The 57,671-nt window shown below is 36.9% G+C and carries 41 protein-coding genes and 1 pseudogene (1 of these 42 running past the window's edge); 35 read left to right on the forward strand and 7 right to left on the reverse strand.

The features are described 5' to 3' along the window. Window positions 1-534 precede the first annotated feature (534 nt). The 6 genes from D0817_RS23035 to mobA all read right to left on the reverse strand — a co-directional run bounded on the left by D0817_RS23035 (window position 535) and on the right by mobA (window position 5,300). Window positions 535-1,545, reverse strand: coding sequence for an NAD(P)/FAD-dependent oxidoreductase (locus D0817_RS23035; protein ID WP_127340697.1), 1,011 nt, complete (start codon window positions 1,543-1,545; stop codon window positions 535-537). Continuing rightward, the gene (locus D0817_RS26645) at window positions 1,532-1,753 is read right to left on the reverse strand and encodes a putative antibiotic biosynthesis monooxygenase (RefSeq protein WP_127340698.1); all 222 of its coding nucleotides are present in this window, start codon (window positions 1,751-1,753) and stop codon (window positions 1,532-1,534) included. The genes D0817_RS23035 and D0817_RS26645 overlap by 14 nt, the downstream gene beginning before the upstream one ends. Before the next feature lie 9 nt (window positions 1,754-1,762). Further along, a complete protein-coding gene (locus D0817_RS23045) occupies window positions 1,763-2,359 on the reverse strand; it encodes a short chain dehydrogenase (RefSeq protein ID WP_127340699.1) in 597 nt (198 codons plus the stop codon). Between the two features lie 80 nt (window positions 2,360-2,439). Then, entirely contained in the window at window positions 2,440-3,291 is an 852-nt protein-coding gene (locus D0817_RS23050; RefSeq protein WP_127340700.1) for an AraC family transcriptional regulator, read from the reverse strand. 283 nt (window positions 3,292-3,574) lie between these two features. Next, window positions 3,575-4,861 carry a conjugal transfer protein MobB gene (gene mobB / locus D0817_RS23055; protein WP_127340701.1) on the reverse strand — a complete coding sequence of 429 codons (1,287 nt, stop codon included), beginning with the start codon at window positions 4,859-4,861 and terminating at the stop codon, window positions 3,575-3,577. 4 nt (window positions 4,862-4,865) lie between these two features. Next, window positions 4,866-5,300, reverse strand: a complete 435-nt coding sequence (gene mobA, locus D0817_RS23060) for a conjugal transfer protein MobA (RefSeq protein WP_127340702.1) — start codon at window positions 5,298-5,300, stop codon at window positions 4,866-4,868. Window positions 5,301-5,997: 697 nt separating this feature from the next. Between mobA and D0817_RS23065 the strand changes: the two genes are divergently transcribed. The 5 genes from D0817_RS23065 to D0817_RS23090 all read left to right on the forward strand — a co-directional run bounded on the left by D0817_RS23065 (window position 5,998) and on the right by D0817_RS23090 (window position 9,309). After that, window positions 5,998-6,765 carry a ParA family protein gene (locus D0817_RS23065; RefSeq protein ID WP_127340703.1) on the forward strand — a complete coding sequence of 256 codons (768 nt, stop codon included), beginning with the start codon at window positions 5,998-6,000 and terminating at the stop codon, window positions 6,763-6,765. Window positions 6,766-6,776: 11 nt separating this feature from the next. Continuing rightward, the gene (locus D0817_RS23070; RefSeq protein WP_127340704.1) at window positions 6,777-7,181 is read left to right on the forward strand and encodes a DUF3408 domain-containing protein; all 405 of its coding nucleotides are present in this window, start codon (window positions 6,777-6,779) and stop codon (window positions 7,179-7,181) included. A 3-nt stretch (window positions 7,182-7,184) separates the two neighbouring features. Beyond that, window positions 7,185-7,820 carry a conjugal transfer protein TraD gene (locus tag D0817_RS23075; RefSeq protein WP_127340705.1) on the forward strand — a complete coding sequence of 212 codons (636 nt, stop codon included), beginning with the start codon at window positions 7,185-7,187 and terminating at the stop codon, window positions 7,818-7,820. Between the two features lie 34 nt (window positions 7,821-7,854). Continuing rightward, window positions 7,855-8,706: a hypothetical protein gene (locus tag D0817_RS23080; RefSeq protein WP_127340706.1), complete on the forward strand. Its 852-nt coding sequence runs from the start codon at window positions 7,855-7,857 to the stop codon at window positions 8,704-8,706. Between the two features lie 270 nt (window positions 8,707-8,976). Further along, window positions 8,977-9,309 (forward strand): hypothetical protein, encoded by a 333-nt coding sequence (locus D0817_RS23090; protein ID WP_127340707.1) that lies wholly within the window; start codon window positions 8,977-8,979, stop codon window positions 9,307-9,309. Window positions 9,310-9,386: 77 nt separating this feature from the next. Here the strand turns inward: D0817_RS23090 and D0817_RS23095 are convergent, their stop codons facing one another. Next, window positions 9,387-10,457, reverse strand: coding sequence for a substrate-binding domain-containing protein (locus tag D0817_RS23095; RefSeq protein ID WP_127340708.1), 1,071 nt, complete (start codon window positions 10,455-10,457; stop codon window positions 9,387-9,389). Window positions 10,458-10,829: 372 nt separating this feature from the next. On the opposite strand from D0817_RS23095, the gene D0817_RS23100 reads away from it, so the two are divergent. The 30 genes and pseudogenes from D0817_RS23100 to D0817_RS23245 form a co-directional block, all read left to right on the forward strand. After that, the gene (locus tag D0817_RS23100) at window positions 10,830-12,368 is read left to right on the forward strand and encodes a beta-galactosidase (protein WP_127340709.1); all 1,539 of its coding nucleotides are present in this window, start codon (window positions 10,830-10,832) and stop codon (window positions 12,366-12,368) included. Between the two features lie 30 nt (window positions 12,369-12,398). Then, on the forward strand, window positions 12,399-14,204 hold the full coding sequence (locus D0817_RS23105) for an endo-1,4-beta-xylanase (RefSeq protein WP_127340710.1): 1,806 nt from the start codon (window positions 12,399-12,401) through the stop codon (window positions 14,202-14,204). Between the two features lie 93 nt (window positions 14,205-14,297). Further along, window positions 14,298-15,953: a T9SS type A sorting domain-containing protein gene (locus D0817_RS23110; RefSeq protein WP_127340711.1), complete on the forward strand. Its 1,656-nt coding sequence runs from the start codon at window positions 14,298-14,300 to the stop codon at window positions 15,951-15,953. A gap of 7 nt (window positions 15,954-15,960) precedes the next feature. Then, window positions 15,961-17,907 carry a DUF4861 family protein gene (locus D0817_RS23115; protein WP_158286320.1) on the forward strand — a complete coding sequence of 649 codons (1,947 nt, stop codon included), beginning with the start codon at window positions 15,961-15,963 and terminating at the stop codon, window positions 17,905-17,907. Between the two features lie 51 nt (window positions 17,908-17,958). Beyond that, the gene (locus D0817_RS23120; RefSeq protein ID WP_127340713.1) at window positions 17,959-18,900 is read left to right on the forward strand and encodes an RraA family protein; all 942 of its coding nucleotides are present in this window, start codon (window positions 17,959-17,961) and stop codon (window positions 18,898-18,900) included. A gap of 301 nt (window positions 18,901-19,201) precedes the next feature. After that, a pseudogene (locus D0817_RS26555) lies at window positions 19,202-19,294 on the forward strand (glycoside hydrolase family 30 beta sandwich domain-containing protein); the annotation flags it as partial. Between the two features lie 97 nt (window positions 19,295-19,391). Next, entirely contained in the window at window positions 19,392-21,014 is a 1,623-nt protein-coding gene (locus tag D0817_RS23130) for a glycoside hydrolase family 31 protein (protein WP_127340714.1), read from the forward strand. Window positions 21,015-21,018: 4 nt separating this feature from the next. Further along, the gene (locus D0817_RS23135; RefSeq protein WP_127340715.1) at window positions 21,019-22,443 is read left to right on the forward strand and encodes a glycoside hydrolase family 125 protein; all 1,425 of its coding nucleotides are present in this window, start codon (window positions 21,019-21,021) and stop codon (window positions 22,441-22,443) included. Window positions 22,444-22,569: 126 nt separating this feature from the next. Beyond that, the gene (locus D0817_RS23140; RefSeq protein WP_127340716.1) at window positions 22,570-24,600 is read left to right on the forward strand and encodes a glycoside hydrolase 5 family protein; all 2,031 of its coding nucleotides are present in this window, start codon (window positions 22,570-22,572) and stop codon (window positions 24,598-24,600) included. A gap of 11 nt (window positions 24,601-24,611) precedes the next feature. Further along, a complete protein-coding gene (locus D0817_RS23145; protein ID WP_127340717.1) occupies window positions 24,612-27,179 on the forward strand; it encodes a beta-L-arabinofuranosidase domain-containing protein in 2,568 nt (855 codons plus the stop codon). Window positions 27,180-27,181: 2 nt separating this feature from the next. After that, window positions 27,182-28,087 (forward strand): ribokinase, encoded by a 906-nt coding sequence (gene rbsK / locus D0817_RS23150; RefSeq protein WP_127340718.1) that lies wholly within the window; start codon window positions 27,182-27,184, stop codon window positions 28,085-28,087. A 90-nt stretch (window positions 28,088-28,177) separates the two neighbouring features. Next, window positions 28,178-29,176 carry a GRP family sugar transporter gene (locus D0817_RS23155; protein ID WP_127340719.1) on the forward strand — a complete coding sequence of 333 codons (999 nt, stop codon included), beginning with the start codon at window positions 28,178-28,180 and terminating at the stop codon, window positions 29,174-29,176. A gap of 81 nt (window positions 29,177-29,257) precedes the next feature. After that, window positions 29,258-31,450, forward strand: coding sequence for a beta-glucosidase BglX (gene bglX / locus D0817_RS23160; RefSeq protein WP_127340720.1), 2,193 nt, complete (start codon window positions 29,258-29,260; stop codon window positions 31,448-31,450). 22 nt (window positions 31,451-31,472) lie between these two features. Beyond that, window positions 31,473-32,573, forward strand: a complete 1,101-nt coding sequence (locus tag D0817_RS23165; protein ID WP_127340721.1) for an SGNH/GDSL hydrolase family protein — start codon at window positions 31,473-31,475, stop codon at window positions 32,571-32,573. Between the two features lie 47 nt (window positions 32,574-32,620). Continuing rightward, a complete protein-coding gene (locus D0817_RS23170) occupies window positions 32,621-35,245 on the forward strand; it encodes a glycoside hydrolase family 3 C-terminal domain-containing protein (protein ID WP_127340722.1) in 2,625 nt (874 codons plus the stop codon). A gap of 442 nt (window positions 35,246-35,687) precedes the next feature. Next, complete coding sequence (locus tag D0817_RS23175) at window positions 35,688-38,750, forward strand: SusC/RagA family TonB-linked outer membrane protein (RefSeq protein ID WP_127340723.1); 3,063 nt, start codon at window positions 35,688-35,690, stop codon at window positions 38,748-38,750. Between the two features lie 21 nt (window positions 38,751-38,771). Next, window positions 38,772-40,508 (forward strand): RagB/SusD family nutrient uptake outer membrane protein, encoded by a 1,737-nt coding sequence (locus D0817_RS23180; protein WP_127340724.1) that lies wholly within the window; start codon window positions 38,772-38,774, stop codon window positions 40,506-40,508. A gap of 157 nt (window positions 40,509-40,665) precedes the next feature. Then, a complete protein-coding gene (gene uxaC, locus D0817_RS23185; RefSeq protein ID WP_127340725.1) occupies window positions 40,666-42,072 on the forward strand; it encodes a glucuronate isomerase in 1,407 nt (468 codons plus the stop codon). Then, window positions 42,065-42,904, forward strand: a complete 840-nt coding sequence (locus D0817_RS23190; RefSeq protein WP_127340726.1) for an SDR family oxidoreductase — start codon at window positions 42,065-42,067, stop codon at window positions 42,902-42,904. Before uxaC ends, D0817_RS23190 begins: the two co-directional genes overlap by 8 nt. A 30-nt stretch (window positions 42,905-42,934) precedes the next feature. Further along, window positions 42,935-43,678 carry an RraA family protein gene (locus D0817_RS23195; RefSeq protein ID WP_127340727.1) on the forward strand — a complete coding sequence of 248 codons (744 nt, stop codon included), beginning with the start codon at window positions 42,935-42,937 and terminating at the stop codon, window positions 43,676-43,678. A gap of 16 nt (window positions 43,679-43,694) precedes the next feature. Next, window positions 43,695-44,663, forward strand: coding sequence for a mannonate dehydratase (locus D0817_RS23200; RefSeq protein ID WP_127340728.1), 969 nt, complete (start codon window positions 43,695-43,697; stop codon window positions 44,661-44,663). 68 nt (window positions 44,664-44,731) lie between these two features. Then, window positions 44,732-47,560, forward strand: coding sequence for an FAD-binding and (Fe-S)-binding domain-containing protein (locus D0817_RS23205; protein WP_127340729.1), 2,829 nt, complete (start codon window positions 44,732-44,734; stop codon window positions 47,558-47,560). Between the two features lie 104 nt (window positions 47,561-47,664). Beyond that, a complete protein-coding gene (locus D0817_RS23210) occupies window positions 47,665-49,326 on the forward strand; it encodes a sodium:solute symporter family transporter (protein ID WP_127340730.1) in 1,662 nt (553 codons plus the stop codon). A gap of 259 nt (window positions 49,327-49,585) precedes the next feature. After that, window positions 49,586-50,797, forward strand: coding sequence for a hypothetical protein (locus D0817_RS23215; protein ID WP_127340731.1), 1,212 nt, complete (start codon window positions 49,586-49,588; stop codon window positions 50,795-50,797). A gap of 60 nt (window positions 50,798-50,857) precedes the next feature. Continuing rightward, window positions 50,858-51,892, forward strand: a complete 1,035-nt coding sequence (locus tag D0817_RS23220; RefSeq protein WP_127340732.1) for a sugar kinase — start codon at window positions 50,858-50,860, stop codon at window positions 51,890-51,892. Window positions 51,893-51,902: 10 nt separating this feature from the next. Then, window positions 51,903-52,571 carry a bifunctional 4-hydroxy-2-oxoglutarate aldolase/2-dehydro-3-deoxy-phosphogluconate aldolase gene (locus D0817_RS23225; protein WP_127340733.1) on the forward strand — a complete coding sequence of 223 codons (669 nt, stop codon included), beginning with the start codon at window positions 51,903-51,905 and terminating at the stop codon, window positions 52,569-52,571. 344 nt (window positions 52,572-52,915) lie between these two features. Continuing rightward, window positions 52,916-53,218 (forward strand): hypothetical protein, encoded by a 303-nt coding sequence (locus tag D0817_RS23230; protein WP_127340734.1) that lies wholly within the window; start codon window positions 52,916-52,918, stop codon window positions 53,216-53,218. After that, window positions 53,215-54,279 (forward strand): LacI family DNA-binding transcriptional regulator, encoded by a 1,065-nt coding sequence (locus D0817_RS23235; protein WP_127340735.1) that lies wholly within the window; start codon window positions 53,215-53,217, stop codon window positions 54,277-54,279. Before D0817_RS23230 ends, D0817_RS23235 begins: the two co-directional genes overlap by 4 nt. A gap of 34 nt (window positions 54,280-54,313) precedes the next feature. Continuing rightward, a complete protein-coding gene (locus D0817_RS23240) occupies window positions 54,314-56,947 on the forward strand; it encodes a glycosyl hydrolase-related protein (protein ID WP_202866499.1) in 2,634 nt (877 codons plus the stop codon). Between the two features lie 409 nt (window positions 56,948-57,356). Next, window positions 57,357-57,671: the 5' end (the start) of a T9SS type A sorting domain-containing protein gene (locus D0817_RS23245; RefSeq protein WP_127340736.1), read on the forward strand. It continues 2,418 nt past the right edge of the window; only the first 315 of its 2,733 coding nucleotides appear in the window; the start codon lies at window positions 57,357-57,359; the stop codon falls past the right edge of the window.

Consider the following 57,671-nt stretch of genomic DNA (forward strand, 5'->3'; position numbering starts at 1 on the left):
TTTTAATACTTAATTCACCACAAAACCTGGTGGTCAATTTGCTCCGGAATTAGGTGGTCAGTTTGCTCCGGAACGGGTGGTCAATTTACTCCGGAATTAGGTGGTCAAATTGACCGGTTTTTCCAGAATGCTCACTGCTCGCATAAAAGCCATTATCTTAGCTAGTCCTCTTAAATCATCTTCTCCCTCTATTATTTTGATTTTTTAATGTTCGGGCGTGAATGTATTAGGTGTAAGCTTTACTATGCAAAAATATGGACTTTTGGAGTCCAAAGGAAGTCATTGGCTCTATATTATAACCGAAAAGGTGATTTACAACCAATCACCTTTTAAGTATTTGCTATTAGATACGCAAAATTAAAGCAACTGAATATCCTTCAAAATTAGGATTAAAGTATCAAATGTGTCGCTTTATTTTTGCAGTACAATATTTGATTTTCTTGTTTTAATGGCAGACCATTTTTTGTTTGTTTAACCGTCGTTAGAGCAAAACTATTTTAACCCTCTATGTTTGTCAGTTAGTAAATTCGTTGCTTAAAAACTTTCCTCAACCAGTTCCTTATTCACTGTCATTCCTGTTGTTGTTCCCATTGCTATGGCAATGGCAATAGTTCTCATCCGTGTTACATTATCACCGCAAGCAAACACTCCATTTGTAGTTGCTTTTTGAAAAGTATCTACTTTTAAGTGTCCCTCTTCGGTTAGTTCACAGCCCAATTGTTCTGATATAGAACAGTTTTGTTCGAAAGGGAGTCGTGTATATATGGCTTTAATACTTGTTTTTGAGCCGTCTTTGAAGATGATTTGTTTGAGGTATCCGTTTATATGTTCCAGCGCTTCAATTTCTTTTTCTATTATTTTAATGTGTTTTTGTTCAAGTAAAGATGTTTGTTCAATAGTTAGCGTTGATGCTCCGTTTGTAAAAAGCGTCAAATCTTTCGTCCAGTTTGATATAAGTTTAGAAAACTCAAATCCGTATTCGCCATTGCCCAAAATACCCGTTTTTTCATTTTTTACTTCATAACCGTGGCAATATGGACAATGCAAAACAGAAATGCCCCAACATTCAGAAAACCCACCAATACTAGGCATCATATCTTTAACTCCTGTGGCAAAAACCAATTTACTAGTCGAAAATACAACACCAGTTTCGGTTTCAATTTCAAAATTATTTTTAGTTTTTAATCCCTTTATTGCGTAGCCCTCAAAAAATGTAATTGTATTATAGGCCAATACTTGTTGCTTTGCAAGTGATGAAATTTCTTTTGGTGTTTTGCCATCTTGTGTTAAAAAATTATGCGAATGCGGCGTTTGCCAGTTGCAAGGTTTTCCGCTATCGATGATAAGTACTTTTCTTACTGCTCTGCCGAGCGCCATTGCGGTGGCAAGTCCAGCATAACTGCCTCCTATAATAATTACGTCAAAGTGTTTTTTTTCGGTCATTTCTTTATGTTCTATAAATGGATTAAAACTTAATGGTACTGCAAATGCTGTTGCCAAAATTCCGCCTTGTTTAATAAAAGTTCTTCTGTCAAGGTTTTTCATTTGCTGAAATCTTTTTTAGTAGCAGATGTACCAGTGGCAATCCTACAAATATCATCCAAGGCACTAATATTAATGTTAGGATTAATGTTCGCAAGTACAATGGAACTGCTGACAAATAACTACCAAACAAAGCATAAAAGAGTGTTATGGAAGGATAAATTACTATCCAAATTTTGATAGACTGAATAATTTTGGTTTTAGTATTCATAGTATTTTTTTATGGTTTAATAATTTGTCCTGTTATGGCTCCAAACAAACTTTTCTTAAAGCCAAATTCCAGTTGTTTCATCGTTGTTGGAATTTCTCCAGGGAAATATGGAAAATAATGAGGTGAATTTTCAATTACTGTTGGGCTCACGGCATTGATGCGGATAGCATTTTGCAGCTCAATTGATGCGCCCCTTACAAAACCTTCTACTGCTCCATTTACGGCAGATGCGTTGGCAAAATTAATTTGTGGTTCGTGGGCTAACGCACCTGTGATAAGTGTAAATGAACCTTTTGGATTGATGTAACGCTGGCCAATTAGCACCAAATTGATTTGTCCCATCATTTTTCCTTCTATTCCGGTTCTGAATGTTTGATCTGTTAGGTTTTTCCAAGGGCCTACAAATGTTGGTCCTGCGGTAGAAATCAAAGCATCAAAAGCGCCAATTTTTTCAAACATTTCTTCTATTGATTGGGGTGATGTTGTATTAACTTGTTCATCGGTTGAAGAACGGCTTGCCCTAATTATTTCGTGATTTTCTTTTTCTAACACATTGGCTAAATACTGCCCCATTGTGCCTGATGCACCAACAATTACTATTTTCATTTTTTTTCATTTTTAATTCTTTACAAAATTAACTTATGATAAAGCTTGGTTGATAGGACGAAAGTTTAATGGTGCAGGACTTATTTAAAGTTCTTACGAAATACTTCGGGTGAAAAGTGGGTGTATTTTTTAAAAAAACGAATAAAGTAGGATGGGTCTTCAAAACCTAAATCTAAAGCGATTTGATTTACCTGATTGCTAGTAGCTAATAGGTTTCTTTTTGTTTCCAATATAATTTGCTCATTGATGAGTTGCGAGCAGGTTTTGCCAATAATTTCTTTGGTTATTTTGTTTAGCTGAAATGTAGTAAGGTGCATCATTTCGGCATATTGTGTCACTTGTTTATGGGTTACAATATGTTTTTGTAATAGTTCTAATAACTCTTCCAATTGCTCTTGGGAATATTTACTGCCATCATTTGTAATTTCTTTCGGGTTTTTGCTTTGCCTTGCCAATTCAATAAAAAGTATTTCAAGACTTGCTTTGATAGCTTCCTTGTAGCGGTCTTTTTTTTGGGTATATTCTTCAAATATGAATGATAATTGAGAACTGAATTTTCTAAAATTTTCAACAGAAAGCGAGCAGTAATTTTTATTACTCACTTTTCGTAAAACAAAATTAACAGTTTCTTCTTTTGGAGCATAAAATTCACGGTTAAACTGGATTAAATACCCTTCGCTACCTTGTTGTAAGGTAAGTTGATGCACTTGCCCTGGTCGCATAAAAAAAACCGAATAGTCGTCAACAGGATAATTGGTAAAATCAATACTATGTTCGCCCTTTCCTTTTTCCAAAAACAAAACCAAAAAGAAGTTGTGCCTGTGCAATTCCTGCACCATATCTTTTTCAGAAAGCAAAGTACCGATGTTACGGATACTAAAACCTGCTGAAAATTCAGGCTCCTTAATTTGTCTTACATTAATTTTAATCATTTAATTATCTGTTGCTATTTTGTAGTGTTTGTATGGTCTGCTGGCAGGTTTAGCACAAATATTATATTAAAAGCACAAATGTTAAATTTAGCACTTCTATCCAACTGATTTAACAGAAACCCAGTGGCAATTTATAAAAAAGACATTAGAATTTAGATGATAGAAAGCGAAAATTTAATTTAGAAATTTTATTAGGGTTTAATGGACAGCTTTTAGCGCAGGTTACAGGAAATACTTAAATACTTTTACAACACATCTTGTTCTTTAATATTTAAAGTGATTACTATTGACCTCTTTTACGTTTCCGTTTCCTCGTCATCTTATTGGCAAAATCCTGTTCCTCGTAATCTTCGCCTTGTATTTCGGGAAACAATCCACCAAATGCTTCAATTAAACCGTCTCCGTGTTTTTCGGTATTTAAAAAATCGAATAAATGATGAGGTTTTTCCGCAGGTAAATCTTCCGTTTCATTTGGTTTAAATAATTTGATTTGTGGCTCATCAGCTTCTTTTATTTCGGGTTTGATGTTATGGTTCCAATAATCATTAAAAACATTGGCAGAAATTTCCTTTCCCAAACCGGAACCGTTCCAAATCGTTTTGGAGTTGTGGTCAATAAAAGTAATCCCGTAAATTCGTGCTGTATCATTTCGTCGTATTACTACATTAATACCCTGTTCTGCCAACTGTTTTTTAAAATTCAATTCATCAGATGTTGATTGCAAGGCAATGGTAACGGCTGATTTTAATGTCAGTTTTGTTGGATGGTCTTTTAATGTGGCTTTACATTTCTCAAAATGTAATTCTAACGCTGGAAGTCCTGCATTTTTCCCAAACAAAGATGCCTTAAAAGGATGGCTGGTTTTCTCTCCTTTTTCATTCAGAGCAAAGTACAATAATCCTCGCTGAGGTTTACCGCTCAATTCGCCCTCTACTTTTTCTGTGATAATATTGAATAGAGAAAGTAAAGCGTTATATTCTCCCAAAGTCTGAAATCGGTAATAGTTTGGTAAATATCTAATAACAGAACTTATCTGACTTTTCACATCTCCTGTTTTGTAATCTACTGGATTGAAAATTTTGTCGTTTTGTTGTTGCTTTTTTTCTGTTGCCACTATTAATCCGTATTTGGTTTCGAGTTCACGGCATACGTTCATGGATCTTCTTTTCTCAAATTTATCCGAAATCTTTTTGCCTTCCTCGTCCACACAAACCGAAACAATATGAATATGTGTTCGGTCAATATCGGTATGTTTGAATACTATAAAAGGCTGTTCGCCATAACTCATATCACGCATAAACTGCTCCGCCATTTCCCTAAATTTTACATCACTTACCTTATCTTTCGGGTCGGGATTGAGTGATATGTGCAATGTATGTTTTTCGGTATTTCGATTTGCGATGAGATAAGGAGCAAAAGATTGGCTTAATTGTGTCACAGAATAATGCCCACTTGATGTTTCAATAATTTTATTGGCAAACAAAATCTGTCCGTTTTCATTCTCCACTTTGAGCTGATTGTATGCCAATGCACCATATAAATTACTGCTTCTTCCAATTTTAGCTATCATTTCATCACTTTTTTTTCAAATATTTTTGTTCAAATTCTTCGGTAAGTTGAATTATTTTTTGACATAATACCGCCATTTCTGCCGTCTTTTTTTCTAACTTATAAAGAAAAGCGGAGGCTTTTTTCTCCGAGAAATTGCGATACAATAGCTTCACAATCTGATTATAATTAACTCCAACTGAACGGAATTGGCTATGAAATGAAGTCAACCGCATATAGAAATCAACTGTTCCTTTGTCTATTTTAACCGTTTTTATCTCCTTTCCGAACAATTGCGAAATGATAAATTTTGCTTTGTTGTTCATGCCAGATGCTTCAAAAAGTGATAATAGTTGCGCATTTTCTTCATCCGTCAGACGAAAAACATGGCGGTGGATGCTCGGATCGATTTTGGGTGTCCGTCCACCTTTATGCTGTTTTTTGTTATTGTTTTCATTCATCACAAATCCATTTTAATGTTCTACAAAAACCTGACTTCGGAAGGTGTTTTCCAGCCCCTGCAAGGGCAAGTTGTTTTGAGGCACGAACTCAGTTTCGAGTGCCTCAAAACACAACTTGCCGTGTTCTGATGAACACAAAAATCCGCCCTTCGGGACGGATTAAATGTAGCAGGGAAAAACGGCTCGATGCCGTTCTGCTTAGTGTACATTTTGTCAAGATGCTTTGCATAAATCCGTTAGTAAAATTCATTTTACAAAGTAAAGACCTGTTGATAAGAGTATTGCATTGTGATACTCGGACAAACCCTGCCTCTGAGTACCAAACACCGCCAGACATTAATCAATAGCCAATTCAATCGCTTTATTTGCCTTATAGTTTTAATGCAGGTTATAAAAAATGTGTTCAGGTAAATAAGAAAAGCGTATTTGAGCACAGATATTTTGGAATAAAAGTATAAGGTTTTAAAAGCATAAAACTTTAAAAATGTAAAAGCATAAAAGCGGTAAAGCAATTTACCCGTTGCAAGATTTACCGTTTCCTAAAAAGGATTACCCACCAACCGGTAATGAAAGCAAACAACAATCAAGAAAATTTCCAAAAAGGGAATACAGGCATACGGGAAATAGGTACAGTTCAAATACACCAATATTCAAACCTGCCAAACAAATAAAATGTGTAACAATAAATATTTAAATAATGGAAACAAAAAAGAAAACTTTAAAAATCAGTTTTTCAACGCCTAAAGGCGGTGTTGGAAAATCTACTATGACTGCACTACTTTCAAGTGTATTGCATTATCGTTTAGGATTTAATGTACTTGTAATTGATTGTGATTTTCCACAACACAGCTTAGCTAATATGAGAGAAAGGGATTTGAAAACGATTATGCAGAATGATTACCATAAAAGAATTGCAATGAAGTTGTATCAAAGCATCAATAAAAAGGCGTATCCCATTATAAGTTGCAAAGCAGAGGATGCCTTGTCAAAAGCTTTGGAATACGTAAATAAATCTGTAATAGAACCTGATATAACTTTTTTTGACCTTCCCGGCACAGCCAATACAAAAGGTGTGCTTACTACCTTAAGAACGATGGATTTTATTTTCTCTCCAATCAGTGCTGACCGTTTGGTTATGGAAAGTACGTTGAGCTTTACTAAAGCATTCCTTAGTTTACCCGAAACGGCTGAGAGTAATAAGGATCAAAAAATGTGGATGTTTTGGAATCAGGTAGATGGTCGGGAAAAGACAGGAATATACGAGGCTTATCAAAGTGTTATTAATGAGCTTGATTTATCTGTAATGACATCACAAATCATGGATAGTAAGCGTTTTAGGAAAGAAACGGATGACACACTGAATAGTGTATTTCGGTCAAGTTTGCTACCTGCCGAACCACAGCTTATGAAAGTAACTAGAATGGATTTGTTTGTCGAGGAATTTTTAAAAATTGTCAATCTCTAAAATAGTTAAGGATGTCCACAGATAAGAGAAGAAAAGACTTCGATAAGCCTGTTGTTGATGAAGAATTGATTATGAATATTATGAGTGGTAATCATTCTTCTACTGTACCCGAAGCTAATCAACAACAGGAAATACAGAAGGAAACAAAACCAAAAGAAAAACCCCGCAATAATTCCTCAAAGAAGGTGGATTATGAGGAGGTATTTCTAGTCAATCGGTTTCCATCAGGTCGTAACGGAAAGGTCGTTTACATACGTCCCGAATACCACGAAAGGTTACTCCGCATTGTGCAGTTAACCAGGGAAGAAAAGACAACACTTTACTCATACATTGACAACATTCTTGAGCATCACTTTAGGGAGTTTGGGGATGATATTACTGATTATTTCAATGAACGTTTTAAACCCATTTTATAAGCTATGGAAACAGTAATTGTGATATGCCTTCTGATTATTATTGCTCTGCTTGTGGAGGATAAAATCGTCATTAAAAGAAGGTCAGTACAAAAGACAACACCGGAAAAAGTCAATCCAAATCTGCCCGATATTATGGGACAACCGAAGCCTGTAAGAAGCCAATCAGTGCCAAATACTGCCACTGAACGCCAAATAACGGAACAGGAGATAAACCCAGATAATTTAGACATAGAATACGACGAAAATGAAAACGTAGGTATTCAAGTTCCGCAGGAAGAACTGGACGAAGTTTTCAGTAATATGCCTGATTTTGAAGAAGAGGAAGAAGAATGGAACAGGTACGGAATATCTGGTGTGGATACCGGTTTTGCCCAAGGGGTTACCTTTGAAGAACTAAGCTCCGTGGGGATGTTGCTACAAAAAGAAAAATTGGAGCCGTCTCAAAAGGAAACAGCGATTGATATAGTTCAAAGAATACAGGGAACCGAATTATTTAGCCTGCTGGAAAATTCTATGGAAGGTGCCTCCCGTAAAATAGCCGAGCTATTGGACAGTAGCCTTTCTTCTGAAACAGAAACCAGTTCTTCCTCTTTGCGGAATAATGATTTGAATGATTTTGACATTGGAGAGTTTCTATAGACTTTCCTTTGTCTTTTTATAAAAGATGAACATTATGAAAAGAGAATTACCCGAAATTAAAATTGAGGGAACACAATACGAGTTCGACATAAACCAAATGGCATTACTCGAAAAAGAAAGGCCTGAATGGAGACTGTTGCTGGAGGATATGAAAGATTGCGGTACTCATTATGAATTTGTATATAATAGAAATTCCAAACGTCTTGACGAAACAAAGACGAGCTATGGAATAAATGCATCTGATATAGCAAATGAAATCTTTACAACTGTCAAAATACCCCAAATTTCCAAAATGGATCCATTGGGTATGTGCAAAAAGTACAACTGCTCACTTGATGATATTCGCCAAAAGACCGACTTTGAAATAATGGTGGATCAGAAAGCTTTTGATTTACGTATAAAGGGACTGCTACCCACTATAGAAATTGCAGGGCATACTTTCTATGTTGATTTACGAATGGACAAGCTAAGACCTAAAGACGATTTCCTTTCACAAGGCATTGCATTTTCAGATATCGAAAGCTACTATGACGGAGATAAAAGAACATATACCATTCCCTATAATCCAAAAACACACCAATTTCAGGAACCTGATTATCTTACCATAGCTGGATTTCCTAAGGATTTAATAGCCGTTGAATTTCCATCTGAAAGATTATTGGACAGGATAGGTTGGAATCTGAGGTATGGATTGGACATTAAGCACGGATTGGTAAAACAAGGATTAAAATTGCAGTTTATAGCAAAAAATGTTCCGTGGAAAGAAACATTTCTTTTGAATTTAATTAAAAGCAACCTTCAAGCAGAAAAGATGATAAAAAAAACTACCGAAAAACAACAGCCAATCCAGCCAAAACAAAATAATCAAAAAGGTCGCAAAATGTAAATCGAAAATGCTAGACATTAAAACGGCTAAAGTTTGACATTTTTTTATACCCAATTTCTGTTTAGAAAATAGAAGAACCCGAATTATTCAGCCTGCTATAAAATTCCATTGAGGGTGCTTCCCGTAAAATAGCTGAGCTTTTGAATAGCACCTTTTCATCTGTGAACGATACCAGTTCTTCCACTTTGCGGAATAATGATTTGAATGATTTTGACATTGGAGAGTTTGTCTGAAAAGGTAGTTTTCCATTGTTTTTAAAAATGGAATAGTATGGAAAGGGAATTACCTATTATAAATATCGAAAGAACGGATTTTCTTGTCGATGTTATTAAAGAAGAACTTAAGGAGAAAGCAAATATTCAAAATGTCGTAGGCATAAATAAAATGTATTACGTTGGCGATGGATACAGTTTTGATTATGATCCAAAGTTCAAAAATCATTTTGAACATCAATTTAGTAAGAGTTTCGGTGCCTTCCGAACAAAAGGGGAACTATTGGACGGCATCCTATCTTGTGAAACGGATAAAGGCTCTTCTATTTTGCGGAAAATAATTTGGGTTATTTTGATATTGGAGACTTTTTGTGAATTAGCTATAGTGTAGCTAACTGATATTTTAAGATTGATGCCTTATTTATTTATTAAGATTCATTTGATAGTTTCTTTTAATGATAGTAAGAATTATTTCAGCGATTTATTTTCTTCCTCAAAACTTGTTTCTTCATTGCTGGTAAGATTTTCAATTGTAATCACTTCGGCTGCAATATTGATAACTTCATCTGGCTGCTGAAAAGTTGCCAGATACCTGTAAAGGAGTTCAACTCCTCTATATCCCTGCTCGTAAGGTTTTTGATTAATTAGAAAGTCAATAACTCCAGCTTTTAAATATGGTACATTGCCCGTAACAAGGTCAAAGGCTAAAAATCGAACTTTTTGATCTTTGTTTAAAAGTTTAGCTACCATATGAGCTCTGGAGTTTGGAATAAATATTCCATCACTTTTAGTAAGAGCCATTAATTTCTCTGTTATTTTGGCAGTTAGTTGAGCATCGTTAATATTTATATTTATTAATTCTGTCTTTATTTTTTTATTGTCTTTGAAATAAGCTTTAAATCCATCTATTCTGCTAACTACATTTGGATTGATATTTTGTTCATTGAAGATATTGAAAATAAGATATTTAGCGGGATGTTCCTGTCCATAATTAATTAATCTACCGGCGAGTCTCCCACCTTGATTAGCGTCCTGCCCAAGATTTGACAATGCGCCATATTTGGTGTTGTTAGTTCCCAACAGTACAAATGGAATTTTTTTGGTTACACATTTTCTCAAAAACGCTTTAATCGAAGGATTTTGCGGCTGTGTGGTGATAATGGCACTATTTTTTTCAAGAAAAATCTTTTTTTCAACATCTTTGAAAGTGTCAATATTATTTTGATCATAGAAGTAATAACTTATCTGCAGTCCGAAGGGGAGATAATTTTTTCCCGCCATTTCGGTTGATTTAGCAATTGGCTCCCAATAATCTCCTGCCTTATGTTCAGGAAGTATGACCGCTACTTTCAGGCTTTTGCTCAACGCTAAGTTTCTAGCGTGCGTATTGGGAGTAAAATTATATTCTTTAATAATTTTCTCAATTTGTTTTTGCTTGTCCTCTGCCACATAGCCCCTTTTATTCACTACGCGGTCAACAGTCCCTCTGGACACATTTGCAATTTTTGCAATTTCATTAATTGTTAAATTTTTTTTCATAATAATCCCGCTAAGTTTTATTGACGTACCTGACAAAAGTAAATAGTTTCACATACCATTTATAATATTCTTCCAAAAATAAATAAAAATAGAAATATTTAAAGTTATCAACCAGATCAATAGTGATTCATCCGGTTTATCAATTTTTTGTATATTTTATTTACTTGATTCAATAGTAAGCTTTGTATTGTATATTTAAGTGTTTTTTATCTTCAAAATTATTAAAAGCAAATTTTATATAATTTTTTATTGCTATATTCAAAAAAATTTGGATATTTGCTACAAATATATATATTTTTACTTAATCTGTGCACGGGCACAGATTAAGTAAATTTCGAAAGCCTTTTATTTGTTGAATAAAATTATTGACCCATGATTTTTAAAATAACCACACTAGAAAAAGTTTTTTATCCTTATAGCAAATTTAAATTACTGTTAATTAGTCTTTTACTTACCGGACAATTTATGCGGAGCCAGAGTGAAAACAAAATAAATAACGCTAAGTTTGAACCTGCTATCCCGCTAATTGGAACAGTTGAATCTCGAAATGCCAGAGAAATAAAAGTTTCTAATTGGATTATCGGCTGTGAGACCCTTGACAGGGATATGACTGACTATCATCAGTACAAGGAATATTTAGGGCCGCTGGGGATCAAAAGATTAAGAATGCAGGCTGGCTGGGCAAAAACAGAAAAGCAAAAAGGAAAGTATGACTGGCAATGGCTGGATAAAATTGTGGATGATGCCACAAAACGCGGTTTAGAAATCTGGATGGAAACCTCTTATGGCAATCCAATATACGAAGGCGGAGGAGGTATCAATTTAAGTGCCGGGCTTCCCAATTCTGAAGAGGCACTTCTCGCATGGGACAAATGGGTCAAAGCTCTTGTTGTAAGATATAAGGATAAGATCAAGGAATGGGAAGTTTGGAATGAACCTAATTTTGGAGACAATAAAATAAATTCTCCTGAAAAAGTAGCCGAATTAAATATCCGCACTGCAGAAATAATAAAAAGCATTCAACCAAAGGCAATAATCTCAGGACTATCTCTGGGGCATATTGATCTGCAATATGCCGACCGCTTTTTTAAAGTACTTCATGATAAAAAAAAATTAGATCTTTTTGATAATATGACTTATCATGATTATGTATACAATCCTGATTCTAATTACGGGAATGTAGCTGCTTTACGCTCCGTTCTGGACAAATACGATCCTAAAATTAAATTACGGCAGGGAGAAAATGGAGCTCCATCCTTTGGAGGTGGCGGAAGAGGAGCATTGGGTGATTATGACTGGACAGAACTTTCTCAGGCCAAATGGAACACGCGAAGAATGTTGGGTAACCTTGGGCATGATATCCAGTGCAGTATTTTGGGAATTATTGATATGAACTATGGCTTGGCCGGAAGTCCTATAACAAAACTAAATGTAAAAGGTATTATTGAATCTGATGCAACAAGAAAAGCAGTGCGACCGAAAATGGCATATTATGCTATGCAGCATATAGCATCTATATTTGATGATTCCCTGCAGCGTTTAACAGACCTTCACCATACCTATAACATAAAAGGTGCTGAAAATGGAGAACACCGGTACAGTTATGGCACAGACCGGAGCCTATCAGTGTATGGTTATGAGCATAAAAATTCTAAAAAGCAGGTATTTACCATCTGGATGGATGAAAGTATTCCGCTCAATTCCAATACAGGCAGGCTCCAGGATTTTTCATTTTCAAATGCAAATTTTGAAAATCCGGTATATGTTGATATTTTATCTGGAAAAGTTTATACAATTCCAAATGATAAATGGAGTAAAAGCGGGAACACTTTTACCTTCAAAGATATTTTAATTTATGATTCACCTATTTTGATAATTGACAAAAGTCTTTTAAAAATAAAGACACCATAATTCATTCCTCTAATTTTATTTAATTAAATCATGAAATTCAAAAAACTATTTGTGCTGCTTCTGCTTGTTTATGCAGGAGCTAGTGCACAGAGAAGCTACAGCCTCACATCAGACATTGAAGCTTTAAAACCGATTAATATTTTTCCTGAAAATGCGCAAAGCGATTTTGTCTTTAGAGATGGCTCAACACCTGATAAAAAAGCGACTTTTGTGGGCACGACAGATAAAAACGACAATACAATTTTTACAGCAGAAGTTTTTGCAACAGCAAAATCACATTATGATGTCAATGTGAAATGGATTAGTAGCAAAGCTGTAAAAAAAGGCGATGTGATACTGGCCAGATTATCTATGAGAGCCCTATACGCCAGACAGGAATCTGGAGAGGCTGTAGTAAATTTTTATATGAACCGTAAAAACTATAGCGGGGACAAAAGTATTATTATCCAGCTTGGTGCAGGACCTGAATGGAAAGAATATAATATGCCATTTGTAGCGTTAACAGATATGCCTGCCGGAGAAGGTGAAATTTTTATTTCTCTGGGAGCACTTTCACAAAAGGTAGAAATAAAAGACTTAGTTGTTTTGAATTTCGAGAATAAGGTTTCTTTGGAAAAACTGCCTGTAACACGTTTTACCTATTTGGGACGTGAAGAGAAGGCTCCTTGGCGAACCCAAGCCTTAAAAAGAATTGAAGAAATTAGAACAGGGCCAATTGACATTCGTGTAACAGATTCGAAAGGAATAGCGGTCAAAGGGGCAAAAGTTGAGGTTAAAATGAAAACTTCAGATTTTATATGGGGAACAGCCGCTAATGAGGAGATTTTAGCCGAAGAACTGCCAGATTCTAAAAATTACAAGAAAAATATTTTAGAACTTTTTAATACAGCCGTAATAGAGAATGGCTTTAAAGGAGGGTCATGGAAACAAAATAAAAAGAAGCAACAGCAAACAATAGAAGCATTTGAATGGCTGGAGAAAAATAAATTCAGACAGCGTGGTCATAATTTAGTATGGCCAGCATGGAAATTTAATCCCGCAAATGTAAAAACGCTGGCGCAGAAAGATCCGAAGGCATTCGAAAAATACATTGAAGATGAAATACGCGAGAAAACTTCTTTCTTAAAAGGAAGAGTAATTGGGTGGGATGTTATAAATGAACTAATACATGAAAAAGAGTTTTTTGCTTACCTGCCAAAAGACATTGAGGCTAAATGGTTTCAGATTGCCAAATCGATAGATCCTCAGGCGCAAATGTTTATTAATGAATATGGGATGCTTAACAGCATCGCAAGCCCGAAAAATATCCAGGAATATTTACAACTAATCAGAGATTTGCGAGCTAAGGGAGCAACTATCGATGCAATAGGCATTCAGGGACATGTGGGAAGGCAGCCGCGAAATCCAGAGCAGGTAATCTCCGATCTTGAGTTATTCAGATCCACTGGACTTCCTGTTCAAATCACAGAATTTGATATTAATATGAAAGATGAAGAACTTCAGGCAGACTACACAAGAGATTTTTTAATTGCATGTTACGGCTCGTCTGTTGTGACGGGATTTACTATATGGGGTTTTTGGGAGCCTAGACACTGGAAACCGGATGCTGCTATGTTTAAAAAAGACTGGACACCAAAGCCTAATGCTCACATATGGCGTGAGCTGGTTACCAAGCAGTGGAAAACAAACTTCACACAGGAGTCTGACAGTGAAGGTGCTGTTCGTTCAAGAGGACATTTTGGACTTTATGAAATAACAGTAACAAAAGGAACAATAGTAACAAAAGTAATGCATCAATTTAATAAGGACAGCCAGAAATTAGAGATAAAATTATAGTAGCTGACAGTACTGGATCCCAAAGAATTGTAATGATTTTTTAGATAATAGGAATCGTTTTATACATTTAGAAATACTAAAAAATTAAAAAATATGAAAAGGGCTATCTTTATAAATTTGATTTTACTGCTGGCTGTTCTGACAACATCAGTTTCAGGTGCCAGGAATATTTATGTGGCTACAACCGGCAATGATTCCCCTAATGACGGTACAATTGACAAGCCTTACCTTACTATAAACAAAGCTGCACATGTTGCTGTGGCAGGAGATGTCGTGATTATAAAATCGGGCACTTATTCTCCAACACTTCAGATTGATCTTATAAATTCCGGTACATCTCTCCTCCCAATTACCTACAAAGCAGAGATTTCAGGGGAGGTAATCATAGATGGTTCAGTCTCTGTAACCCCTAACGTCTCAAACAGACGAGGACTAATTACTATTGCAGGGGCAAATGCCACAAATCTGAAAAGCTGGATTATTATTGACGGGCTGCGAATTATAAATTCGAAATGGGCAGGCATCATAGCCATTAACAGCTCTAATATTACCATAAAAAATTGCAGTACATTTAATACTGGAGCCTCAGGGATAATTGGTGCTACGTCATCAAATATCAAAGTATTAAACAATAAAGTTCAGCAGGCTTGTGTGTATCCAGATAAAGCAGCAGGTACAAATGAATGTATCACTATGGCAAGCGTGGAGACATTTGAGGTAGGATATAATACTGTTTCTGATCGCCCGACAGATCCATCTAACGGAGGAGAGGGAATTGATGCAAAAAATGCCAGCAGTAATGGAACTATCCACCATAATACGGTTTTTAATTTGTATCGTGTCGGTATTTATGTAGATGCCTATCAAAAAAATATTAATAATGTAGAGGTTTATGCCAACAAAGTTTATGATATAGGCGGCGGAGGAATTACTATCGCCAGCGAGGAAGGCGGCACTGCAAAAGGAGTGAAAGTTCACGATAATGTCATATATAATATAAAAAAAGTAGGAATTCGGATTGCCGGTTATCTTAACAACGGTCCATTGCAGGAGATTGATGTATATCAGAATACTATTGTAAACTGCGGTACAAGTGCAGGAAATTGGGAGAACTGCGGACTGTTGATTGAAGCCACAAATGCAGCAAATTACGGATTCAATATAAGAAACAACATAATCGCCGGATCACCTGTCCAAATAAGAGGCAACAACCAGACCTATCCGATTGTTATTGATAACAATATATTATTTGGAAGCACCTTGCTTTCAGGAACCAATGCAATTTTACTTGATCCTAAGTTTGTAGACGCTGCATCCAATGATTATAAATTAAAGGAAGGATCTCCCGCCATCAATAAAGTTGCAGGAGCGCCTTTGTCTATTAAGGATTTTAATGATTTGGCGAGGTCTTCAGGAAATCAGGGCGATCTTGGAGCCTTTGAATACAGCCCTAATCTGGGTACAGCAGATTTAATTCAAAAAGAGGCAAAAGATTTTAGGGTATATCCCAACCCGGTAAAGGAAACCATAAACATAGATATGCCGTTTGTTGACGCCCGTGAATATAAAGTAGCGTTGTATGATCTGCAGGGAAAGTTAATTTACAGCGAAGATGCTTCGGCTATTTTGCTATCAGGTACTGATTCATTTAGTATTAATAGCAATAAACTTAGCAGCGGGTTATATGTGCTAAAAATTGTTGATAAAAATGGTGAAATTTTTTCTGCCAAAATAGTTATTGAAAAATAATATGAAAATGCGTATTTTATTCCATTATTTGACTTTCCTCTGGATCATCTTGGCCAATGCACAGCAAAATAAAACGACCTACAATGTTAAACACATTATCAAATCGGTTTACGACCAAGGCTTACAACACACCGAACTTGATTTTTATGCCGGCACACTGCTTCTGCACGGAATAAGCGAGTTTTCAGTTTTGCCTGGAAATGAAGAATTGCTTAAAAATACGATTTCAACCTATAAAAAATTCTCAGATGGTTCCATCAATGCAAAAGGGAGTCTTATATCATATGAGGCAGGTGGGTCTGGAGCGGCATTTCTGGCTTGGAAAAATGCTGCGACTGAGTTGGACAAACAAGTTAATGTAGCTGCAGCCAAGATGATGCATAAACAGAACCGTTCTCCCGAAGGCTTGATGACTGCTAATTTCGCCACTGGAGATAAAATTTTTATCGACGTTGCATTTGCAGTAAGTCCATACCTTTTATATGCAGGACTTAAATCTGGCAACCAAAAATATATAAATATGGCAGTTGATGAGACTATAGGGCTTTTCCGGATTCTTAAAGATAAAGAGACAGGTCTTTTACATCAGGCAAGAGGATTTGCAGGAGCGGGAAGTATCTCTGAGGACAACTGGAGCCGTGGCAACGGATGGGGGGCTTTTGCATTAGCGATATTACTACGTGACCTGCCAAAGACACACCCGAGATACAAAGAAGTTCAGAAATTAGGCAGGCAATTTTTTACAGCAGTATTAAAATATCAAAATAAAGAAGGACTATGGCATCAGGAAATAACAGACAAATCTTCCTACGTTGAAACTTCAGGAAGCGGATTACTCTTATATGGCTTGGGGATTATGCTTGAAGAAAAGATACTGGATCAAAAATATATCCGAAATTTCAAACTTGGCCTTGCGGGATATATGTCCTATATAGGAACAGATGGGTCTGTTAGTCATACCTGCTTCAGTTGTCTGGCGCCCAATCAGGGAACAAAGGAAGACTACAAATCCCGTCCATGGGTATTTAATGACCATCATGCTTTTGGTCCTGCCGTACTGGCATTTGCCCAGGCGTGCAAAATGGGTATAGAGGATGTTACGCCATTAAAAAAAATGGGTCATTATTCTATTGCAGACTCACCAAAAACCGTAAGGACCTATATGAAATTTGACAGGGGAAGCGATGTGGCTTGGGAAAATGATAGAATCGCCTATAGAGTTTATGGTCCTTCGGTAAGGTCTAAAGTGGGCAATGGTATAGATGTATGGACTAAAAAAGTAGATTATCCAATTATAGATAACTGGTACAAATTAAATGCTGAGGGAAAAGATTATCATATTGACAGGGGAGAAGGCTGTGATTTTTATCACATGGGCAAACTCAGAGGCTGTGGCGCTATAGGAGTTTGGGTTGATGGAAAGCCTTATGCTTCAGAAACTTTTGACAGTTATAAATTTCTTAAAAATCAGACAGATGGCGTTGGGGTACAGCTTAATTATCAAACATGGAATGCTCCGGGCATAACAGGTCTGGAAGAAAAAAAAATCATTGAAATGGGTCTAGGATCCAATCTTTTTAAAGTTACAAGTACCATAAAAAGTGATAGTGACCGTGAACTTGTTGTTGCCATAGGCATCACCACATACGGGCATCCCGAAATCTATAAAAACGAAAAATCGGCATCGGTAAGTACTTGGGAAAATACAAGTCCGGAGCACGGAAGTATTGGATCTGCCGTTTTTGCTGATCCTAAAAATTTTATTGGCTATGAATCATATCAGGGCGATCAATATCTTTTGATCAAGGTAAAAACCAACGTCCCATTTGTTTATTATGCAGGAGCAGGATGGGATAAGAGCATTTATTTTAAAAGCAAGGACGATTGGTTTAATTATATTAATTCGGAAGTCAAAACACTTGATTTTAAAGATGGTACAGCTATTTACAAATAATCCTGTTATATTCAGAGACTAAATTTTAAATTCATTTTAATACTATTAAATATGAAAATTAGGAATTTTTTAATGTTTACAATTCTTTTCATAGCAATTTATGTCAATGCACAGAATGTCATGCAGTCGCCAGATTATATTAAAGCTTTAACGACAGAATGGACGGGAGAGCGTTTTGCAGACGGACGGCCTAAGGTTTCAGATAATTTACTGGAAAGGTTAAAAGAGATTACCCTTGAAGAGGCATGGGCTGAACTTATTGAGAAAGGGTACTTCAATCAGTTTGAAGGTAATTGGAAACTGCTCAAAGAGAATGATAATACTGTAATGACTGGGCGTGCAGTAACAGCTCAGTTCATGCCTTCACGTACCGATCTTGAGAATCAGGTCATAGAGCAAGGAAAGACTGAAGGGCGCATGTGGCAGCAAAAACGTACTGTTTCCTGGGCCATGACCACATTGGTCGAGGGTGACTTTTATGTAGCTGATGGATATGATAAACAGTCTTATGGTACTGTAGTGGGCTCCAATTTAGGAAACGGAGTATGGGCGCGCTCACATCGGGGTGCAATCGTATACGGTCATATCAGGGACACCGAAGATTTGCGAAAGGTAGAAGGCTTTAATGCTTGGGTAAAAGGTACTGATCCATCCTACATGCGCAAAACACTCCTGACAAGTATTAACGCTCCCATCCGCATCGGTGAGGCAACCGTACTTCCCGGAGATGCAGTCTTAGCAAAAAAAGACGGCGTGATATTTATTCCCGCCCATTTGGTTGAACATATTGTACTGACTGGCGAAGTAACAGAGCTGTTCGATATTTTTGGACAGCAGCGTATAAAGGAAGGCAAATATACAGCTGGTACCATTGATAGTAAGTGGAGTGAGGATATTAAAAAAGATTTTAGAAGCTGGCTTAATACCTATAAGGGAAAACTCCCGATGTCAAGAAAAGAATTAGACTCGTTTTTGGAAAAACGTAATTTTTAAATATAAAATAAAAGTACAATACTAAATTTTTAACAACAACTAACTAATTATATATGGTTTCTTTTGATCAGCAACCATTTGGCAAAGCATAATGAGCAATTTTTTCTATTTATTGAACGATGCTTCCTATCCCTCCAGCAATTATCATAATATATTTGAAATCTTAATTGGTGGAGATAAACTTTAAATTAATTGCTCTGGCAAGCAATATTGCAAATGCATTATATTTTGGATATAGCTACGGTTATGAAGAGTAAAAGAAACTTTTTTAGATGGAAAAGTCACCTTTAGCAATTCAGAAGAAGATTTTATTGCAACTGGTTTCTTAAATCCGGATGATAGGTTAATCATAATTGTAATGAATGAGAAAGAGGTTGTCGTCCCATTAATTTAACTATCGAAAATCAAATTGCTAAAAGGGATATGCTTGCCAGATTGTATTAGTAAAATAATAATTGAATAATTTAAATTGGAATAAAAACAAAATAAAAATGAAAAAAAATGCCCTTATTTGTCTAGCCTTTATTTTTTCTTTAAATCTATTGGCTCAAGAGAATATTTCAGAAATAAAATCGATATCAGATGAAAAATGGTATGGAGCCTATACCGCCAAAGCTTTCTGCAACACCCCTCTCAAGGATATCACTTTTCAGCCTTATGGTCCCAATGAAAAGCTAAATGACCTTAGTGTTGATAATCGGGGCAATCAGGCAGCACCGCTTTTGATTTCCAACAAAGGACGTTATGTCTGGAGCGATCAGCCATTTGCTTTTGAATTTAAGGATGGCGATATGACGCTGCATTCAAATCATGAAAAAATCAATGCGGCAACATCAGGCAAAACTTTGCGTGATGCCTACTTAGGTGCCATGAAGCTTTATTTTCCTGCCTCAGGAAAAATGCCTAATGAGTTAATGTTTAAAATGCCACAGTATAATATGTGGATTGAGCTTAATTATAATCAGGATCAGCCAAAGATATTGAAATATGCCAATGATATTCTGGCAAACAATTTCCCTTCAGGTGTTTTTATGATTGATGATATCTGGTCTAAAGATTACGGGAATTTTGATTTTGACCCAAGTAAATTTTCCAACCCTAAAGCTATGGTAGATGAACTGCATAGTAAGGGATTTAAAGTAATGCTGTGGCTGACTCCGTTTGTTAGCCCAGATGGGAAAGAGTTTGGTCATTTGGCTAAAAACAAAGCAGTAGTATTAAAGAAAGATAGTACTAAACCTGCCATCATTAAATGGTGGAATGGCTATAGTGGCTGTTTGGATTTTACAAAACCATTTGCCGTTGATTGGTTACGATCTAAATTAAAAGGTTTGCAAAGTACTTATAGTATTGACGGTTTTAAATTTGATGCTGTTGATTCTGATTTTTATTCCAAAGGTTCAAGAGTTTTTCCTAATGATGATACAAATACCAACGGTCCAATTCAGGCTGAATTATTTGGAAAATTGGGTGCAGAGTTTGATTTTAATGAATTTCGTGCCGGCTGGAAGAATGGCAATCAGCCACTTGCACAGCGCTTGCAAGACAAAGGTTACTCTTGGGATGAATTAAAATTATTAATTCCTGACATGGTTTCTGCCGGTTTGATAGGACATCCTTACACCTGTCCTGATATGATAGGAGGCGGTTTGTTATCTAATTTTGAAAATATTGATTACTCAAAATTTGATCAAGAATTAATGGTGCGTTCGGCCCAAATTCAGGCATTGATGCCAATGATGCAGTTTTCTGTTGCACCGTGGAGAGTGTTGGATGAAAAGCACTTGGTAATTGTAAGGGAAGCTGCTCAGCTGCACGCAAAGATGGGTGACCATATTGTTGGACTGGCACGAAAATCAGCTATTGATGGGGAACCAATTGTGCGTCATCTCGAGTATTCGTTTCCAAATCAAGGCTTTGAATCTTGCGACACGCAGTTTATGCTGGGAGAAAAATACCTCGTTGCTCCTATGACAGTAAAAGGAAATAGCAGGTCTGTAAAACTTCCTAAAGGAAATTGGACAGATGAGCTGGGAAAAAAATATAAAGGTGGCCAAACTATCACTATTGACGTGCCTTTGAATCGTTTGCCTTATTTTATTAATAACAAATAAAAAGATGTACAAACGAAGAGACTTTATTAAAGGGACTGTAATTGCCGGTTTAGGCATTACGCTCTTGCCAGAAATGGTGTTTGCTAAAATGCCGGTTTTTGATTATAAGTCATTACGACCGGCATTAGCGGACAGGCGTTTTATTAGTAAGGCAGTTGAAAAAGAAATAGTTGAAGTATCTAAAAAGATAAAAGATAAAGAGCTGGCATGGCTGTTTAGTAATTGTTTTCCCAATACACTTGACACTACAGTATTTACTACTGTAAAAGATAATAAACCGGACACTTACATTATTACAGGTGATATAGATGCCATGTGGCTGCGCGACTCATCTGCACAGGTTTGGCCTTACCTCCCATTAATGAAAAATGACACAGAACTGGAGAAAATGATTGCAGGAGTAATTAACAGGCATGCTTACTATGTATTGATTGATCCCTATGCCAATGCATTTTTTAATGACAATGAAAGAAAGGGACATAATGATGAAACGTTGATGAAACCTGGTGTTCATGAAAGAAAATGGGAGGTGGATTCTTTATGTTATGTCATTAGGCTGGCTTATGGATACTGGAAACAAAATGCCGATAAATCATGTTTTGACAGCACCTGGTTAAAGGCAATGAAAGAGATTGTTGCCACTTTTAAAAATCAACAGCGTAAAAGTAATAACGGTTCTTACAATTTCAAACGCGTGACCAATCGGCCAACCGATACCGCTGCTGGCGGGGGTGCAGGCGCACCTGTAAATCCAATTGGGTTAATAGCTTCTGTTTTCAGACCCTCGGATGATGGTACTGTTTTTCCTTTTTTAATTCCATCCAATTATTTTGCTGTTGTATCGTTGCGCCAATTAGCTGAAATAGTAGAGAAACAATTTCAAGATGAAACTTTTTCATCAGAATGTTTGCAGCTTGCCAATGAAGTTGAAAATGCTTTGAAAGAGTACGCTGTCATAAATCATAAAAAGGCCGGTGAAATATTAGCTTACGAAATAGACGGATTTGGAGGTTGCTATCTAATTGATGATTCAAATATTCCCAGCCTGTTATCACTGCCCTATTTAGGAGCAATAAATGTGAATACTCCCTTGTATAAAAATACAAGGAAATTTTTACTTACACCTGGTAATCATCCGTATTATGCTGAAGGCAAAGTGGCAAAGGGAATAACGGGTCCTCATGTAGGAAGGGATATGATTTGGCCCATGAGCATTATTATGCGTGGTATTACATCAAATGATGAAATGGAAATAAAGGAATGTATTGAAATGCTTAAGAAAAGTCATGGCGGTACCGGTTTTATGCACGAGGCATTTTATAAGGATGACGCTACCAAATTTACCCGTAAATGGTTTGCATGGGCAAATACCTTATTCGGGGAATTCATTATAAAATTAGCTGATGAAAGGCCTCATTTACTAAGTTAATAATGCTATGGCCGAAATGGCAAAAAACACTGTTGGTATTGCTTGAGTAGGATTATAAAATATAAATAAATTTCGGTTTCTGCACATAAAATAAAATTTATGATGCATAAATACATACTATAACCAATGAGAAAGAAAGGATTTTTAAGAAGTGGGAATTTTGCACAGCATATAATAAAACAATTTATCGTTTTATTTATTTGCTGTACATTCAATACTATTTATGCACAAGAAAAATTACTCACTACTCCGGGTACATTTGCTGTAGGTGTCAATTATTGGTCATCTCACGCCGGAACCCATATGTGGAGGGATTGGAAACCTGAAATTATTGAGCAGGATTTTAAGCAGTTATCCGAGAATGGGATAAAGGTATTGCGGGTTTTTCCGCTGTGGCCTGATTTTCAACCCATTCATATCGTTTATTCAGGTAGAGGGGAAGCGAAATATTTTGCTTTTAAAGACGAACAGCCTTTACCTTTAACAGGAGTAGGAAGTGACGGTATGAGCGAAGAGCAATTGAAGCACTTTGAAGTTTTTGCAGATTTAGCACAAAAACACAATTTAAAATTGGTAGTGGGCCTTGTAACGGGATGGATGAGCGGTCAGCTTTATTTACCACCCGCTTTAGAAGGAAAAGATATCATGACCGATCCAGTTTCATTGGTTTGGCAACAAAAATTTGTAACTTCTTTTGTAAAAAGATTAAAGAATAAACCTGCCATTATAGCCTGGGATTTTGGAAATGAGTGCAACGAAATGCAAAAATTAGAGAATCACAATCAGGCCTATGTTTGGTCTTCCATAATTTCGGGCGCTATTAAAAGTGCAGACAATACCAGACCAATTATTTCTGGAATGCACAGTTTGCAAGCGGAGAATAATGCCACTTGGCGAATTATTGACCAAGCGGCAACAACCGATATTCTAACTACCCACCCTTATTCTTTGTGGACAAAATATACCAGTCAGGATGGAATAAACACAATGCGTACCATTTTGCACGCTGCTGCCGAAACCAGATTATACGGAGATATTGGAGGGAAACCTGCCTTAACTGAAGAAACTGGGGTTATGGGCCCCATGACGGGAGGCGAGAAAGAGAAAGCCGCTTTTGCAAGAACAGCTTTATTCTCTAATTGGGCTCACGACTGTATGGGAACTTTTTGGTGGTGTGCTTACGATCAATTGAGTTTTAAATATCCTCCTTATAATTATGCTTCTGTTGAAGCAGAGTTGGGTCTTATTAAGGAAGATAGAACACCAAAACCAGTTATGTCCGAATTGAAATCTTTCAGTAATTTTATTGATAAATTGCCTTTTAAAACATTACCTGCTCGCAAAACGGAAGCCGTTTGCATTTTAACTGAAGGACAAGATTCCTGGTCGGTTGCGTATTCTAGTTTTGTATTGGCAAAGCAAGCCGGTATTGATTTTAAATTTCAAAAAGCAGATCAGGAATTGATTGATTCACCACTGTATTTACTGCCTTCCTTAAAAGGAATAGATCCTTTTTATAAAGAGTATTGGTTTAAACTATTAGAAAAAGTAAAAGGCGGATCAACATTATATATTTCTTTAGACGATGCTTATTTACCTACTTTTAACGAACCACTAGGTGTTGAAGTTTCAGTGAATGAAAAACGCAGGGGTTCAATTGCTTTCAATGCAACAATCAATTCAGAGCCATTAATTTTTACTTCAAAATCCGAACGAAAATTGAAAATTGACCCTAAAAAAACAACTGTTTTAGCGGCAGAAGAAGATGGCAATCCGCTTTTGTTAAAAACCAGTTACGGTAAAGGATTTATTTATTTGTTGACTTTCCCGCTAGAAAATAATTTAAGCACCACAACTGGTGCTTTTGATAAAGGACAACCTAAATATGCCGCTATTTATAAAGAAATTGCAAAACCTTTACTAGAAAAAAGAGTTTTACAACAATCTAATCCTTTTATAGGCGTAACGGAACACGATACTAACGCTAAAGAGAAAGTCATCATTCTTATCAATTACAGCATAGACGATATTGTGTCGGATGTTGTGGTAAAAGAAGGCTGGAAAGTTAAATCTGCATTGTATGGGAATTTACCCATTTCGGATTCAGTTACAATTCCAGCAAATGATGCAATAGTTTTGAAAATCAATAAATTATAATAGTACTAATCATGAATCAATTTAAAATTATCATTCTTGCCATACTTCTCTGCTTGGTAAGTGGAACAGCAAATGCTCAGGCTTTTGTCCTTGAAGGGTCTTGGAAGATCACTTTTGAAGATAAAAAAGAATTTAGTCAATCGGAATTCAATGATAGCTCTTGGGAAAGTTTGACGGATTTGAAATGGAGCGACGATCATAAGACAACAGCCAACAGAACCTTGTGGATCCGAAAAAAAGTAATCATACCTTCTTCTTTGAAATCCGAATTTGAGAAAACCGGTTTATTGACTTTGAGTATGGGAAAAGTGCTTCAAAGCGATGATACTTACCTAAATGGAAAGTTGATTGGTTCAACAGGTTCAGGTGATACCTATCGAAATTATTTGGTAGCAAAAGAAGATATATTATGGGATACAGAAAATATCATTGCCCTTAGGGTGAGTCATTGGGGGGCATTTAAAATTTCTAAAATCCCAACATTCACCGCTGCAGCTCCTTCCAATTTTTTTGTCTATAAAAGCACTATTAAAAATGGAGATGTTAAAGGTACAATTCAAAATAAAGAGTTAGAATATCAATTAGAAATTACCAATAAATCTCCAAAAAAGATAGATGGATTTTTGCTGGCAGATTTTTATAATTTTCAGGGTACAAAAATCCATAGTTCACAAAAAAACATTGTGCTTGGAGTGGGAGAAAATCCAATTGTTTTTCCATACAAATCGGCATCCCCTTTTTTGAAAGTAGTATATACACTTAGCGTTCCTTCATTCGATTATACCAGTCAATGGAATGCAGAATACGGTTATGAAAGTATCATCTACAAGTCAGCTTTGCCAGTTGTTCAATACAAAGCATCACAAAAATATATCCCTGCAGACTTAAATAAAATTGCAATTGATGGCTGGTTGGGAGATAGACTTAAAGCCAACACAGAACAGCGGCTTCAAAAAGTGGATGAAGAAGCATTATTGGCAGGTTTTATTAATCGCCCCGGTAACCATTCCTGGATTGGAGAGCATGTAGGTAAATTTTTGGAAGCAGCTTGTAATGCCTATGATAATAAAGCAACCCCAGAATTAAAAAATCAAATTGACAGAACAGCCCAACAGCTTATTGGCGCTCAATTGGAAGATGGTTATCTGGGTACTTATGACATGGACAGCCATTGGACCAGCTGGGATGTGTGGAGTCATCGTTATGATTTAATGGGATTATTACGCTATTATGAACTTTCCGGATTCAAACCCGCTCTGGCATCAAGTGAAAAAATTGGCGATTTGTTAATGCAGACTTTTGGTACAGAGAAAGGACAAAAAGATATTGTAAAAGCGGGTGGACACGTGGGTATGGCAGCAACCTGCATTTTAGAATCAATGACAGAACTTTATCGTTTTTCAGGCAATAAAAAATATCTAGAGTATTGTTATGGACTGGTAAAAAGTTTCGACAATCCAGGTGGTCCGAGAATAATTACAACTTTGGACGCAGAGGGAAGAGTGGATAAGGTTGCCAATGCCAAAGCCTATGAAATGATGTCTAATTTTTTAGGAATTGTAAAATTGTATCGTTTAACTAATGATAATCAATTTTTAAAACCAATTGAAACAGCTTGGAATGATATTGTGAAAAGTCGACTATATATCACAGGAACCACTAGTTCTTTCGAGCATTTTCAAGACGATCATGTTCTGCCGGGCAGCCATAAGGATAATATGGGAGAAGGTTGCGTGACCACTACCTGGGTTCAGCTTAATTATCAGCTTTTTTGTATTACAGGTGAAATGAAATATTTAGATGAATTGGAGCGCTCCATATACAATCATTTAACGGGAGCAGAAAACCCGCAAACGGGCGGTGTTAGTTATTATACTCCATTGGTGGGCAAAAAGCCTTTCCGAACAGTAATCACTTGTTGTATGAGCAGTGTGCCTAGAGGAATTGCCATGATACCGCTATTTGGAAACGGAAAAATAAACAATAACCCTGCCTTTTTATTGTATCAGCCAGGAACATATAGTACAGTGGTTAATAAAAATAAAATTGCCTTTACAACAACTGGCGACTTTTTGAAGGATGGAAAAGTAACCATAACTGTCGATAGCAAAAGTAAAGTTCAATTTCCTGTTGAATTTAGAAAACCATATTGGGCAAGTGATTTTAGCATTCAAATAAACGGTCAGAAACAAATAATTGCCCAAAAGCAAACCACCTCAATTGAAAGAGTTTGGAAGAAAGGCGATAAGATAGAAATCAGTTTTATTATGCCAATTATAGTACTAGATGGAGGGAAAAGTTATCCAAATCAAATTGCCTTACAACGAGGCCCTCAAGTATTGGCCTACGATCAAAGGCTCAATAATGATTTTGATTTTAATGCTATTACTATAAACACAGCCAATATAGAACTAAAACCAGCTAATTATTCTTTACCAAAAAATTGGGTAGGCACAGAAAAATTCCAGCTTAAAGCCAACAGTGAGAAAACCAGCAAAAGTATCATACTGGTACCTTATGCCGATGCAAGTCAAACTGGCGGAATAATTTCTACATGGCTTAAAAAACAAAATAATTAATTATGAGCAATAAAATAATTGTAGTTGGGAGTTCCAATACTGATTTGGTATTGAAAACGGAAAGATTCCCAAAGCCAGGCGAGACTATTTTGGGTGGTGATTTTTATACTTTTCAAGGGGGAAAAGGAGCCAATCAGGCAGTTACTGCGGCAAGGGCAGGCGGTGATGTTACTTTTGTTTGTAGGTTGGGGAATGATACTTTCGGCAATGACGCTATTAATCATTATGGCAAGGAGAATATTGATGTAACAAGCATTTTTCAAGATCCCACAGCGCCAACAGGTGTGGCAGTGATTACGGTGAATGGAGAGGGAGAAAATTCTATTATTGTAGCCTCTGGAGCCAATGCTTTATTGAATGTAGAAGATGTGGAAAAAGCCATTAAAAATACAGGAGAAACCAATTGGTTTATTACACAATTAGAAACCCCTATAGAAGTTATCGTTTATTTGGCAAAGTATGCCAAAGACAACAACAAGAATTTGGTTTTGAATCCAGCTCCAGCGGCGGTTTTATCGGATGAAGTGTATGATGGACTGTTTTTGATCACGCCTAATGAAACCGAAACCGAATTGCTGACCGGTATTAAAGTTGTCGATGAGCTTACTGCCAGCCAAGCATGCGAGATTTTTAAGGCAAAAGGTGTTCAAAACAGCATCATTACTTTAGGCAGTAAAGGTGCTTATTTATCGACTGAATCTTATACAGGAATTATTGAATCAAAGAAAGTAAAAGCTATTGATACAACAGCTGCCGGAGATGTATTTAACGGAGCGTTAATTGTGGCATTATCGGAAGGCAAAAACTGGAAAGAGGCGGTTGAATTTGCCTGCAAAGCTGCAGCTATTTCAGTAACAAGAATGGGTGCCCAAACATCGGCTCCAACAAGGAATGAGATTGATCAATAACCAAATAATTGTGTTTTATGAAAAATATATTCTCGCTTTTTATATGTTGTCTGTTTATCTCAATATTTTATAATCTTTAAACAATAAATTATGTTTGTAATTCATTCGTATACTACGGCCATATTATTTTGTTTCATCACAATGTTGTGCTGGGGCTCATGGGCTAACACTACCAAACTCAGCTCTGCCAAATGGCGTTTTGAATTGTTCTATTGGGACTATGCTTTTGGGATTTTAATTTTGTCATTAATAATGGCATTTACACTAGGAAGCAATGGTGTGACAGGAATGTCTTTTTTAGAAAATATCGAACAAGCAGACAATAGCAATTTGATCTCTGCATTCATTGGAGGAATTGTTTTTAATCTGGCAAATATTCTGTTGGTTTCAGCCATTTCATTAGCAGGTATGAGTGTTGCTTTTCCAGTAGGAATTGGAATTGCGCTAATATTAGGAGTTTTGGTTAATTATTCTGCCAATCCGCAAGGAAATGTAACCTTATTGTTTGGAGGTGTAGCGCTAATTGCAATTGCCATTTTGTTGAATGCGAGGGCATACAAACAGGTATCGAAAGATACTGGTTCTTTTTCTGTAAAAGGATTAGTTCTCGCAATTGTAGCGGGGGTACTAATGGGCTTTTTCTATAAATATGTTGCTGTAAGTATGGCTACTGATTTTGAAATTGGAGAAGTAGGTAAACTCACGCCTTACACAGCTTTGGTATTGTTTGCTACAGGTATTGTGGTGAGTAATTTTGTTTTTAATAGATTGCTAATGCGTTATCCTTTTGCTGGAACTCCACTACGTTTTCAAGATTATTGGAGCGGTTCAAAAAGAGATCACTTGGTTGGTATTTTAGGAGGAGTGATTTGGCATTTGGGAATGTCTTTTAATATTATCGCTTCAGGAAAAGCAGGCTCTGCTATCTCTTATGGATTGGGGCAAGGAGCAACCATAGTAGCTGCTATTTGGGGGATTTTTATTTGGAAGGAATTTGCCAACGCCACAAAAGCAACGTACAGAAATTTATATTTAATGTTATTGTTGTACGTCATCGGTATTGTCTTAATCATTCTGGCAAAAAACTAATTGGATTAAATATCATTAAAAGAGAAAAACCTATAGTGGTTACTATCAATTAATTTAAAAATAAATATAATCAAAATAAGAATGAAAAAAATAGCAATTGTATGTTGTGTTCTTTTGTCCCATTTAATAGTGGCGCAAGTACCAGTATATAAAAATAAAACAGCTGCTGTTGAAAAGCGTATAAGTGATTTATTAAACAAAATGACAATTGAAGAAAAAATCCTGCAGTTAAACCAGTATACTTTTGGTGTTAATAGCAATCCCAATAATATAGGTCCGGAGGTAAAGGGATTACCGGCTGGAATTGGTTCACTAATTTATTTCAGTGCCGATCCGGTTTTAAGAAACACCATCCAAAAAAAGGCAATGGAAGAAACCCATTTGGGCATTCCTATTCTTTTCGGTTTCGACGTAATTCATGGGTTTCGTACAGTTTACCCTATCTCTATTGCACAAGCCTGTTCTTGGAATCCGGAATTAGTAAAACTAAATTGCAGTGAAGCAGCAAGAGAGTCTGTTTTGTCAGGTGTTGATTGGACTTTTTCACCTATGATTGATGTTTCTCGAGATCCGCGATGGGGACGCGTATCGGAAGGATATGGTGAAGACCCTTATGTAAACGCCGTTTTTGGAGTTGCTTCTGTACAAGGATATCAAGGCAAGAATTTGTCAGATCCATTCTCTATTGCCGCTTGTTTGAAACACTATGTTGGTTACGGCATGAGTGAGGGCGGGCGTGATTATCGTTTTAGCGATGTTTCGGCACAGTCATTATGGGAAACTTATTTGCCACCTTATAAAGCGTGTATTGATGCTGGAGCCGCAACTGTGATGAGCGGTTTTAATGATATTAGTGGTGTACCGGCAACATCTAATTATTACACATTAACCGAGATCCTAAAAAAACAATGGAAATTTGACGGATTTGTAGTATCGGACTGGAATGCGGTAGAGCAGTTAATATACCAGGGTGTTGCAAAAGATAAAAAAGAAGCAGGACAAAAGGCATTTATGGCTGGTGTAGAAATGGATATGAAAGACAATATCTATTTAGAAAATTTTACGGCATTAATTGCCGAAAAAAAAATACCGATCTCGGCAATCGATGATGCTGTTTCTCGTGTCCTGAGAGTGAAATTTAATTTGGGATTATTTGATAATCCGTATACGGAAATTGTTGACGAGCCATCTCGTTACCTGCAGCCAAAAAGCAAACAATTGGCAACTAATTTGGCTGAAGAATCAATGGTTTTGCTGAAAAATAAATCCAATACTTTGCCTTTAAGTTCAAAAATAAATAAAATTGCATTGATTGGACCGATGGCCAAAGACAAAGAAAATATTTTGGGTTCGTGGTCATTTAATGGAAAATCAGAAGATGCGGAAACTCTTTTTGAAGGAATTCAAAAGGAAATTAAAAATGCAGCAATCAATTATGCATTAGGCTGTGATTTTGATGGAGTTGATGAATCAGGTTTTGTCGAAGCTGTTGCCAAAGCAAACGAATCTGATGTTATAGTACTTTGTTTAGGCGAAAAGAAAACGTGGAGTGGTGAAAATGCTTCGCGCTCTACTATTGCTTTACCGGAAATTCAGGAAAAATTGGTGTCAGCACTTAAAAAAACAGGCAAACCAATTGTTTTAGTTTTGTCAAATGGCCGTCCTTTGGAGTTAGTGCGTGTAGAACCTTTAGTGGATGCTATTGTCGAAATTTGGCAGCCGGGAGTTGCAGGCGGGACTCCTTTGGCTGGAATATTGTCAGGCAGAATAAATCCTTCTGCAAAATTGGCTATTACTTTTCCTTTAACAACTGGTCAAATACCAACCTATTATAGTATGCGTCAAAGTGCCAGACCTTTTGACAAACAAGGAGATTATCAAGATATTTCAACCGAACCTTTGTATTGGTTTGGACATGGTTTAAGTTATACTAATTACAAATATAGCCCAGTAAAATTATCTGCAACAAAAATAAATAAAAATCAAAAAATAACAGTCAATGTTGATATTACCAATACTGGAAAAGTAGATGGAAAAGAAACAGTTTTTTGGTATATATCAGATCCCGTTGCATCTATTTCTCGTCCCGTTAAAGAGCTGAAGTTTTTTGAGAAGAAAGAAATAAAAGCTGGACAAAAAGTTACTTTTAAATTTGAAATTGATCCGAAAAGCGATTTGAATTATTTTGATTCCACAGGAAATAAAATACTCGAGCCAGGCAATTTTTACATTTATGTTGGGAATGAAAAAGTTGAATTTGAACTCACTGATTAAAAATTTATTTAATTTAGATATTATGAGATTTAATAATAGATATTTTTTCATTTTTCTCTTTTTTACAGCTGGAATTATACAATCTCAAAGTAAACAGGAAAAAATTATTGCTGCCAATAATCCCCTAATCGATTACATGGGGCGAGTTTCTTTGCAAAATGATTATGCAGATTTTTACTGGACAGGCTCCAGTGTTAGCATTACAATTAAAAATACCAAAGTTGTTCAAGCGACAATTGAAAGCGAAAAAGCAGATAACTACTATTATGTTATTGTGGATGGGAAAAAAGAATATGCAAAAAAGATTAAAATAAATAAAGGAAAGAAAAAATACACTCTTGCGGTCTTTTCAGATAATAAAAAACATCATTTAGAACTGTTTAAAATTACAGACACTAATGGATTAACAACTCGATTCTATGGTTTTATAACAGATAAAAATTCGAAAGTTTTAAAAAATAAGAAAAAGAAAAGAAAAATAGAATTTTTTGGAGATTCTATAACAGCGGGACACGGTGTGGATGTCCCCGTCGATAGTACTGATTCAGGGGCAGCTAAATATTTTAATAATTATAAAACATATGCAGCTATTACCGCCAGATACTTTAATGCTGAATATCATTGCACAGCTAAAAGTGGTATAGGGGTAATGGCTAGTTGGTTCCCTGAGATTATGCCAGAAATTTACAATAGGTTAAATCCAAATGATGCTAAAAGTGTCTGGGAATTTGGTAAATATCAGCCTGATATCGTTGTAGTAAACCTATTTCAAAATGATAGCTGGATTGTAAATATGCCAAACGAAGCCCAGTTTCAAGCACGGTTTGGGACTGTGAAACCATCGGAAGAACAAGTTATTAATTCGTATATGAATTTTATTAAATCACTACGAAACGTATATCCCAATGCCCATATTATTTGTTGTTTAGGAAATATGGATGCTACTAGAAAAACTTCTAAGTGGCCTGATTATGTTGACAAGACAATAGCGTCTTTAGGTGACCTTAAAGTGAAGTCCTGTTTTTTTGAATATAAAAACACGCCAGGCCATCCGAAAGAAAAGGAACAACTTGTCATGGCTGAGACTTTAATAAAGTTCATTGAAAATCAGAAATTATGGTAATGCAGCTTGCAAATTAGATCAACTATTACTATTTAAATTTAACTACTATGTATACAATATTTAATACAAATACAAATTCTAATTGTAAGTATAGATTCATCTTACTAGCGCTTTTTTGTATATTTCAAACTGCGGGTCAGTCAATTTATCAAAATCCAAAAAACACAATTGAAGAGCGTGTAAACGATCTGCTCTCCAAAATGACTCTGGAAGAAAAACTGAGTCAGATGGTAAACAATTCACCCGCTGTTGAACGATTAAATATCCCGGCATATAACTGGTGGAATGAAACTCTTCACGGCGTCGCCCGAAGTCCCTATAATGTGACTTCATACCCGCAGGCAATTGCTATGGCTGCTTCCTGGAATCCAGCGTCTCTTAAGACCATGGCTGAGTACTGCGCAGTGGAAGGACGCGCGATTTACAATGATTCCAAAAAGAAAGGAAAAACCGGAATTTATCTCGGACTTACATATTGGTCACCCAATATAAATATATTCAGAGATCCACGCTGGGGACGGGGTCAGGAAACATACGGAGAAGATCCTTATCTGACTGGTAATCTGGGAAGTGCATTTGTTAAGGGACTTCAGGGAAATGATCCTGTTTACCTCAATGCATCAGCCTGCGCCAAACATTTTGCCGTGCACAGCGGACCGGAGTGGAGTAGAAGCACCTACAATGCGGAGGTTTCCAAACATGATTTGTGGGATACCTATCTTCCTGCCTTCCGTGATTTGATTGTGGATGCGAAGGTTAGCGGTGTAATGTGCGCATACAACCAGTTTGAAGGTAAGCCATGCTGTGGAAATGATATTCTTATGCAGGATATTCTTCGAAAGCAATGGAATTTCACAGGATATGTTACTTCTGACTGCGGCGGAATCGGGATGTTTTGGAAAACGCACAAAACACATACAGATAAAGAAACAGCTGCTTCAGATGCGGTATTAAATGGAACTGACTGCGAGTGCTCCTCCGATCCTACCTATAAAGCATTAAAAAGCGCAATTGATAAAGGACTGTTGACTCAGGAAAGCATTGATAATTCAGTTCGAAGACTCCTGACAATCCGTTTTCGTCTTGGAATGTTTGATCCTGATGAAATCGTGCCACTGGGAAAGATAGATATTTCTGCTCTTGAAAGTCCTGCGCATAAAGCCCACGCTTTAAAAATGGCTCAGGAATCTTTAGTATTGCTTAAGAATGAAAATAATCTTCTACCACTTAGCAAAAAGATAAAAAAGATTGCACTGGTTGGGCCAAATGCAGATGAGAAGTCAGTTATGCTGGCTAACTATTACGGGTATCCTTCTCATGTAAGCACCATTTTGGAAGGAATCCAAAGCAAAGTAGGTGACAGATTGATTTTTGAACAGGGACTTACCTTAGTAGATAATAAAGTATTTAAGTCCAGTTATAACCCAAAAGAATTTTGCTCAGGGAAACAGGACGGGTTTGATGCTTCTTACTTTCAAAACACAAAATTCCAGGGTGATCCACAGGTCAAAAGACTTGATAAGAAAGTAGATTTTAAATGGGGAGACGGACACACGATTGATAATAAAATTATTATTAGAGAAATGTCTGTGCGCTGGAGTACAGATTATACTCCTTTAAAGTCGCAGCAAGTAACATTTAGTCTTATGGGTGATGACCATGCGATGTTATACATTGATGATAATAAGGTAATAGATACAGATTTAAAGAATTCTTATTATACACTTAAGGCTGAAAAAGGAAAAAAATATAAGATTGTTATAGAGTATGTACAGTTCAATGACAATGCCGAGGTAAAATTTGACATTGGCATAATTGAAACTCTTTCACCTGAGGAACTTGCATCAAGGGTAAAGGATGCTGATGTTATTGTTTTTGCCGGAGGAATATCTGCCCAACTCGAAGGAGAATCCATGCCAGTTTCTGTTGACGGTTTTAAAGGTGGAGATAGAACCCATATCAATCTTCCAGTGTTACAAACGAAAACCATGCAGGCTTTGAAAGCTACGGGAAAACCAATAGTTTTTATAAATATGTCAGGAAGTGCGATGGGATTTCAATGGGAAGCTGCTAATCTTCCTGTTATTCTCCAGGGATGGTATGCAGGTCAGGCCGGAGGACAGGCCATTGCCGATGTTTTGTTTGGAGATTATAATCCTGCCGGGCGTCTTCCTGTGACTTTTTATAAAAATGTCAATGATCTTCCTGATTTTGAAAATTATAGTATGGAGAACCGTACGTACCGCTATTACAAAGGGGAACCTTTATATTCATTTGGGTACGGCCTGAGTTATACTCATTTTGTGTATTCAGATTTGAAAACTCCTGTAAGTGTCAGAAAAGGTGAAAACCTTGCGATAAGTGTACAGGTCAAAAATGATGGAGAAATGGATGGCGATGAAGTTGTTGAGCTCTATGTATCGCATAAAGATGCAGGTTTAAAAGTTCCGATACGTTCGTTGAAAGGTTTTGAGAGAATTCATTTAAAAAGAGGGGAGAGTAAGATCATAAATTTTAATTTAAATCCAGGTGATCTTTCCATAATTAATGATGAGGGCAACACCTTGCAGCCGCTGGGCAGCGTTGAAATTTCAATAGGCGGATCCCAGCCTTCTGTGGCCGCCATTAAAAGCGGCGCCGCTATGTCAAAATTAGTAGCTGTAACACAATAGTAAAGAAAGAATAAATAAAAATGTGTTAGTGTAGGCTTATAAAACACCATAAGCGCTCAAAATCTTTAGAAATGTTATTTTGCAATCAACAATTATATTGAGTTTTTCTTACTAAATAACAGTTTAATCAATAATAATTTAAGATTATTCTATTAACACTGTTGAAAATACTATAAAGAAACAATTTTTTTTGTTTGATATTTTGATAAATTATCTTTACTATCGTTTAAAAATTAAATTAAATGTTTTTTTATTCTTTTTATTTTAGATTAATGCAAAATTAATTAGGAAACATAGAATTTAAACATATATTTGTATTTTAAATATGTGCTGGGGCACAGACAATTCAGGGCTTGTATTTAGTCTTTTTTTAAATCGGAAACTGTGCTCGTGCACAGATAGGAAAAAACAACTAACTAACTTATAATTTAACCAACTTATTATGAAAATGAGAAACCAATTTAATGTATTTATTTCGTTTGTTTTGTTCTTGGTGGTCCATTCTATGAATGCCCAGGAAAAAACTGTAAACGGAGTTATTGCTGACGCGCAAGGCCAGCCCGTTCCGGGTGTTAATATTCTAGAGAAAGGCACAACAAATAGTGGCTCAACAGATTTTGACGGCAAGTTTACAATGAAGGTACAGGATTCAAAATCAATATTGATATTTAGTTTTGTGGGTTTTAAAACTAAAGAAGTTCCTGCAGGTCAGGGAGCCTCTTTAAAGATAGTTCTTGTTGAAGCCGGGACAGCTTTGGATGAGGTAGTAGTGGTAGGGTATGGTACTCAAAAGAAAAAGGATTTAACAGGAGCCGTTGGATCTGCAAATTTAAAGCAATTTGAAGATTCGCCTAATACCAGTATTCTTCAGTCTCTTCAAGGTTCACTTCCGGGAGTTACTATAGGTCAGACAGCCACGGCGGGTACTGACCAAACCATTGTAGTGCGTGGAAGAAATACTCTTGGAGGAAATACGGGTGTTTTAATCATATTGGATGGTGCAGTATACCGCGGGGCCTTTACTGATTTAAATCCGGCAGATATTCAATCTGTAGATGTCTTGAAGGATCCTAGCAGCAAGGCAATATATGGCGCTCAGGCTGCAAATGGTATCATTATGGTGACTTCAAAAAAGGGTAAAAAGAGCCAGAAAACAGAAGTGAATTATTCAACTTTTTACTCTATCCAATCGCCTATCATAAACAGAAGGACCTTAAATAGAGAAGAGTTTATAGAGTCTTCCAGAGTAAATCAATATACTAAAGGATTTCTTGCACCTGATTATGTTACTCCAAATCCAAATTACAATTATTTAACTGATAGTGGGATAGCGGCCAACCTTGATATTCAAAATTCCATTAATAATGGAACTGATTTCAATTGGTTTGAGGCAGGACAAAATAACAGTCCATATATAGTAGATCATCAGTTAAGTGTCCGAGGAGGAAGTGAAAAAACAACATTCTTTTTATCTGCAGGGTATACCGATCAGCTTGGATGGATTGTAAATGATAATTATAAACGTAATTCAGTACGTGTAAATATTGATACTCAGGTAAATGACTGGCTAAAAGTGGGTGTTAATACTTTTGGAGCTTTTTCTGACCGTTCGGGAGTTTCACCCAACCTTCAGCAATTTGTTTTAATGAGCCCGTTAAATACCCCGTTCAATACGGACGGAACCTTAAGACAAAACCCTGCAGGGAATAACCTGGAAAACCCCTTTTTATCAGTTCTGTCCGATGATTTGGACAAGCAAAGTAATATAGGCGCTCAGGCATATGCTTCTATTGATGTTCCTGGAATTAAAGGATTAAACTACAGAATTAATTATAATAACAACTACCGATGGAATCAAAGGTTTAATTCAAATCCAAATGGTGCCAACAAACAAGGGACAGCTTATAAGAATAATGCAAGCACCTATGATACCGCGTTGGATAATATCTTAAGTTATAATACTCACTTAGATGAAAGGCATCTGCATGGATTAAATGCTACGTTAGTGTATGGATGGAACAGAATTGAGAATGAATTTACCAATGCTTCGGCAAGTCAATTTTCAAATCAGACTTTAGGATATAATAACTTAGGGGTTGGACTTATTCCAAAAGTTGGATCAGGAGGCTATGAAGAATCTTTCCTTTCAACAACAGCCAGAATAATTTATGATTATGACGGGAAATATTTATTTAATGCAAGTATTCGCAGGGACGGGCATTCCGCTTTTGCTGAAGGTAATAAAATAGGCTATTTTCCTGCTGTTTCTGCGGGTTGGGTCTTGTCAAAAGAAGGTTTTCTATCTAAATATTCACAAATTAACCTGCTTAAATTGAGAGCCAGTTACGGCTTAAACGGTAACACTTCACCGCGTTATTCGTCACAGAGTACTTATTCCTCAAGCACCGATAGTCAATATGTTTTTGGAGATAATGCACAGACAGTGAATAGTTTTACCTTAAATGGACTAATTAGTCCGGATTTAACTTGGGAAAAAACAGAAGGTTATAATGTTGGATTGGATTTTGCTTTTTTAAATAATCGTATTTCCGGTAGTGCAGATTATTACCTGTCAACTACAAGGGATATGCTATTCGACAGAGCTTTAAGTGCAACTGCGGGTGTTAATTCAGTTAGGGTTAATATTGGGGAGCTGCAAAATACCGGATTTGAATTTAATTTAAGTTTTAACCCAGTTAGAAGCAAGGACTGGAATTGGGATCTGGGATTAAACTTCTCTCATAATGATAATAAAATTACAGGTTTGACAGGAGAAGATTTAGACAATAATGGAAAAGAAGATGACTTGGTTCAGAATAATTATTTTATTGGAAAATCAATAGGGGTGGTGTATACGTATGTACAGGACGGGATTTATCAGCTTGGAGATGCAATACCGGCAGGTTCAGAACCGGGCTCATACAAATTTAAAGACCTTGATGGTAACGGTGTCATAGATGTTAAGGACAGGACTTTTATAGGAAAAGCAGAAGCTGACTATCAATTTGGTATAAGCAATAATCTTACATACAAAAACTTCTCTTTAAAATTCTTTATCAGTTCCATTCAAGGTGGTATTGCAGCTAATGATCCATGGTCAAATGGTGGTGGTTATTATGGTTTAACCACTTATGTTGCCAATAATCATTTTAGTGATATTGATGCATGGGCTCCCAATAATCCAAATGCAGAATACAGCAGAGCCAACTCAATTTCTCCAATAACGGACTTTTCTCCTTATAAAGACAGAAGTTTTGTCAGGCTGCAGGATATATCATTTGCTTATACAATGGACAAAGAACTTGTAAAAAAAGCAGGGCTTTCTAATGTGAAAATTTATGTAAGCGGGAAAAATCTTGCCACTTGGACCAAGTGGAAAGGGTGGGATCCAGAAACAGTTTCAGGATTAGGTATTTCTCCAAAAGTTCCGGGCACTCAAAATGATGTTTATCCTGCTTTACCGGTTATGAAGAGTGTTAATTTGGGACTTGACCTAACTTTTTAATAATTTAAAAATATATTCATTATGAAAAAATCTAATTATACTAAATTTTTTGCTGCCTTGGTGTTATTCGGAACATTAGGATCTTGCAATGAGGAAGAGTTTCTAAGGGAAGATCCAATAGCTCTTTATACTCCTGAAAATGTATTTTCGAACAGTGCCGGAATTGAGGGAGTTATTACTAACTTCTACGTCAAGGAGCGCTACATTTATTATATCGGAGCCTCAGATGTTTCCCAATCATTGCTATATGGTACTGATTCTTTCTTTTCTGGAAGGGGAACTGGAACCAATGAGAAAATCGGATCATTGGTTACTGCTTTAGTACCTTCCAATTATGCGCCAACCTTCTATTATCAGGAGAATTTTAAAATAATAGCCTTGGCCAACCTATTAATTGAAAACATTAATAAATCCACCCTGACTGCCGAACAAAAAATACCAGTTATTGCCGAGGCAAAATTTTTCAGAGGAAAAGCGTATCGAGACCTGGTTTATCTTTACGGAGGTGTGCCATTGGTAACAGAATTCGCTACAACACCAGTACTGGATAGGGTCCGTGCTACAAAGATAGAAATTCTTAATCAAATGGCGCTTGATTTTAAGGACGCAGCCGACGGTATGCTGCCCATAAATAAAGTGAAAGACGGGAGGGTTTCTAACATAGTAGCCAGCTTTTATTTAGGTGAAACATTAATATCACTAGGCCGTTCGGCAGAAGCTGTTACCGAAATTTCAAAGGTAGTCAACGATCCAAATGTTGGTTTGATGAAAGGCCGTTTCGGTACGCGTTCTTCGGTTTTTGGCAAAGATGTATTTTGGGATTTGTGGCAGAGAGGGAATCAAAACAGGACATCGGGCAACAAAGAAGCGCTTTGGGTTGTACAGTTTGAGACCGATGTTCCAGGTGGAATCATTAAATCAACAGATGCAGGGGGAGCAAATCAATTCGAGCGCAGCTGTAATCCTGCTGTTTGGAGCATTACTGATCCCGATGGAAAACCAGGGTTTTTGGGAAGACGTTCAAATGACAATATCGGCGGCAATGGTGTATCCTTTCTGCAGCCAACCGCTTATACCACAAATACAGTTAACGACATAGGCGGCGGACTATGGCCTGCTAATTACATTGGAGATATCAGATGCAACGATGCCAATTTAATTAAGGACGCACTTTATGATAATCCTGCATCGGCTTATTTTGGAAAAAAGGTATCGCAATTTAGAGGTAAAAATATGGGAACAGGAGTAGGCACGCCTCTGCAGGTTGCAAATGCAGGGGGCTGGAGATTCTATAAATGGTTTGTAAAGTCAACAACACCGGGCGATCATCCTGCAGGCTTGAATGATCCTAACAATCCACTACTTCTAGGCAGTGGTGCAGGTGCTACTTATCACGATGATTATATTCTGCGTTTACCTGAAGCTTACTTATTAAGAGCTGAGGCATATTTAGCCTTAGGAAATCAAGGCTTAGCTGCTGCTGATATTAATGTTGTTCGCTCCAGAGCAGGTGCTGCTGATGTTTTGCCAGGAAATGTTAATATCGATTACATTCTTGATGAAAGAACCAGAGAAATGGTTTTTGAGGAAATGCGTTCAATTACTTTAAGACGTGTAGGTAAATATGGAGAGCGTGTTGTTAAATATAATTGGCTTACAGGACCTACATATGCACCTAAATATGATTTATGGCCTATTCCTCAAAAAGAAATTGAAGCCAATACTGGTGCCGTTCTGGTTCAAAATCCAGGGTATTAATTTAGTTTGATTAGTTTTTGTTTTTTAACTGTAGCCCCGCCTGTATCTACATGCGGGGTTATATATAATAATTGATTTTTTATATAAGCAAAATGTTAACTGCTTTATGCAAATGCTCTGAACAGCAGTTAAAAATAAGCTACTTACACCTTTTATAATGTCAAAACCTGAATTTCTTGGACCAAATTATTTTCTGGAGAGCCCAACGGCAGTTTTTCTTTTTCATGAGATAGCCCAAGCTCTTCCTATTGTGGACTACCACAATCATATCAATGTATCGCATTTGGCGAGCAATAAAAAATTCAGTAACATCGCTGAACTTTGGGTCTGCAGTGACCCCTACAAGCACAGATCAATGAGGATTAACGGTGTAGCAGAACATTATATCTCAGGAGCGGCCTCTGATGAAGAAAAATTTTTTCACTGGGCAAAAACATTCCCCAAAACGATGGGAAATCCTCTGTTTCACTGGTCCTACTTAGAGTTGAAAAATATCTTCGGCATCCAGGAGCTTTTAACAGAAGAGAGTGCTCCAAGAATATGGGACACTTGTAATAGACTTCTGGAACAGGATGATTTCTCAGCAAGAGCACTGATGGAGAAGTATAATGTAGAGACTTTTTGTACTTCAGATAATTGGTTTGATGATTTAAAGGTACATAAAGAAGCATCATTAGGATCGAAGTTTACCGTTCTGCCATCTTTGCGTTGCGACCTTGCACTGCATACTGATTCATGGGAATCATCTCAGTTTCTGCAGCAGTTATCACAGCATTCCTCAATTTCAATTGATGGATTTTCGGACTTTAAGGCAGCTTTGCGATTTCAGTTGGATTATTTTCATGAAAATGGGTGCCGACTCGCGGATCAGGCTTTGGATGCAGGCTTTACTTTTAAGATTGTTTCGGAGCAAAAGGCTGCTGAATTATTTGCTAAAGTTTTAGACCATAAAGAATTAAGTTTTGAGGAAAAGACACAATTGCAGTGTTTTATTTTATTATTTCTGGGCGGTGAGTTTGCTTCTTTAGGCTGGACGATGCAACTTCACGTTGGAGCCCAGCGTTATACGAGCTCACGTTTGAGAAGTATGGCGGGAGCCGCAGGAGGTTACGCATCAATTGGAAGTGCTGCCTGCATTACCAGTATCTGCAGTTTATTGGATAGACTTGAACAAAATAATAGTCTGCCTAATACGCTACTCTTTACATTGAATCCGTCAGATAATGAGGCTTTTGCCACCCTAACAGGGTCTTTTGCCCAAGATGGCATGCCGGGAAAAATACAGTTCGGACCTGCATGGTGGTTCAATGACCATATTGAAGGCATTAAATCGCAGCTTCTGGCATCAGCAAATTATTCGCTCTTAAGTCGTTTTGTTGGCATGACTACAGATTCACGAAGCATATTGTCTTTCTCAAGGCATGATTATTTCAGGAGAATTTTATGCAATATAATCGGAGACTGGGTGGAAAAGGGACTGCTTCCAAAAGATAATATTTACCTAAAAGAATTAATAACCGATATATGCTATACCAATAGTAAAAAAATGATTTCAAATGAATAATACACAAACAAAAGTAGCTGTTGTAACAGGTGCAGGGGGAACACTCTGCTCGGAGATGGCACGCAGTTTAGCCGCTCAGGGTTTTAAGGTAGCATTACTTGGAAGAACCCTTGAAAAATTAAAATTAGTAGAAGAGCAGATTACAGCTCAGGGAGGAACTGCCATTTCTATAGCGGTTGATGTTTCCAATAACGAATCTGTAACTGAGGCAAAAAATATTGTAAAGAAAGAACTTGGTATCTGTACTGTGCTTATAAACGGTGCAGGAGGAAATCAAATGGAAGCGCTTACAAATACAACAGAATTCAACGAAGGTGAACTTGATGGAACCGATGGGATTAAAGGCTTTTTTAATCTTGATATGAATGTTTTCCAAAGTGTAATTAATGTAAATACTATGGGTACGGTCATCCCGTCTTTTGTATTTGGAAAAGATATGGCTGCACAGAAAAATGGGGTAATTATCAATATTGCCTCTATGAACAGCTACCGTCCTTTGACAAAAGTAGGGGCATACGGAATGGCAAAAGCTGGAATAGCCAATTTTACCCAATGGCTTGCCACTTATCTTGCACCGGCCAATGTGAGGGTAAATGCAATTGCTCCGGGATTTTTCTTAAATGAAAGGAGCAAAAAAATCATGTATAATGAGGACGGCTCCCAGACAGCACGCGCCGAAAATGTATTGGGGCATACTCCAATGAAGCGTTTTGGAGAAGCTTCGGAATTAATCGGATGCATGAACTGGCTTATCGATGATAAGGCAGCATCATTTGTTACCGGAATTGTTATTCCGGTAGATGGAGGATTTTTGTCATCATCAGGGGTTTAATCTAAATTTAAAATTATAAATAATAAAGATATGAGTGTAGATCAATACAAAAAAGAAGTCAGCATGATGAAGCTTGATAAGCTTATTGAAATGCGGGAGAATGTTTCCAAGGCAATGTTTCCTATTTCAGATAATGAATTATTAAACAGGTTTCAGGAGTTATATACCGGGGCAATTAATGATGTACTTAGAGAATTCTGCCTAATGAATCAGGCTCTCCCAAATCATATTATTCCACTAAGGGAATATCGTACTGTGGCAGGATTTGCCTTTACGGTAAAAAGTTCTACCAGCACGAAGGTATCTGGAGAAATGGAATTCCGTACCCAGATGCTCGATGAAATGCATGAAAATGCCTTTGTAGTGTGGGACAGCAGTAAGGATGAAGAGTCAACTTCATGGGGTGGTGTAATGACCGCTACCGCAAAAGGAAAAAAGATAAGGGCAGCTTGTCTGGACGGAGGTATTCGTGACACGCATCAGATATTAGAAGCTGATTTTCCTGTTTTTTATAAATACCGCTCATCCAATGGTAGTTTGGGCCGTTGTCTGATTACAGATTATCAGGTGCCGCTTCAGATTGGAAATGTAATTATAAAGCCTGGAGATATCGTTCTGGGAGATGTAGACGGCGTTTTGGTAGTTCCAAGGGATATTGCTTTTGAAGTACTGGTAAGAGCTGAGGAAATTAAGGAAAATGAAAAGAAGATTTTTGGATGGGTTGCAGAAGGACAGAGTGTAAGGGATATCACTGACAAGGGCGGCTATTTTTAATTTCTAAAAAAATACAATGAAATTATCATTTTTATTTTTTGGCAATACCCCGGATGAAAAGTGGGAACTGTGCAGACAGATGGGTATTGACTACGCTATTGCAAAATTAGCCCCTGAACTAACAGGAATGCCTTCCATTGACAATTTTGAATCTTTTGAAAAATCAAAAGAAATTTATGTAAAGCAAGGCTTTAATTTATACGGACTTGAAGGTGACCAGTTTGATATGACCCGGATAAAATTAGGACTTCCGGGCAAAGAGCAGGATATTGAAAAATACTGCCGGATGTTGGAGAATATGAACAGGCTAGATGTGAGACTGCTCTGTTATAATTTTATGGCAACAGGCTGGTACAGAACCCGTAAAGACATTAAAGAAAGAGGAGGTGCCATTGTCAGTGGATTTTCCATGAAAGAGGCAGCCCTTGAGCCCGCATCGCAACATGGTCTATTTAGTGAAAATCAAATCTGGGATAATTACCAGTGGTTTATAGAGCAGGTTATGCTGGTAGCGGAATCCAACGGTGTTAAAATGGCGCTTCATCCCGATGATCCGCCTATTACGCCTATACATGGAATAAGCCGTATTTTAATTTCAGCGGAAGCTATCGACAGGGCATTATCTTTTTCACAAAGTCCGTCGCATGGACTTACCTTTTGTCAGGGAACCTATACCACTATGAATGAAGATGTATTAGGTATGATTGAAAAACACGGCAGAAACAATAAGATATTTTTTGTGCATATAAGGGATGTTGTAGGAACACCCGAGGATTTCCGGGAGACTTTCCATGATAACGGACCAACTGATATGTTCAGGATGATGCAGGCTTATAAAGCTGTGGGATTTGACGGCCCACTGCGCTCGGACCATGTACCGACAATGGCGGGAGAAAGCAATGAACATTTCGGTTATGAGATGAAGGGGAATCTCTTTGGAATTGGTTATATCAAAGGACTTATGGATGCTTGTGGCATTCAATAGAGAATTTTATTAGAATCTGTTAATAAATTAAACACAACTGCTCGTTTTAGTAGTAAATCTATAATATAATGCTTTCAGGTAATTATAAAATATTGCATAATAAATTAGTTTCCACCATCGATAAGGATAGAATTTTTCATGATTCTTTATCGCTTTTGGCTTATGGAACTGATGCCAGTTTTTATAGACTGATACCTAAAATTGTCATCAAGGCAAAAGACGAGCAAGAAGTTGTCTTTATCCTAAAGCATTCGTCTGCGCTAGGTCTTGCCGTGACTTTCAGGGCCGCAGGAACGAGCTTGTCAGGACAGGCTGTAACAGACTCGGTACTTGTAGTTGCAGGACAGCACTGGAAAGAGTACGAAATACTTGACAACGGAAACGCTATTCGGTTGCAGCCAGGAGTTCTTGGGTCCAGGGCTAATATTTTGCTGGAGCCATATAATAAAAAAATAGGCCCCGACCCTGCGTCAATAAATGCAGCCATGATTGGAGGCATCGCAGCCAATAATGCCAGCGGTATGTGCTGTGGAACAGCTCAGAACACCTATAAGACCGTTAAGTCGATGAGATTAGTATTTGCTGATGGAGCAATTCTCGACACTGCAAATGCAGAGAGCAGAACACATTTTCAAAAACTGCAGCCTGATCTTATTAAAAAAATACAGGATCTGGCCGAGCGTGCGAAAGCTGACACCATTCTTGCGGAACGAATTTCCGGTAAGTATAAAATGAAAAACACAACAGGGTACAGCTTAAATGCCCTGATAGATTATATTGACCCCTTTGAAATTATTGAGCATCTCATGATTGGATCCGAAGGTACTCTGGGTTTTATTTCTGAAATTTCGCTGCAGACAGTGGAAAACCATAAGTATAAAGCAGCATCTTTGATGATTTTTCAAAACGTTGAGAGTGCCTGTCGTGTTGTAAGTCTTTTAAAGAGGGCACCTGTGGCTGCAGTAGAGCTCATCGACCGCTCAGGGCTTCGATCAGTTGAAAACGATAAAGGTGTTCCCTCGTACCTCAAAGACCTTGACCCCGAAGCATGTGCGCTGCTTGTAGATACCAGAGCGTCAAGTTCGGAGGACCTTCAGCTGCAGATACAAGCAGTTTTAAATATTGTGAAAGAGCAATCTATGGAACTCCCTGCATTGTTTACTGATGATCCGGCAGAATATGCGCTGCTATGGAAAATCCGAAAAGGACTTTTTCCATCAGTGGGGGCCATGAGGCAAAAAGGAACCACTGTTATTATAGAAGACGTAGCCTTTAAGACAGAACAGCTTGCAGAGGCAACTCTGGAACTGCAGAAACTCTTCGCAAAATGGCGCTATACCGAGGCTGTAATTTTTGGGCATGCCCTTGAGGGCAATCTTCATTTTGTTTTTACACAGAATTTTGATTCTCAAAATGAGATTGACCGCTATGCCAATTTTATGGATGATGTGGCTGACCTTGTGGTAAAGAAGTTTGATGGTTCCCTTAAGGCCGAGCATGGTACGGGAAGAAATATGGCGCCTTACGTTGAGATGGAATGGGGTAAAGAAGCTTATGGTCTTATGAAGGAGATCAAAGCTATTTTTGATCCGAAAAATCTTTTAAATCCGGGGGTTATTTTAAACGACGATCCCCAGATTCATTTAAAAAATTTAAAACCGATACCATCTTGTAACCCGATCATTGATCCCTGTATAGAATGCGGATTTTGTGAGCCGAATTGTGTTTCAGCTGATTATACGCTTTCACCAAGACATCGAATTACTGTTAACCGTGAGATCAGCAGGCTCGTTGCTTCTGGCCAGAATCCTGCAGAGCTCCAATTGCTGCTTGATAACTTTCAATATAAGGCTGATGATACCTGCGCCACAGATGGCCTCTGCGCCCTGAGCTGTCCGGTGCATATCGACACGGGAGCATTTGTCAAAGAGCTTCGTAACCAAAGAATTGGGAAGGAGTTCCGTATAGCCTCCTGGATTAGTTTACATTTATCTTTTACCACCTTTTTGCTTCGAAAAATTTTACTGGTAGTGCGTTTTTTTCAGTTGTTGCTTGGAAATAAGCTAATGTCCGGAATTTCCTCTTTTTTAAGATTTATTTCCCAAGGCAGGATTCCACAATGGAACCGGTTTATGCCAGGAGGAGCCAAAAGACTTAAATCTTTAGAAAGTCAGGTCGCAAGCCAGAGAAAAGTGGTTTATTATCCCTCTTGTATCAACAGAACCATGGGGGTTTCCTCTGAAGATTATTCACAGGAGCAGCTTTCTGATAAAATTGTTCAACTGCTGCACAAAGGCGGTTTTGAGGTTATTTATCCTGAGCATTTACAGACACTTTGCTGCGGTATGCCTTTTTCAAGTAAGGGATATTTCGATATTGCGAAGCAAAAGGGAAATTTGCTGGAACTAGCTCTTGCCAAGGCTAGTGAAAATGGTAAATGGCCCATTGTATGTGATATGAGTCCGTGCCTATATACTATGCATGAGAATGCCGGTAAATTAAAAAGCAGTCTCAAAATATATGAACCGGTTGAATTTATAAACGATATCTTATTATCTTTTCTCAAAATTACGCCCACATCTGAACCTGTGGCAGTTTTTGAGGTCTGCAGTATGAAAAAAATGGGAATAGAAAACAAATTAACTGAACTGGCCCAAAAATGTGCCGAAAAGGTAATTGTTCCCCAAACGAACTGCTGCGGGTTTTCTGGTGACAAAGGGTTCGAGATTCCGGAGCTTAATGCTTCAGGGCTTTTAGGGCTAAGTCAGCAGCTTGGTCCAGACGTCAAACGCGGATACTCCAACAGCAGAACCTGCGAGATTGGTCTGAGCCTTCATTCGGGCATATCCTACCAGTCGATTGTATATTTAGTCGACCAGGTCAGCGAGGCAATATAATTTTTTAAATTGATTATAAAATACTGAAGAATGCTATTTTGAAAGATGGCTGTACATAAAATTAAAAGAAAATTACATAATAATAAAATTAATAAATCTGACAGATGAATCAATTACAAACGCTGGATTATGTGACAATAATCATTTATATGCTTCTTATGGCCGGTATTGGTATTTTTCTTGGAAAATACATAAAGAATATAGGTGATTATTTTAAAGGTGGAAGTGCTGTTTCCTGGGTAGCAGGCGGTATCAGCAACTTTATGACCAAGTTCAGCACATTTGTCTTTGTTGCTTATGCCGGAATTGCCTATTCAGATGGACTGGTGGCGATAACTATAATGTGGTCGACAATATTTCCATCTTTAATAGCGGTTTTTGTTTACGCCAAACTTTGGAAACGGGCTGGAATTATAAGCCCGGTCGAATTTTTAGAAACCAGATTTAATGCCTCAATCCGTCAAATATTTTCATGGTGCGGTGTGTTGTTGAAGCTACTTGATGATATGATCAAATTATATTCTATAGGTATATTTGTTATGGCTGCCTCAGGCATACCTTTTGAAACGGCCATTATATACTGCGGCATTGTAGTTTCAGTTTACACTGTAGTCGGAGGATTTCTGGCCGTTATTGTGACCGATGTTGTTCAGTTTGTAATTTTATTATTTTCAACTTTTATTTTGGTACCCTTGGCTTATGATGCAGCCGGAGGGTTTTCGCACATGCAGGAAGTAATTCCTAATAATATGAACTGGTTTAACGGAGATAAAGGGATGCCAATTTATCTGACAGTTTATTATCTGACCATTATCATTAAATATCTGGGAAACTGGACTTTCATTCAGAGGTTTTACAGCGCTAAGAGTGAATCTGACGGAAAAAAAATAGGAATTTTATCAGCAGTTCTATTTCTTATTTTTCCTGTAATATTCCTTTTTCCAGCTGTTGCTGCAAGGGTTATCCTCCCTGACCTGGAAAATCCTGAGATGTCGTATGTAGCCTTATGTTTAAAACTGCTGCCGCCCGGTATCATGGGACTTATGATTGCGGCGATGTTTGCCGCCACCATGTCTGTTTTAAGTGCTGAATTTAACGTGACTGCAAGTGTTCTTACACGTGATATCTATCAGCGACTTTTTAGAAAAAATGCCCTGCCGACAGAGCTGCTCTGGGCCGCCAGAATTATGACACTGCTTGTTGGTACCATAGTTTCAGTCGGAGCCCTGTATGTTCAAAAGCTCGGAGGTGCCTTTGAGGTCAACCAGTATTTATCGGGTATCTTCTCTATTCCGATGATTATTCCCGTTATCATGGGTGTAATTTTTTGGAGACCACAGCCATGGGGAGCACTTGCATCTATGATTATTGGTATTATACTTGGAATAATATTGAATTATACCGAAGCATTCTCATGGGAAATTGCAACACTAATTGAAGTAGTGGTTTGCGTTGGGGTATTTTTATTGTCGGGACTATTTTTATCTCAGGACAGCCGTTATAATGAGAAAGTAAAAGCTTTTTTTATCAAATTATCCACACCGAGCGCCAAAACCGAGCAGAATGATGACGCTGTTGTCGGCGGACTTATGATGCTCTACGCTGTTGCATTTACTGTCACAGGTTCCATGTTTATTGTAATGGGCTTTCCATCATCTGCTAATATGAGCGGAAAGCTTGCAATGGCGTCCGGAACAATCTGTCTTGTAGGCGCTGTGATTTTTTATATTAAGGGCAGGAAAGCAAAAAAGCTTAAATCAAGATAAGCAGTTAAGGAATAATTTTACTGGTTTGATCCCACGTATTTGGATATGATCTTAACTACACCAATTTTACGGTAATGATAGGATCCTCACCTTCTGATATTAAAATTAGTGAAAATTTTACAGTAAAATAATAAACAAATTAGATATGGCTATTCATAAAATAAAATATTGTATAAGTCTACTTTCAGCAGCTCTTTTTTTTTGTATTGAGACAATAAATGCTCAGGCACCTTTTAATACTGATTATAATGGTATTAAAGTGGCTTCTGGTGTTAAGCTCACTCAATTGAGTCATGATGGCATGACATTGCACCGATTTTTCGACACGTCACCGATGAGCCCATCAGGACGTTATGTTGCATTATTTAAACTGCCGTATGAAAATGTATCGCCCAAGGCAGGCGATGCTGGACAGGTTATACTTGTGGACTTAAAAACAGGCAAAGAAAAAGTGGTGGCCCAATCAAGGGGATGGGAAGTACAGCTCGGTGCCAATGTCCAGTGGGGGAAGTCCGATCATGAATTGTTATTTAATGATGTTGATACCTTGAGCTGGAAAGCTTTTTGTACCGTTCTTGATCCATTTTCCGGAAAAAAAAGACACTTGGGAGGTACTGTTTTTATGGCTTCAAGTGACGGAAGAAAAATAGCAAGCTATGACCTGATGAAATCTACTTATGCTCAGGTTGGTTACGGAGTAATTGTGCCTAAAAAGCTCGTGAAACGCAATTTTGGCGCGGATCAGAAAGACGGAATTACAGTTATCGATATTAATTCGGGAAAATCAAAACAGATTGTAACCTTAAAAGATTTATACCAAACGACCATACCTTCAATACAGTTTAAAAATTCAAATGATTATGAATTTTACTGTTTTCAGATAAAATGGAACCCGCAGGGAACAAGACTTCTTACCACACTGCAATGGGCTCCTGTTAAAGGGGGACCCAGGAAACGTTCGGTCATAACTATGCGCAGTGATGGTTCAGAGATTAGAACCGCCATAACACCTGAACAATGGGAGAAGGGAGGTCATCATGTAAACTGGACCGCAGATGGCGAGCATCTCTCCATGAATTTGAATGTTGACGGAAAAGAAGGACTCGAACTTATTGAGGTCAAGTATGACGGAAGCAATCTGAAAACTGTTTTTACCCCCGGATCAGGCCATCCTTCTTATCATCCTAAAGGCTTGCCTTTAATTATTACCGATGCCTATCCAAATGAATCCATTACTGCAAGAAACGGCATTGTGCCAATAAGGCTTTTAAATATGGCCAGCGGAAAAGAAGAAAATATTGTAGAGATTTTCGTCTCTAAGATCGATGGAGAATTCCGCATTGATCCTCATCCAGCCTGGGATAAAACCGGACGATACGTCATCTTTAACGGGTATATTAACAACACAAGAAATGTATTTATGGCCGATATCAGCGAATGGCTTTTAAAGCAAGGTTTTTCTTTGAAATAATTAAAATGACTTTTAGAGCTCCTGAAAGCCGGAGAAAATAATTATAAAATATAAACACAGATGGATAATATCAAAGGAAGAGTGGTCGCATTTGGCGAAATCATGCTGCGTCTTTCACCAGAGCGACATTTGCGTTTCACGCAAGCTGCAGCATTTGGCGCTTCTTACGGTGGTGGTGAATTTAATGTTTGTGTGTCTTTAGCTAATTATGGAGTAGATGCAGAATTTGTAACAAGACTCCCTGAAAATGAAATTGGAGCATCAGCATTGAAAGAAATGCGAAAAATGAACGTTGAATCAAAAAACATCATTTTTGGAGGTGAACGTTTAGGAATTTACTTTCTGGAAACAGGGGCAGCAAGCCGCGGAAGCATTGTTGTTTATGATCGCGCTCATAGTTCAATGGCCACGATTCAAAAAGGGATAATTGATTGGGAAAAAGTGCTGCAGGGAGCCAATTGGTTTCATTGGAGCGGTATTACACCCGCTATTTCAAAAAGTGCTGCCGAGGCTTGTTTGGAGGCTATTAAAGTGGCTCATAAACTGGGAATCACGATTTCATGTGACCTGAATTACAGATCAAAATTATGGCAGTATGGCAAAAAACCAAGTGATGTTATGCCCGAGATGCTGCACTACAGCAATGTTATTTTAGGTGATATCGATACTGCTTATTTTATGCTGAACATTCCAAAAGTGAACCCGAATTACCAGGATGAGAAGTCACTTCCTGTTTTATATAATAGGTTATTTGATTTAATTCCTAATTTAAAAATTACAGCTACAACTCTACGCTATTCTGTTAGTGCATCTCACCAAAGAATTGGTGGCGTTTTATTTGATGGTCAATCGATTTACAATGCTACTATGAAAGAAGTTACACCGGTTGTAGACAGGGTAGGAAGCGGAGATGCCTTTATGGGAGGTTTGATTTATGGATTATTGAAATATCAGAATAATAACCAGAAAGCTTTAGATTTTGCAGTGGCAGCTTGTTGTTTAAAACACACTATTGCTGGAGATTATAATCTGGTTAGCTTGAAAGAAGTTGAAAATATGCTTGATGGTGATTCTGCCGGATTAGTATCAAGATAAAAAGTAAAAAATGGCGAGATATTCAAGAATTGAAGTAGCACAGCAAATGAAAGAAAACGGGATGATACCGTTGTTTTTCCATTCCGATATCGAAGTAAGCAAGAAGGTTTTAAAAGCCTGTTATGACGGTGGTTCACGATTAATGGAGTTTACCAGCAGAGGTGATTTTGCTCATGAAGTTTTTGGAGCTTTAAACAAATATGCTTTGGCTGAATTGCCGGGAATGATGTTGGGAGTAGGTTCAATAACGGATGCCGCTTCAGCCTCTTTATATATGAGTTTAGGTGCTAACTTTATTGTCACGCCAGTTTTTAGAGAAGATATCGCAATTGCCTGTAATCGTCGTAAAGTATTGTGGTCACCAGGTTGTAGTACACTTTCTGAGATTGCAAAAGCCGAAGAATTAGGCTGCGAAATCGTGAAATTGTTCCCTGCCGATATTTATGGGCCAGAGTTTATAAAAGCCATAAAAGGACCGTGTCCATGGACGAGTATCATGCCAACAGGAGGGGTTTATCCAACAGCGGAGAGTTTGTCTGCATGGTTGGGTGCAGGAGCCACTTGTGTGGGTCTTGGATCACAATTAATTTCGAAAGATATATTAGATAAAAACGACTTTAACGGCTTAAAAAACAAAGTAAGTCAGGTTTTGGATATCATCAAAAATATTAGAAAATAAATAAGGAGTAAACATACCGATTTCTTATTTAGATTGCAGTTTTTGTTTTTTTGAATGAAGGAGATTAAACTTAGCTGAAAAAAATAACCTTTCCGGAAAGCAAATTACAAGTAAAGGATCTTTTTTTGATTATAAGGTGACAATTGCAAGATGGTACACACTAGCTATTTATATAAATAATAGATCATTCGCATGTTACTTTATTTTAGAACAGGTTATTATTGTTTTGCGAAGCATAATGAGCATTTTTTTCTATTTATTGAGCGATGTATCCTATCGCTGGTGCAATTACGATATTATATTTGAATTCTTAAAATGTTTTAAATAATAAACTTTATTCAAACATGAAAAATTTAAAAAACCGATTTTGGCTTCGCAATGTTGTTATTTTTATTTTGACAATAGTATGCAGTAATGGATACAATACCAACGATATTGATGACAATAAAACATTAGCCTTTTCTGAAATTACAGGACTTTCAGTTCCTGTCAAAATTGTCGGAGATATGGGAGTAAATGTTAAATCAGGAACCTGTTTATCAATTCCTTCTATAGCTGTTGCCAACTTAGGAACAGTTGCTGCTCCTATTACATTCATGGCTGAATTTTCATTTTGTTTAAAGTCTTTTAAAACAGAACAAAAATGAAAAATAAACCTGTAACACTTAAAAACATTGCAGATGATCTTAAAATCTCCATTACGACGGTTTCCTTTGTACTGAATGGTAAATCAAAGGAGAAAAATATTTCAGAGCAGCTGACTGCCAAGGTTCTGGATTACGCCAAAAAGATCAATTATAAGCCTAATCAGCTTGCCCAGAGCCTGAGGACCGGCAAATCTAATATTCTGGTTTTTATGGTGGAAGATATATCAAACAGTTTCTTCTGTAAACTGGCCAGGATTTTTGAAGACTTTATCTACAAAGAAGGCTATAGGGTTATTTTCTGCAGCAATGATAATGACGATGAGAAGTCCCGCGAACTTATTGATTTGTTTACTTACCGTCAGGTTGATGGATTTATTATTGTTCCATCCCCGGGTATTAGGAGTACTATTGAAAATTTAATAAAACAGAACATTCCTGTTATTTTATTGGATCGTTATTTTGAAGAATTAGAATGCAATGTTGTGACTATCAATAATAAGCAGGCCTCTTTTGATGCGACAGCTCATTTAATAGGCAATGGGTTTAAAAATATTGGTTTTATCACTACAGACTCCAACCAAAGCCAGATGCAGGATCGTCTCTCGGGTTATCGAAAAGCAATTTCATACTTTGGTTTAAATTCAACCATACTATCCATACCTTATAATGAAATGCAGCAAGACAAAGGGCAGGTAAAACAATTCTTAAGTGAAAATACCGCATTAGATGCTGTTTTTTTTGCCACAAACTATCTCGCGCAACGCGGGTTGGAAGTTTTAAAAGAAGACAATTACAGCTTAATTGACCGCATAGGAATTATTTCCTTTGATGATCATGAAATGTTTAATATATATCCGATTACGATTACCTGTATTTCGCAGCCTATGGAGAAGATTTGCTCTAAATTAATGGAAATCATGCTTGTACTTTTAAACAGCAAAGACGTATTGGAATCGACAAATAAATGCATATTGAAATCAGAACTTATTATTAGGGAATCTACTGTCAAGAGATTTGTAAAAAATACTAAGGACAGCTTTCTATTTAACAAAGTATTGTAAAGGTTTAAATGTATTATTTAAAGAGTGCAATTTTATGACTATTAATAAAACAACATTGACTATGTCGAGCAAATTAATATTATATTTTCTTTTGGTTATAATACTACCTAATGCATTATTTTCACAGCAAAAGCGACTCTACATTGCTAATGATGATCATACTGATTATATGTGGACAGCAAATGAAGCAAAATATGATTCTGCTTTTGTAAAGATGTTGGATTATTCATTAACACAGATTGATTCTACCAAAAACTTTCCATCGAACTTTCAGGCAAGATTTAATTGTGATGGGAGCTTATGGTTAAAAAAATACCAAAAGTATCGTTCAGATAAACAATTTAATAAACTTATTCAAGCCATTAAATCTGGACATATCAGTAGTCCGCTTAATATGTTGGTAAACTGTTATGGAGCGCAGCCAACAGAAGCAGTTATTCGCGGCATGTATTATGCGGGGCAGTTAGAGCGACAGTACAATTTGCGTTTTACTATGGCAGGTGCGATGGAAAATAATACGCTGCCTTTAGGATTAGCCTCGCTTTGGGCAGGTTCAGGTGCAAAATATAGCTGGAAAGGTATTGGAGGCTACGGAAGTCAAATGAGTTTAGAAAGTAGAGAAAAGCGTGCCCATCAAATGTATCGTTACAATGGTTTAGACGGAACCGGTGTTTTGATGAAATGGTACAATTATAATGAAAAAACTACCGCACCATTGGGCGGTTATGCTGAGTGTAGATTAAATGTTAAATATAAAAATCTGGGAGATGATTTTAAACATGTTATCAATGTATTAGAGAAACATTGTGATACTATCTCACCTCAATCTGCATATCCTTATACTATTGGAGGAGCTTTTGGTTTTGGTCACGATGATTTAGATACTTATGTTTTGCCAGCCTATATAAATGCAGCAAAAAATGGAAGTAACAAGGAAAGATCGGTAAGAGTAAGTAATGAAGAAGACTTTTTTATAGATTTTGAAAAGCATTATCCAAATGTACCGGCACAAGCTGTCAGTTTTGGCAACGAATGGGATTTATTGCCAGCATCAATGAACGAAATTACAGCCAGAATGCGCCGTGCAACTGAGAAAATGCGCTCAGCCGAAGCATTGGCAACATTAGTTTCCCTAAAAGATAAAAACTTTATGGAAGCAACCCAAAATGCAAGGGACAAAGCCTGGGAATCTTATGGGATGTATTGGGAACACAATTGGACAGCAGACGGACCAGTATCCAGAAAAGCAAGGGCAGATTGGCAAATTAAAACCCAGGAAAGCTTAACGGCTTATATTGATACTCTGCTTAATCTTTCTATAAAAAAGATGGGCAGCCATATAAAAGTGGATGTTGATCCTAGTTTTTTTGTTTTTAACCCCTTAAGCTGGATCAGGAATGATATTGCAGATTTAGAATATAAGGGAGCATACCCAGTAAAAGTAATAGATAAAGTATCAGATAAAGAAGTAAATAGTCAATTAATTACCAAAAACGGAAAACGATTTTTGAGAATTTTTGCTCAAAATATTCCTTCTTTAGGATATAAAGTCTTTGTAATAAAAAAGGGTTTTTCAAAAGTAAAATCAATGGCTGCAGCTGTTGAAAATGAATATATAAGCAATAAATTTTACAAATTACGTTTCAGCAAATCAGGTGTGATTACAGAGATTACAGATAAATTAGGGAACCGACAATTGATTAAGCATACAGATGGAAAATATGCCAATGATTTAGGCACAAACGATGTAAATGACGGTGATAAAATAACTGTTGAAAATCCTGGGCCAATCTCAGTCACTCTAAGTGCTGTTTCATCCAAACCAGTTTTGCATACAACCCGAATTACTTTATATGCTGAGAGTCCACGAATTGATATTGAGAACAATATCCAAGAAAATTTTGGAGATGTAAAAACTTGGGCTTTTTCTTTTAATTTAAATAATCCCACCACCAGACACGAAGAACTGGGAGCTGTACTTATTGATAAATTAGAAAAAAATGGTGGGCATTATGCCAATAGTATCGCTCGTTATGATTGGCAGACTTTCAATCATTTTGCTAACCTTAGTGAAAATAATTACGGTATCACATTATCAAATTTGGATTGCAGTTTTTTTAAATTAGGGCAGAGTACTATAAATTTTTTATCGGAGGCATCGGCGCAAATTAACGCATTGGCTGGTGGAAATACAGATAAAAAAGTGGAAGACGGCGGGGTTGTTGGCATATTGAATCAAAATGGTCAAAAAGATTTTTTATATCACTTTGCCATTTCTTCACAGCAAGGAAATTTTGATGCAGCAAAGTCAATGAAATTTGCTTTAGAACATCAAAATCCATTGGTAACAGGAACTATAACCGGTGTTAATGATGATTTTCATTCTAAATCTTTCTCTTTATTAAATGTAAATAATCCAAATGTTTTACTCTGGAGCATCAAGCCTTCAGAAGAAGGAATAGAAAATGGAATAATTACAAGGTTTTGGAATTTTTCAGGCAAAGAGGTAACTCCTGAAGTGCACTTCAGTACATCTTTGAGATCCGCTTTTCAAACTTCGCATATTGAAACTAATGAAAAGGAAATCAAGTTAGGAAAAAATTCAATTCAGTTTAAATTAAAACCTTTTCAAATGGCAACTTTTAGAGAATTGATTACTAAAAATTAAAATCGTTAGAGTTCTATATATTAAAAAAAAGATGCTACAAACTCACGGGTCTATTTATGCCGTACAAAGCATAATTAACGATGGTTTTATTCATTGAGCGATTTTTTTCATTTATTGAGCGATGCGTCCTAGTCTCTCCGAGACTAATGATGATATATTTGAAACCTGAGAAATGATTTTATAAAATTTATAAGTACTAGATATTTAGCCTGATAAATATAAAAAAAAAGAAAAAATTATATTTAAATTATTTATGTAAATGAAAATTCAATTCAAATTTAACCTCTTTCAAATTGCAACTTTAGAGAATTGAGGAATTACAATAAAAACAAATAGGGCTCTATTAACTAACAAAAATATTTTAAAAAATCCTGTCGGCTTAAAAATTAAAAAATAAATTTAAATCTTTATGAAAACAAAAAATTACTTAAAATCCGCGTTTACGATGCTGTTCCTGCTCTTTTCTATCGCATCATCATTTGCTACAAATTATTATGTCGATGCCATTAACGGAAATAATATCAATTCAGGAACATCCGAAGCTTTAGCAAAGAGAACCATTCAGGCAGCGGCTAACTTGACCAATCCAGGAGATACTGTTTTTATTATGAATGGGATTTATAATCCTACTGGAGATAGCAACAGTGGTTTTCAGAGTATTTTAACAATCTCGCGCAGTGGTACAGCTGCAAATTACATAACTTATAAGAATTATCCAGGACAT

The sequence above is a fragment of the Flavobacterium cupreum genome, from assembly GCF_003996965.1.
In the GTDB taxonomy this organism is placed as follows: Bacteria; Bacteroidota; Bacteroidia; order Flavobacteriales; family Flavobacteriaceae; genus Flavobacterium; species Flavobacterium cupreum.

Coding starts and splice junctions, on each gene's coding strand:
- D0817_RS23145 (WP_127340717.1), top strand. CDS start 24,612: ATGAATCAATTTAAAATTATCATTCTTGCCATACTTCTCTGCTTGGTA.
- D0817_RS23155 (WP_127340719.1), top strand. CDS start 28,178: ATGTTTGTAATTCATTCGTATACTACGGCCATATTATTTTGTTTCATC.
- D0817_RS23165 (WP_127340721.1), top strand. CDS start 31,473: ATGAGATTTAATAATAGATATTTTTTCATTTTTCTCTTTTTTACAGCT.
- D0817_RS23220 (WP_127340732.1), top strand. CDS start 50,858: ATGGATAATATCAAAGGAAGAGTGGTCGCATTTGGCGAAATCATGCTG.
- D0817_RS23050 (WP_127340700.1), bottom strand. CDS start 3,291: ATGATTAAAATTAATGTAAGACAAATTAAGGAGCCTGAATTTTCAGCA.
- D0817_RS23210 (WP_127340730.1), top strand. CDS start 47,665: ATGAATCAATTACAAACGCTGGATTATGTGACAATAATCATTTATATG.
- rbsK (WP_127340718.1), top strand. CDS start 27,182: ATGAGCAATAAAATAATTGTAGTTGGGAGTTCCAATACTGATTTGGTA.
- D0817_RS23120 (WP_127340713.1), top strand. CDS start 17,959: ATGAAAATTAGGAATTTTTTAATGTTTACAATTCTTTTCATAGCAATT.
- mobA (WP_127340702.1), bottom strand. CDS start 5,300: ATGAATGAAAACAATAACAAAAAACAGCATAAAGGTGGACGGACACCC.
- D0817_RS23080 (WP_127340706.1), top strand. CDS start 7,855: ATGAAAAGAGAATTACCCGAAATTAAAATTGAGGGAACACAATACGAG.
- mobB (WP_127340701.1), bottom strand. CDS start 4,861: ATGATAGCTAAAATTGGAAGAAGCAGTAATTTATATGGTGCATTGGCA.
- D0817_RS23195 (WP_127340727.1), top strand. CDS start 42,935: ATGAGTGTAGATCAATACAAAAAAGAAGTCAGCATGATGAAGCTTGAT.
- D0817_RS23065 (WP_127340703.1), top strand. CDS start 5,998: ATGGAAACAAAAAAGAAAACTTTAAAAATCAGTTTTTCAACGCCTAAA.
- D0817_RS23105 (WP_127340710.1), top strand. CDS start 12,399: ATGAAATTCAAAAAACTATTTGTGCTGCTTCTGCTTGTTTATGCAGGA.
- D0817_RS23035 (WP_127340697.1), bottom strand. CDS start 1,545: ATGAAAAACCTTGACAGAAGAACTTTTATTAAACAAGGCGGAATTTTG.
- D0817_RS23170 (WP_127340722.1), top strand. CDS start 32,621: ATGTATACAATATTTAATACAAATACAAATTCTAATTGTAAGTATAGA.
- D0817_RS23075 (WP_127340705.1), top strand. CDS start 7,185: ATGGAAACAGTAATTGTGATATGCCTTCTGATTATTATTGCTCTGCTT.
- D0817_RS23095 (WP_127340708.1), bottom strand. CDS start 10,457: ATGAAAAAAAATTTAACAATTAATGAAATTGCAAAAATTGCAAATGTG.
- D0817_RS23100 (WP_127340709.1), top strand. CDS start 10,830: ATGATTTTTAAAATAACCACACTAGAAAAAGTTTTTTATCCTTATAGC.
- D0817_RS23135 (WP_127340715.1), top strand. CDS start 21,019: ATGTACAAACGAAGAGACTTTATTAAAGGGACTGTAATTGCCGGTTTA.
- D0817_RS23200 (WP_127340728.1), top strand. CDS start 43,695: ATGAAATTATCATTTTTATTTTTTGGCAATACCCCGGATGAAAAGTGG.
- D0817_RS23225 (WP_127340733.1), top strand. CDS start 51,903: ATGGCGAGATATTCAAGAATTGAAGTAGCACAGCAAATGAAAGAAAAC.
- D0817_RS23130 (WP_127340714.1), top strand. CDS start 19,392: ATGAAAAAAAATGCCCTTATTTGTCTAGCCTTTATTTTTTCTTTAAAT.
- D0817_RS23240 (WP_202866499.1), top strand. CDS start 54,314: ATGACTATTAATAAAACAACATTGACTATGTCGAGCAAATTAATATTA.
- D0817_RS23110 (WP_127340711.1), top strand. CDS start 14,298: ATGAAAAGGGCTATCTTTATAAATTTGATTTTACTGCTGGCTGTTCTG.
- D0817_RS23205 (WP_127340729.1), top strand. CDS start 44,732: ATGCTTTCAGGTAATTATAAAATATTGCATAATAAATTAGTTTCCACC.
- D0817_RS23140 (WP_127340716.1), top strand. CDS start 22,570: ATGAGAAAGAAAGGATTTTTAAGAAGTGGGAATTTTGCACAGCATATA.
- D0817_RS23235 (WP_127340735.1), top strand. CDS start 53,215: ATGAAAAATAAACCTGTAACACTTAAAAACATTGCAGATGATCTTAAA.
- D0817_RS23230 (WP_127340734.1), top strand. CDS start 52,916: ATGAAAAATTTAAAAAACCGATTTTGGCTTCGCAATGTTGTTATTTTT.
- D0817_RS26645 (WP_127340698.1), bottom strand. CDS start 1,753: ATGAATACTAAAACCAAAATTATTCAGTCTATCAAAATTTGGATAGTA.
- D0817_RS23190 (WP_127340726.1), top strand. CDS start 42,065: ATGAATAATACACAAACAAAAGTAGCTGTTGTAACAGGTGCAGGGGGA.
- D0817_RS23180 (WP_127340724.1), top strand. CDS start 38,772: ATGAAAAAATCTAATTATACTAAATTTTTTGCTGCCTTGGTGTTATTC.
- bglX (WP_127340720.1), top strand. CDS start 29,258: ATGAAAAAAATAGCAATTGTATGTTGTGTTCTTTTGTCCCATTTAATA.
- D0817_RS23090 (WP_127340707.1), top strand. CDS start 8,977: ATGGAAAGGGAATTACCTATTATAAATATCGAAAGAACGGATTTTCTT.
- D0817_RS23045 (WP_127340699.1), bottom strand. CDS start 2,359: ATGAAAATAGTAATTGTTGGTGCATCAGGCACAATGGGGCAGTATTTA.
- uxaC (WP_127340725.1), top strand. CDS start 40,666: ATGTCAAAACCTGAATTTCTTGGACCAAATTATTTTCTGGAGAGCCCA.
- D0817_RS23175 (WP_127340723.1), top strand. CDS start 35,688: ATGAAAATGAGAAACCAATTTAATGTATTTATTTCGTTTGTTTTGTTC.
- D0817_RS23115 (WP_158286320.1), top strand. CDS start 15,961: ATGCGTATTTTATTCCATTATTTGACTTTCCTCTGGATCATCTTGGCC.
- D0817_RS23070 (WP_127340704.1), top strand. CDS start 6,777: ATGTCCACAGATAAGAGAAGAAAAGACTTCGATAAGCCTGTTGTTGAT.